We start from the raw sequence: 57,671 nt of genomic DNA on the forward strand, positions 1-57,671 counted from the left end.
CGCGGGCCACGCCCACCGTTTCGAGCAGGTTGGCCACCACCTTGGCCGAGATCGGCACCCGGCTCGAGCGCGGACGGCGGTCCTGGCGCGCATAGCCGAAGTAGGGAATGACGGCACTGATGCGCTCGGCCGAAGCGCGCTTGAGCGCGTCGACCATGATGAGCAGCTCCATCAGGTTTTCGTTGGTCGGCGCGCAGGTGGACTGGACCACGAACACGTCGCGCGCACGCACGTTCTGATTGATCTCGACGGTGACTTCGCCGTCGGAGAAGCGGCCGACGCGGGCGGCGCCCAGGGAGGTGCCCAGGTTCTGGGCGATCTCGGCGGCAAGGCCCGGGTTGGCATTGCCGGTGAAAACCATGAAATCAGGATGGTGAGCCTGCATGAGCGTCCCGGCAAAAAAGGAAATGGCCCGTTTGAGGGGCCGCCAATACTCTCGTGAATGTGAGGATTTGGCAGGGGAGAAAGGATTCGAACCTTTGCATGCTGGAATCAAAATCCAGTGCCTTAACCAGCTTGGCGACTCCCCTACACAGGTTGGCGGCCAGAAGCCACCCACCGATATATGTCGCATCAGACCACAAAAGCGCTCTGACCTTCTAGGCCGCCCAGCCCACGAGGGGATGGATGGCCAGATTGCTGCACTTGCGAACCTGCCAGCCCGAGGGCGCACCGGCCAGTTCCACATCATGCGGCATTGCCGCGAACACCGAACTTCCTGAACCGGTCATGCGAGCCTGGAGTCCTTGGCGACCGAGCCAGGCAATGGCATCGGTGACGGCGGGACAGAGCCTCTCAGCAACCGGCTGCAGATCGTTGCGACCGAAGCCGAGACTCTTGATCTCGCCCCCGTCTTGTTCAGCGTATGCAGCAAAGCCAGAAATTATAGCAGCAGGTGTTTCGCGTTGAAGATCGGGCGCTGCAAAAATAAGACGGGTATCCAGCCCTTCGGGCGGCTTGACGACAACAAAGCGCTGCGGCGGCAGGTCGATCGGCGTGATCTGCTCGCCGATGCCTTCGACCCACGCGTTGCGCCCGCGCAGGAAAAATGGCACGTCGGCGCCCAGCGCAAGGCCGATCTGCGCCAGCTGCGACAGCGGCAGCTCCAGGCCCCACAGGCGATTGAGCCCCAGCAGGCAGGTGGCTGCGTCCGAGGAGCCGCCCCCCATGCCGGCTTGCGCCGGCACCTGCTTGGCGATGCCGATATGGGCGCCTTGCGTCGTTCCCGAAAAAGCCTGGAGCGCCTTCGCGGCGCGAAGCACGAGGTCATCGGACGGCAGTGGGGTCGTGAGGTCCTCGCGCGTGAGCTGGCCGTCGCTGCGCTTTTCCAGATGCAGGGTGTCGCACCAATCGATCAGCATGAACACGGACTGCAGCAGGTGGTAGCCGTCCGCACGCCGGCCGGTGATGTGCAGGAAGAGATTGAGCTTGGCCGGCGCCGGCAGGTCGTAGAGCGCCTTCATGCGCGTTCGAAGACGATGCGCAGATCCGCACGCGGCTGCGGCATATCGCGCGTGGCCTGCAGGCGGCCGGCGCCGACCTGGGACAGGTCCGGCCGCCAGCCGGGCACCCGTTCTTCGCGGCCGGCCAGCCAGCCGAACAGTGCACCGACGGGGATCACGGCGCCGGTGGCGGCTTCGATCAGCGCGTCGACCGACTCGAAGCGCCTCGTCTGGCTGCCGTTCTTCAGCAAGGCCTCGCCCGGCGCCCAGTGCAGCTGGGCCAGGGTGTTGCCGATCGGGCTCGTGAGGATGAGCTCGCCGGCCTGCGGGGCGCCGCGCAGCTCGAACAGGGCTGAAAAGGTCTGCACCGGCTCGCTGTCGACGCGCAGCGAAAGCCGGCCGCTCCAGGCCTCGCCGCTGGCCGCGACCAGCGGACCGCCGGGGCTGGCGCAGCCCGCAGCCAGCAGCAGACCGGCCCAGCCGGCGCAGAGGGCAAGGCGACGCTTCAAAGTTTCACGCGCAGGCGCTTGAGCGTCTCCTGCAGCGTCTCGTTGTCCGCATCGGTCAGGAAGGCTTCCTTCCAGATCGACATGGCGCGATCGCGCTGACCCTTGACCCAGAGCACCTCGCCCAGGTGCGCCCCGATCTCGGGGTCGGGCCTGCGCTTGTAGGCGGCCTCGAGAATGCGCATGGCTTCGTCGGTATTGCCCAGCCTGAACTCGACCCAGCCGAGGCTGTCGGCGATGAACGGGTCCTCCGGCGCCAACTGCACGGCTTTCTTGATCAGCGTGCGCGCCTCCTCGAGCCGGATCTTGCGATCGGCCAGCGAGTAGCCGAGCGCGTTGTAGGCGTTCTGGTTGTCGGGCTTGAGCTCGATCAGTCGGCGCAGCAGGCGCTCCATTTCGTCGAGGCGGTTCAGCTTCTCGGCCACCATGGCCTTGTCGTAGATCAGGTCCGTGTCCTCGGGCTTGGCCGAGCTGGCTTGCGCCAGCATGTCGTAGGCGGCCTGGTACTGCTTGGCATCGCGCAGCAGCTGGACTTCGGCCATGAACTTCTGCTTCTTGTCGTCTTCGGTGCGCTCGGGCAGGGCACGGACCAGCTCCCGGGCCTGGGGCAACTTGCCCTGGCGGGCCAGGAGCGCGGCGCGTCGCGTTTGCGCGCCCACCAGGTCTTCGGTGCTGTCGATGCGCGACAGCCAGTGCTCGGCGCCCACGAAGTCCTTGCGGCGTTCCGCCAGTTGCGCCAGCAGCAGGAAGGCCTGAGTCTGGCCGCGGCCGCGCGCTTCGGCATCGGGCTGCGTCTCGGCCATCGCCACATAGCGCTTGAGCGAGTTTTCGGCCGCCGCATCCTGCCTTGCCTGGGTTTGCAGGCTGCCAAGCAGCAGCCAGGGCTCGGGCAATTCGGGGCGAGCCGCGGTCAAGGCGGCGAGTTCCGCGCTCGCATCGGTGTAACGGCGACCTTCCACCAGCACGCGCGCGTAGGCGATGCGCATCTCGGGCAGGACTTTGGGGCCGGCCAGGTAGCGCTTGACCAGCGCTTCGGCTTCGGGCTGGGCGGGGTCCACCAATTCGAGGGCCAGCATGGCCGGCCCATCGGCGGAGGGGTCGATGTCGTGGCCCTTCCGCGCAGCTTCCAGTGCCCCGGCAGCGTCGCCCGCCGCCAGCCGCAGGCGGCCCACGGTGGCCCAGGCTGCGCCGCCGGTCGCCGGGCTCTTGAGGTCGTCCGCCAGCGCCTGTTCGACGACCGAGACGGCAAGCTTCTTGTCGGTGGCCCGGGCGTAGTTGCGCGCGATGATGGCCATCAGGAAGGGCCGCTCCACCTGGGGCGTGGACGCCAGTTCGGCCTTGAGCGGCTCGACGGTTTCGGAGATGCGGTTCAGCGCGATCAGGATCTGCAGCTCGAAGCGACGCGCATCGCGCGACTGCGGAAGGCTTTCCTTCCAGGCGCGCGATGCGGCCAGCGCGGCGTCGCCGGAACGCGCCTGGAGCGCGATTTCGACGGCACGCTGGAACAGCTTGGGGTCGCGCGAGCGGCGTGCGGCATCCAGCACCAGCGCATAGCCCGAACCGGGGTCGCCGGAGCGCGCCGTCAGCTCGCCCATCAGCACTTCGTAGAAGAGCTCGGCCGTCATCGCCGAGGCCCGCGCTTTCTCTTCGCGCGAGGCAGTGGCGGCAGCGGTCGTCACGGGTGGTGCCGCCGGTTCGATGAGGGGCGCGGGGCTGGTCGGTGCTGCGGGGGCGGGCGTGTTGGGCTGCGCTTGCGCCGCCACGGAAACAAGGGCCAAGAGCGCGGCCGCCGCAAGGCGGGATCGGCGGAGCGAGGGGATCATCAAGTCATAATAATCCAAGGTTTTCGAGCGATGGCCGCGCGGGGCTTCGATCTCGCCTTGTTTTCGTGTCAGCCTTCCTCCATGCCTGAACTACCCGAAGTCGAAGTCACGCGGCGCGGTTTCGCCGAGCGCATCGAGGGTGCGCGCATCGAGGCGGTGCGGCTCGGCAAGCCGTTGCGCTGGGCCCTGTCGGTGGAGCCCGCGGCGCTGGTGGGTCGCACGGTCCGGGCCGTGCGCAGGCGCGGCAAATATCTTCTGGTCGACCTCGATGCGGGGCTGCTGCTCATGCACCTGGGCATGTCCGGAAGCTTGCGCTTCGACACCCTGCTGCCCGCGCCCGGCGTTCACGATCATTTCGACATGGTGACCAGCCTCGGCACCCTGCGCCTCAACGATCCGCGGCGCTTCGGCGCAGTGGTGTACGTGGAAGCCGAGACGTCGCCGCTGGCGATCAAGCTGCTGGGCGGGCTGGGGATGGAGCCTCTGGAAGCCTCCTTCGATGCCGATCGCTTCCACGCGGGCCTCAGGCGCCGCAAGGCACCGATCAAGCAGGTGTTGCTCGCCGGCGACGTGGTGGTGGGCGTCGGCAACATTTACGCGTCCGAGGCGCTGTTCCTGGCCGGCATTCGTCCGAGCGTCTCCGCTTCCCGCATCAGCCGTCCGCGCGCGCTGCGGCTGCATGCGGCAGTGCAGGAAATTCTCGCCAGAGCGGTCGAGCGCGGCGGCAGCACGCTGCGCGATTTCTCCAATGTCGACGGGCAGAGCGGCTACTTCCAGCTGGAGGCAACCGTCTACGGCCGCGCCGGCGAGCCTTGTCGTGTATGCGGCACCCCGGTGCGGCAGGTGCGCCAGGGGCAGCGCTCGACTTATTTTTGCCCGACGTGCCAAAAGTACTGAAAGCCCGGCAGACTACTGCCACGCCAGCGCCATGTGGGTGCTATATTTTGTAAGCAACCCTTACACACCCTTGACCCGCTCCTTCAATCAGCAATTCGACCAGCATGGCGCCTGGCGACGCAACTTCGCGCACCGCCTCAAATGGCTGTCGCGCTGGCTGGATGAGAACGAGCTGCTGGACCAGAGCGTCGCCGAACGCCTGCGCGACCTGGAGTCGCAGATGCGCACCAGCAAGGTCATGGTTGCCTTCGTGGCCGAGTTCTCGCGCGGCAAGTCGGAGCTGATCAACGCGATCTTCTTCGCCGCCTATGGCCGCCGCATCATGCCGGCCAGCGCGGGCCGCACGACGATGTGCCCCACCGAGCTGGGCTACGACAGCTCCTTCCTTCCCTGCCTTCGGCTGCTGCCCATCGAAACCCGCCTCGAGCCGCATTCGCTCGCCCATTGGCGCGACAAGGCCGAGCACTGGACCGAAATCCCGATCGACGTCGAAGACGCCGAGCAGCTCTCGCAGACCATGAACAAGGTGGCCGAGGTCCGGCGCGTGCCGCTGGCCGAGGCGCGTTCCCTGGGCTTCTGGAGCGACGAATCGCCCGACGATAATCCCGTGCCCGACGCCGAGGGCCAGGTCGAGATCCCGCGCTGGCGCCATGCCTTGCTGAACATGCCGCACCCGCTGCTGGAGCAGGGGCTGGTCATCCTCGATACCCCCGGCCTCAACGCGATCGGCGCCGAGCCCGAGCTGACGGTGAGCCTGATTCCCCAAGCCCACGCGGTGGTTTTCATCCTGGGCGCCGATACAGGCGTGACCCGTTCCGATCTCGCGATCTGGCGCGAGCACCTGATCACCGAAGGCGATCCGGGCGAAACCCGCATCGTGGTGCTCAACAAGATCGACACCATGTGGGACACGCTGAGCACGCCGGCCCAGATCGACGCTCAGATCCAGCGCCAGCGCAAGGGCGCGGCCGAGCTGCTGGGCGTGCCGCTCACGCAGGTGCTTCCGGTATCGGCGCAGAAGGGCCTGCAGGCCAAGATCCGCCGCGACGTGCCGCTGCTGCAGGCGAGCCGGCTGCCCGCGCTCGAGTCCGTGCTGGGCGAAGGCCTGCTCGGCAAGCGAGAGCGCATGCTGCGGCTGGCGGTGGACGCCGGCATCTCGGCCCTCCAGGCCGAGGCCGCGCGCATCCTGAAGGTGCGTCAGCGCGACCTGTCCGAGCAGGCACTCGAGCTGCAGGGCCTGCGTGGCAAGAACGTCTCGGTCATTCGCCACATGCGCACCCGCATCGAGCAGGAGCAGGCCGAGTTCGAGGGCAGCAACACGCGCATCCTGGCGCTTCGCTCGGTGCAGGGCAAGCTGCTGCGCGAGGTGTACGCGGTGCTGGGCAGCACGGCGCTCAAGGCCGACATGGCCCGCCTGTCATCCTCGCTCAAGCGGCCCGGCATCAAGCTCAACGTGCGCAAGGTCTACGGCGCGACCTTCGACGCGCTGCGCAACAACCTGCGCGAGGTGCAGGCGACCACTGCCGAGATCCAGTCGATGCTGCACGCCACCTTCCGTCAGCTCAATGCCGAGCACGGGTTTGCGTTGCAGGCGCCGGCCGAGCCCGACCTGACGGGCTTCCAGGAACAACTGAGCCAGATCGAGAACAGTCACATCCACTACCTCGGAATCGGCAACCTGCTGAAGCTCGCGCAGCCCGACTTCTGCGACAAGCTGGTGCGTGCGCTGGCGAGCCGGCTGCGGGTGGTCAACGAGGCGGCCATGACCGAGGTGGAGCGCTGGAGCAAGGGCGCGGGCGCCCAACTCGACGCGCAGCTCAAGGAGCGCCGGCGCAATTTCACCAAGCGCATCGAGGCGGTCGAGCGCATTCAAAATGCCGCCGGCAACCTCGACGAGCGCCTGGCCGAGCTGGCCACCCAGGAGGCCGGGCTGGCCGAGCTGCACGTGCGCCTGCGCGAGTTCACGGCGCTGCTCACGAGCAACGAGGCGCCCTCCGCGGCTGCGGCGCGCAGCGAACTCAGTGCCGCCTGAAGATCTGGAATCGGCGGCCCAGCGGCTGCCGGCGGACTTTGCTGCGCGTGTCGTCGACTGGCAGCGCAGCCACGGCCGCAGCGAGCTTCCGTGGCAGAACACCCAGGACCCTTATTGCGTTTGGCTGTCGGAAGTCATGCTCCAGCAGACGCAGGTGTCGACCGTGCTGGGCTACTTCACCCGCTTCCTCCAGCGCTTTCCCACCGTGCAGGCGCTCGCCGCAGGCACCGAGGACGAAGTGCTGGGGCTGTGGAGCGGGCTGGGCTACTACAGCCGCGCGCGCAACATGCATCGCTGCGCTCAGGACGTGGTCGTGCGCTTCGGCGGATCTTTCCCGCATACGGCGGCCGAGCTGCAGACGCTGCCGGGCATCGGCCGGTCGACCGCCGCCGCTATCGCCGCCTTCTGCTTCGGCGAGCGGGTCGCGATCCTCGATGGCAACGTGAAGCGGGTGTTGACGCGTGTGCTGGGCTTCGAGGGCGACCTGGCGTCTGCCGCGCAGGAGAAGGCCCTGTGGGCCCTGGCAACGGAACTGCTGCCGCCTGCGGCCCAGCGGCGCGCCATCGCCGGGTACACGCAGGGCCTCATGGACCTGGGCGCCACCGTGTGCCTGCCGCGCAAGCCCAGTTGCATGATCTGCCCGGTCAGCGCGCAGTGCGTGGGGCGGCGCGAGGGCGCTCCCGAGCGCTTTCCGGTCAAGACACGCAAGCTGCGTCGCAGCGCGCAGTCCCTGTGGATGCTGAAGGCACTCGATTCCAAAGGGCGCGTCTGGCTCGAGAAGCGCCCTTCGAGCGGCATCTGGGCCGGCCTCTACTGCCTGCCGGTGTACGAAAGCCGCGCTTCGCTGCTGGACGAGCTGGCGCCCGATGCGCGCCGTACCGCCGAGGACGCCCCCGCCTTTCTGCATGTGCTCACGCACAAGGACCTGCACCTGCATCCGGTGTCGGTGGCGTGTGCAGCGGAGCACCCGCCAACCGAGTCGGGCAGCTGGTTCGCTGCCGTCGACTGGTCGGCACTGGGCCTCCCGGCGCCGGTGCGCAAGCTGCTGGTCGCCGGCGACTAGCCCAGGGCGTCCAGCTCGCGATGCCGCTTGAGCGCGGCCCAGCGCGTGCTGAAGCCGCGGGCCAACTGCTCCACCAGGAACACCGAGCGGTGCTGGCCGCCGGTGCAGCCGATCGCCACGGTCACGTAGCTGCGATGGTCGCGCGCCAATGCATCGAGCCAACGAAGAAGGAACTGCTCGATGTCGCCGTACATGCGCGCGACATCGTCGTACTCGCGCAGCCACTCGATCACGGGCGCGTCGCGGCCGGTCAAAGGCCGCAGCGCGGCCACATAGTGCGGATTGGGAAGCATGCGCACGTCGAACACGTAGTCGGCATCGAGCGGCACGCCGCGCTTGAAGGCGAAGGATTCGAACACCAGCGTGAGCGCGCTCTCGGGCGCCGCGATCAGCGCCTTGATGTAGCTCTGCAGCTGCGCCGGCCGGATGATGCTGGTGTCGATCACGTCGGCGCCGTCGCGCAGCTCGGCCAGCAGCTCGCGTTCGAGCTCGATCGCCTGCATCAGCACGCGCTGCTGCTCCGGCGCATCGGTGCGGCCATCGTGGCGCGACAGGGGATGGCGGCGCCGGGTCTCCGAATAGCGGCGCACCAGCGCATCGGTGGTCGAGTCCAGGAACAGCGAGCGCAGCGACACGCCGTCTTGCCGCAGCCGGTCCAGCTGTTGCGGCACCAGCGGCAGCGAGATGCCGCTGCGCACATCCATCGCGATCGCCACGCGTTCTGCCTGTTGCTCGCGCTGCAGGGCGACGAAGGGCATGAGCAGCTCGGGCGGCAGGTTGTCGACGCAGTAGTAGCCCGCGTCTTCCAGCGCGTGCAGGGCGACGGACTTGCCCGAGCCGGACATGCCGGTGATCAGCACGAGTTCCAGGCTCATGACGAGGTCTCCGGCGCCTTCTTGCCCAGCATTTCGCGCGCATGCGCGAGCGAGGTTTGCGACATGCGCTCGCCGCCCAGCATGCGCGCGATCTCTCGGGTGCGGGTGTCGTCGTCGAGCACCGACACGCTGCTTTCCGTACGGATGCCGTCCTTCGTCCTCGCGCTGGTCTGCTGCTTGGCGACCAGCAGATGGTGGTCGGCGCAGGCGGCCACCTGCGGCAGGTGGGTGACGGCCAGCACCTGCCGGTCCCGGCCCAGCTGCTTCATGAGGCGGCCAACGGTCTCCGCCACGGCGCCGCCGACGCCGGCATCGACCTCGTCGAAGATCAGGGTCTGCGCGGCGCCCAGTTGGCTGGTGGTGACGGCGATCGCCAGTGCGATGCGCGACAGCTCGCCGCCCGAGGCCACCTTGCCGATCGCGCGCGGCGTGCTGCCCGCGTGGCCTGCGACCAGGAAGGCGATGTCCTCGAGTCCGTGCCGGGCGGGCTCGGCCAGCGATTCCAGAACGACTTCGAAGCGGCCGCCCTGCATGCCCAGGCCTTGCATGGCCCGCGTCACGGCCTGCGCCAGCCGCGGAGCGGCCTGCTTGCGCACCTTGCCCAGGGCCCTGGCCTCCTTCATGTAGGCCTGTTGCGCGGCCTGCTCGGCGCGTTCAAGCGCCTCCAGGTCGCTCTGTGCATCCAGCGTCTGCAACTCGGCCTGCCACCCGGCCAGCAGGGCGGGCAGCTCGGCCGGCGTGCGCTTGTAGCGGCGGGCCAGCGACATCCAGAGGCCCATCCGCTCGTCCAGCTCGGCCAGTCGTTCCGGGTCCGTGTCGGCCTGGCGCAGGTAGCCGTGCAGGGAATGCGCGGCGTCGGAGGCCTGGGCCACGCTCGAGGCGAGCACCTCGCCCAGTTCCTTGAAAGCGGGCTCGATGTGCTCGCAGTTCTGCAGCAGCGTGACGGCACGGCTCAGTGCGGCGAGCGCGCCGCTCTCGTCGTCTTCCAGCGCGCTACTGGCCCCCTGGGCCGCATCGATGAGCGCCTGCGCGTTGGAGATGCGGGTGTGGCTGGCCGAGAGCTCGTCCCATTCGTCGGCGCCCGGCGCGAGCTTCATGACTTCGCTCACCTGCCACTGGAGGCGCTCGCGCTCGCGCTGCAGCGAGTCCTGGGCCGAGCGTGCCTTGTCCAGCGCTGCGATGGCTTGGCGCCAGCCTTGCCAGGCCTGCGCGAGCGCCGCATCGTCGGCGCCGGCATAGGCGTCGAGCAAGCCGCGCACGGCCTCGGGACGCGTCAGGCTTTGCCAGGCATGCTGGCCGTGGATGTCCAGCAGCCGGTCGCCGAGTTCGCGCAACTGGGTGGCGGTGGCGGGGCTGCCGTTGATCCACCCGCGGCTGCGGCCCTGGAGGTCGACCGTCCGGCGCAGCAGCAGTGCATCGCCGGACTCGAACCCGCCTTCGTCCAGCCAGTCCGCGAGAGACGGGTCGGCATCGAATTCGGCGCTGACGTCGAGGCGTTCGGCGCCTTCGCGCACCGCACCGGCGTCTGCGCGATTGCCGAGCGCCAGCTGGAGCGCGTCGATCAGGATCGACTTGCCGGCGCCGGTCTCGCCGGTGAGCACGGTGAATCCGGCCGCGAGGTCGATTTCGAGCGAGCGCACGATCACGAAATCGCGCAAGGCGATGCGACGCAGCGCCATGTCAATGCCCGCCCAGGATGCCGAGGTGCTCGGAGAGCGCTCGCGAGGGGCCACGAACAGGTCGAGCGTTCGGTCTCATTGGCGTACCTTCGCCTTCGGCTACGGTGCTATTCGCCTTCGGGGCGGCCGTGCGGCTCATGGGTCAGGAACCTCCTTCGTTCCAGTGCAGTTTCTTGCGCAGCGTGTCGAAATAGCTCCAGCCCCGGGGGTGCAGGAAGCGCACGCGGTATTCGGAGCGCCGCACGACGATCTGATCGCCGATGGCCATGGTCGCCAGCGATTGCATGTCGAAATTGGCGCTCGCATCGCGGCCGCCGACCAGTTCGATCGAGACTTCGTCCGCGTCCGGCAGCAGGATCGGGCGGTTGGAGAGCGAGTGGGGTGCGATCGGCACCATCACCCAGCCCGGCACCGCCGGGTGCAGCAGCGGGCCGCCGGCGGACAACGCATAGGCGGTGGAGCCGGTGGGGGAGGCGATGATCATGCCGTCCGCGCGGTGGTTGGCGACGAAATGGTGCCCCACAGAAACCCTCAGCTCCACCATGCCCGAGGTGGCGCCGCGATTGACGACCACGTCGTTCATGGCGAGCGCATCGAACACCGAGACGCCCTTGCGCACCACATTCGCCTGCATCAGGCTGCGGTGGTCTTCCTCGTACTCGCCGGCCAGCATCGGGATCAGCACGCTTTGGTACTCGTTCAGCGCGATGTCGGTGATGAAGCCCAGCCTCCCGCGGTTGATGCCGATCAGCGGCAGGCCGTAGCAGGCGAGCTGGCGCCCGATGCCGAGCATGGTCCCGTCGCCCCCGACCACCAGGCCCAGGTCGCATCGGCGACCGATCTCGTCGACCGAGAGGGCGGCGTAGCGGGTCCGTGCCCGCTCGCCTTCATCCGCCTGCTCGACGAAGACCTCGCAGCCCTGGGATTCGAGAAAGGCGCCGATGCCTTTCATGACCTCGTCCAGCGCACCGGCCGGCACGCGCGCGCCGGAAGCCTGGTACTTGCCGATCAATGCGACGCGCCGGAAGCTGGATGTCATCTGTAAATTACAACACTAAAATCTTTCAATGCTGGACGACCGCGCCAAGTTGCTGCTCAAGACATTGGTCGAGCGGTACATCGCCGAAGGGCAGCCTGTGGGCTCCCGAACGCTCTCCCGTGCTTCGGGGCTCGAGCTGTCGCCTGCGACGATTCGCAATGTGATGTCCGACCTCGAAGGGCTCGGGCTCATCGTCAGTCCGCACACCTCGGCCGGCCGCATTCCGACGGCGCGTGGTTATCGGCTGTTCGTCGACACCATGCTGACTGCGCAGCGCGAGCATCTCGCAGCGCCCAGCCTGCCGCCCGACCAGCCGCAGAAGGTGATCGCCAATGCCGCCCACCTGCTGTCGAACCTGTCGCAATTCGTCGGCGTGGTGATGGCGCCGCGCCGTGCCTCGTCATTTCGCCAGATCGAGTTCTTGCGCCTGTCGGAGCGCCGCCTCCTGGTGATCATCGTCTCGCCCGACGGTGATGTGCAAAACCGGGTGATCTTTCCCGAGGTCGACTATTCGCAGTCGCAACTGGTCGAGGCTTCGAACTACATCAACGCGCACTTCGCGGGCCTTTCGATCGAGCAGGTGCGCGACCGTCTGCAGTCGGAAATGGAGCAACTGCGCGGCGAGATCGCGGCGCTCATGCAGGCGGCGGTGCAGGTCAGCTCCGAGGTGCTCACGGAGGCGCAGGACGAAGTGGTGATCGCCGGCGAGCGCAACCTGCTGTCGGTCACCGATTTCTCCAGCGACATGAGCCACCTGCGCCGCGCCTTCGAGCTTTTCGAGCAGAAGGCGCAGCTGTTGCGCTTGCTCGACGTCTCGAGCAAGGCCGAGGGCGTGCGCATCTTCATCGGCGGGGAAAGCCAAGTCGTGCCCTTCGACGATCTCTCGATCGTGAGTGCGAATTACGAGGTGGACGGCGAGGTGGTCGGAACGCTCGGCGTGATCGGCCCGACGCGCATGCCCTACGACCGCATGATCCAGATCGTCGACATCACGTCGAAGCTGGTCACCAACGCGCTCAGTCACCGCAAATAGGGCGGGCCGGCGCCGCCACTAGAATCCCGACTGCGTGGGCCGTTAGCTCAGCTGGTTAGAGCAGCGGACTCATAATCCGTTGGTCGCTGGTTCAAGCCCAGCACGGCCTACCACCGCATGTTTGCATCAACACGGCCGAAGAGGCCCTCGCGGGCATGCTATACTCGCAAGCTGTGCGGCTGTAGCTCAGTTGGATAGAGTACTTGGCTACGAACCAAGGGGTCGTGGGTTCGAATCCTGCCAGCCGCACCACTTTTTACTAGCGAAATCAACCGCTTAGAGGCTCACCCCTCTAAGCGGTTTTTCTTTGCGTGAGGACTCTTGCGGGCCGCGCCAATTCCATCCGTGCGGGGTGGCCGCTGCTATGAAGGAGGGCGTCGGTCCAGCGCGAGCCGCGCTGCCACGCGTTCCGCGAAGCCGGTCAGAAGACGGGCGTCGGCCGAATGGAACCACGTGACGGCGCCGTTGCGGCGCCGCACCAGCAGGCGGGGCGCGATGATGCGGTCGACCCACGGCCAGTGCACCAGCTTGAGCTGCGCCACGTTCGCCGCGCTTTCGCGCTTGTTCCACAGCCAGGTCTGAGTCAGCACATCGCCCTCGAGCCGCGTGCGGCTGTAGACGATCCAGTAGCCGACCCACGCGATGCAGACCGCGGCGCCGCCGAACAACAACAGGCCCGGCGTCGACCACTCGGCGCTTCGCAGCGCAGGCAGGCTCCACAGCCCGAATGCGATCAGGTCGACGATCAGCACCACCGCCAGGATCCGAACCAAGGGCGGATAGGCAGGGCTCTCGAGCGGCCCGCCCGCGTCGGCCTCGGGTGCGTTCACTGCTTGCTGTCGGTCCCGGGGGCCGGTGCCGGCGCCTCGGGCTCGGGCATCGGCAGCGCGTCCGGCTCGCCGGACTTCTTGTTGCCGAAGGGGTCGTCCATGTTGATGCCTCCGCTGTCGGGGCCCTGCAGGTCGGCCGGCATCTCCAGCTTGATCTTGTCGACGTCGACCTCGACCTTCTTGTCGAGGAACACGGTGACGGTCTGCGGGAAGAAGATCACGATCGCCACCAGCAGCAGCTGCAGCCCGACCCACGGAATGGCGCCCAGATAGATGTCTCGCGATTCGATCTTGCGCGGCAGAGCGCCGTTCTTGAACAGCGTGTCGGCGATGCCGCGCAGATAGAACAGCGCAAAGCCGAAGGGCGGGTGCATGAACGAGGTCTGCATGTTCACGCACAGGAGCACGCCGAACCACACCATGTCGATGCCCAGCTTGGCCGCGACCGGCCCGAGCATCGGCAGGATGATGAAGGCGATCTCGAAGAAGTCGAGGAAGAAGGCCAGGAAGAAGACGAAGACGTTGACCGCGATCAGGAAGCCGATCTGCCCACCCGGCAGGCCCGAGAGCATGTGCTCGATCCACTTGGCGCCGTCGACGCCCTGGAACACCAGCGAAAACACGCGCGAGCCGATCAGGATGAAGACCACCATGGCGGTGAGCCGCATGGTGCCGTTCATCGCCTCCTTGAGCATCGGCCAGTTCAGCCGCCGGTGGATGCCGGCCAGGATCAGCGAGCCCACCGCACCCATTGCGCCGGCTTCGGTCGGCGTCGCGATCGCGTGGTCCATGAAGGGCAGCCCGCCCATCGAGCCCAGCACCGCGAAGATCAGGATTGCCGAGGGGATGATGCCGCGCAGGCACTTGCCCCACAGCGCCCAGCCCTCCAGCGTGCGCGCCGAGGCCGGCACGCCCGGCACGTAGCTCGGGCGGATGCGCGAGATCAGGAAGGTGTAGATCGCGAAGATCAGCACCTGCAGGATCGACGGCCCCCATGCGCCCTTGTACATCTGGCCCACGTCGGTGCCGAGCTGGTCGGCCATCACGATCAGCACCAGCGAGGGCGGCACCAGCTGCGTGATGGTGCCCGAGGCCGCGAGCACGCCGGCGGAGTAGCGCATGTTGTAGCCGTAGCGCATCATCACCGGCAGCGAGATCATCGCCATCGCGATCACCTGGCCCGCCACGGTGCCGGTGATGGCGCCGAGGATGAAGCCCACGATGATCACGGAGTAGCCCAGGCCGCCGCGCACCGGGCCGAAGAGCTGGCCCATGGAGTCGAGCATGTCCTCGGCCAGGCCGCACTTCTCGAGCACCGCGCCCATCAGCGTGAAAAAGGGGATGGCCAGCAGTGTTTCGTTGGACAGGATGCCGAACACGTTGAGCGGCAGGTTGGCCATGAAGCCCGGCGGGAACCAGCCCATCTCGATCGCGATGAAGCCGCTGAGGAGGCCCAGCGCCGACAGCGAGAAGGCCACCGGGAAGCCGATCAGCATGATCACGATCAGCCCCGCGAACATGACCGGGGCGAAATTTTCCATCTGCATTTCTTATCCTGCGAAGCGGTGCGGGTGAGGGAAGGCGCGGAGGGTGTTCACCCTTCTTACTGCACCGGCTTCTCGTAGTGCGTGTCCATCTCGATCAGGCCGCGCAGGTAGGCGATGCGCTTGATCACCTCGGCCACGCCCTGCAGGAACACCGCGCCGAAGCCCACGGGCATCATCAGTGCGGCCGGCCAGCGGATCAGGCCACCAATGTTTCCGGACATCTCGCCGCTCCTCAGCATGCCGAGGAAGAAGGGAAGCGTGAGCCAGAACAGCAGGCCCATCACGGGCAGCAAAAAGAAGATCAGGCCGAAGAGATCGACATACACCGGCCCGTTGCGCTTGAGCTTGCCGTAGATGATGTCCACCCGCACGTGCTCGTTGAGCTTGAGCACCAGCGGCGCACCGAGCATCACGGTGGCGGCGAACAGATACCACTGGATCTCGAGCCAGGCATTGGAGCTGAAGTCCAGGCCATAGCGCACGAAGGCATTGCCGGCGGAGATCAAGGAGGCGGCGAGCACGGCCCAGGCCGCCAGCTTGCCGAGCTGTGCGCTGATCCAGTCCATGGCCAGCGCGAACTTGAGGAATGCGGACAAGGTATTGTCTCTTTGGGGGTGATTTCGGCGCCAGTCGGGTAGGGTCGGCGCAAAGCCGGCAATGTTAACGTGCCGCTGCCGAGCGCCGGCAGGGGCCGGCGGCGGGTTTACCCGGGGCAATCCCTCCGCGCCGCGCGCGTGGCCATAATGGCCGATGCCTTCGAGCCCGCCGTCCGGCACGCCTTTCGGCGCTTCCGGCCTGCCTCATTCCATCGATTCGCCCGAGATGCGCCGCGCAGGCCGCGAGCTGCTCTCGCTGGCCCTGATCGACGCGCGCAACCACACGCTGCACCTGCTGTCGCTCTACCAGCAGGCACTCGGCTCGGGAACACTGGCCGTGCCGCGGCAGGAGGGCATCGATCCGCCGCTCTGGCTGGCCGGCCACATCGGCTGGTTCGCCGAGTGGTGGATCGCGCGCAACACGCAGCGCGCCTTCGGCGCCGACTGCCCCGTGCGGCCGACGCGCCTGGCCGCCATCGAGCCGGAAGCCGACGGCTGGTGGAACCCGGCGCAGGTCGAGGCGAGGCAGCGCTGGTCGCTGCCGTTGCCCGACCTCGAGCAGACCAAGGCCTACCTGCTCGACACCCTGGAGAGCACGCTGGAACTGCTGGAGCATGCGGTCGAGACCGATGCCGGCCTCTACTTCTACCGGCTGGCGCTGTTCCACGAAGACCTGCGCGGCGAGCAACTGGTGGTGATGGCGCAGACCCTCGGCCTGCCCTTGGGCATCGAGGCGCGGCCCGCGCCGGTGGAGCACGAGCCGCTGGTGCTGCCGGCCACCGCATGGACGCTCGGTTGCGACGAGGCCGGCTTCGCTTTCGCGCAGGAGCGCGGCCGGTGCATGCTGGAGGTGCCGGAGTTCGAGATCGATGCCCAGCCCGTCACCTGGAGCCAATATGTGGAGTTCGTCGACGACGGCGGCTACGACCGTGAGGAACTGTGGCTGCCGGGCGGGCTCGCCTGGCTCGCGGCCCAGACCGAGGGGCGCCGCGGCCCGCGTCACGTGGAGCAGATCGGCGCGGCGCGCCGCGGCAGCGGCGGCTCGGTGCTGCAGCAGCGTTTCGGCCGCCCGATGCGGGCTGCCGGCAACCAGAGCGCGGTGCATGTGAGCTGGTGGGAGGCCGACGCCTGGGCGCGCTGGGCCGGGCGCCGTCTCGCGACCGAGGTCGAATGGGAGATCGCCGCTCACCAGGCGGCGCGTCGCGGCTTCCGCTGGGCCGACGTGCACGAGTGGACCGCCGGCACCTTGCGGCCTTGGCCCGACTTTCGCGCCGACCCCTGGAGTGCGGGCACCGAGTTCGATCCGCAGCCTGCTTTCGGCGCGGCGCGCGTGTTGCGCGGCGCTTCTGCTGCGACCCGCTCGCGCCTGCGTTCGCCCAAGCGCCGCGGCTTCGCCTGGCCGGAGCGGGACGACGGGTTCTTCGGATTTCGCACCTGCGCCTTGTGACCGCGGCCTCGTCGGGCGCACGCCGGGGAAAACCGGCATCCGCACCTGTGCAGAGGTGCTGGATCACCGCTTCTCATGCGCCGGATTCGCCACCTGCCTCAGCGTCTCGAACACCAGCCGCCGCGGCGCAATCCGCCACCCGAGCTGTTTCTCCGCCGCGATGACGGCGCGCATCGCCAGCAGCGAATGCCCGCCCAGGTCGAAGAAGTTGTCGGTGGCCGCAACGCGGTCGATTCCCAGCAGCTCCGCCCAGATCGCGGCGATGGCCTTTTCCTCGTGCGTCTCCGGCGCCAGCCAGGCACGCGACGCCGGGCGGGCCACCTCGGTGTCGGGCGCCGGCAGCGCGCTGCGATCGATCTTGCCGTTCGGCAGCAAGGGCAGCGCAGGCAAGGCCACCAGGTGCTGCGGCACCATGTACTCGGGTAGCTCCGAGCGCAGATGCTCCCGCAGCGCATGCGAAGCGCCGTGGCCTTCGCCCTCGCCTTCGCGCAGGACCACGTAGCCCACCAGCCGCACATCGTCCTCGCGCTCGGCCCGCGTGACGACCACGCATTGCGCCACCGCCGGATGGCCGAGCAGCACCGATTCGATCTCGCCCAGCTCGATGCGGAAACCCCTCACCTTGACCTGATGGTCGAGCCGCCCCATGTGCTCGAGCATGCCATCGTGACGCCAGCGGCAAAGGTCGCCGGTGCGATACAGCCTCGCGCCGGGCTCGTCGCCCCATGGATCAGGCACGAAGCGCTCCGCGCTCAGCGCCTCGCGCCCGTGGTAGCCGAGGGCTACGCCCAGGCCGCCGATGCAGGCCTCGCCGGGTACTCCGATCGGACAGGGCTGGCCGTTGGCGTCGAGGATCCACACGGAGGTGTTGGCGATCGGACGGCCGATCGAGATGCCCTCCCGCGGCGATTGCGCCTGCCAGCAGGTGGACCAGACGGTGGTCTCGGTCGGGCCGTACATGTTCCACAGCGCGGCCGTGCGCTCCATCAACTGGTCGGCCAGCGCCGGCTGCAGGGGCTCGCCACCGATCAGGGCGCGAAAGCCGGCGGCACCGGTCCAGCCGGCCTCGATCAGCGAGCGCCAGGTCGCAGGCGTGGCCTGCATCACCGTCACGGCATGGCGCTCCAGCAGCGCGTGCAGCTGTGCCGGGTCACTCACCTGTTCGCGGTCGGCGATGACGATCTGCGCAGCGACCGCCAGCGGCAGCAGCAGCTCCAGCACCGCGATGTCGAAGGAGAGGGTGGTGACGGCCAGCAGCCGATCGGTCTCCAGCAGCCCCGGCGTGCGCGCCATCGCGGCCAGGAAGTTGACCACCGCCCGATGCGGAACGGCCACCGCCTTGGGCTTGCCGGTCGATCCCGAGGTGTAGATCATGTACGCGGCATCGAGCGGCCCGGCGTCGCGCCCTGCGTCGGGCGGCAAGGGCTCGCTCGAGGCGCCGGCGATGAAGTCGGGGCAGTGCGGATCGACCAACGCCGCGCCGGTATCCGCGAAGGGGGACGCCAGCTCCGGCGGCACCAGGATGGCGGACAGCGCGCCGTCCGACGCCATGTAGCGCAGCCGCTCCACCGGAAAGGCCGGGTCCAGCGGCACGTAGGCCGCGCCCGACTTCAGCACGCCGAGCTGCGCCGCGACCATGCCCGCATCGCGCGCGACACACAGGCCGACCCGGTGGCCGCGGCCGATGCCGCGCGCGCGCAAGGCATGCGCCAGCACGTTCGAACGGGCTTCGAGCTGCCCATAGGCCGTGGCGCGGCCGTCGGCATCGACCACCGCGATGCGGTCGCGCAACCCCGCCTCGCCGACGCGCAGATGCCGATGCACCAGCAGCTGCGGCGGCAGCGGGTGCTGCGTGGCATTCCATCCATCGCGCAGCAAGACCCACTGCGCCGGCGTCACCATCGAATAGCGCGACAGGGGCCGTGCGGGATCGCCCAGGGCTTCCTCGACCAGCGCCAGGTAGTTCTCGAGCATCCGCTGCGCGCTCTCCCGCGCATACAGGTCGGTCGAGTACTCGAGGTAGATGCGATGGCCGAACTCGGTGTCGACGTGCATCGACAGATCGAACTGCGCGGCGGTGTGCTCCAGCTCGAATTCCTCGGCGCTGAATTCGACCGGGGTCAGCCGTCCGAGCGGCGCGTTGAGCACGTTGAAGAGCGTGCGCACCAGCCCTTCGGGTTGGGCCACGCGGTCCTGCCCCAGCACCTCCACGAGCTCGTCGAAGGGTGCATCCTGGTGGGCATAGGCATCCAGCGCCGTCTTGCGCACGCGCCGCACGAGCTCGGCGAAGTCCGGGTCGCCCGACAGGTCGGTGCGCATCACCAGCGTGTTGACCAACGTGCCGACCAGCTGTTCGGTGGCGAGGCGGTGCCGGTTGGCGATGGGCGTGCCGACCGCGATGTCGCTGCCGTTCGCGTGCCGTGCCAGCATCAGCTTGAACGCCGCGAGCAGGACGACGAAAGGCGTCGTCCCGTGCCGGCCGCAGAAGTCGTGCAGGTGCTCGCGCAGCGTCTGCGGCAGGGTTGCGGCGACCAGGCTGCCGCGGAACGTGGGCCGCTGCGGCCGCGGGTAGTCGGTCGGCAGGTCGAGCCGCTGCAGGCCGCGCAAGCGCCCGACCCAGTAGTCCATCTCGTGGTGGCGCTGCGCCACCGCCTCGGGCGAGCGCTGCCAGGCGGCGTAGTCGGCGTACTCGATGCGCAGCGCGGGCAGCTCCGGCGCATGGCCCGCCTTCAGGCTCGCGTACACCTCCAGCAGCTCGCGCATCAGGATCGCCACCGACCAGTTGTCGGTGATGGCATGGTGCAGCAGCCATAGCAGCACGTGGTCTTCATCGCCGAGCAGCACCAGCGTCGCATGGTGCAGCGGTGCCTTCGTCAGATCGAATGGCGCCGCCACCCGGTCGCGCAGGACGGACCGCGCCGCGGCCACGCGCTCGCCGGACGGCAGCGGCCGAAGATCGATGCGGTCGATCGCCGCGCCCGCAGCCGGCGCAATGACCTGCGCCGGTTCGTCCTCGTGCAGCACGAAGTGGGTGCGCAGGCCTTCATGGCGTGCCACCAGTGCATCGAGCGCGTCCTGCAGCAGCTCGCGGTCGAGCGGGCCGCGCAGGCGCAGCGTGACGGCCACGTTGTAGGCCACGGAGGCCGGATCGAACTGCTGGATCACCCACATGCGCCGCTGCGACAGCGACACCGGCAACGGCCCCCCGCGCGGCACGCGCGGGATCGACGCTCGCGCCGGCGAGGGCCTGCCGGCCAGCCGCTGATCGATCCAAGCCGCGAGCTCGGCGATGGTGACGTGCTCGAAAAGCGTGGCCAGCGGCATGTCGATGTCGAGCCGCTCGCGCACGCGCGACGCCACCTGCATGGTCATGAGCGAGTGGCCGCCCAGTTCGAAGAAGCTGTCCTCCACGCCGAAAGCCGTGCTGTGCAGCACGTCGCGCCAGATCTCCCAGATCATTTCTTCGGTGCGATGGCGCGGCATCACCCGCTCGCCGCCCGCGTGCGCCTGCGGCGGCGGCAGCGCGCGCCGGTCGAGCTTGCCGCTGGCGGTCAAGGGCAGGGCGGGCAGCACGACGTAGGCGCCCGGCAGCATGTAGTCCGGCAGCAGGTGACGCAGGTGCGTGCGCAGGCGCTTGACGAGCTTGCTCTCGTCAAGCGGCGAACCGGCTGCCCTCGCCACGTAGGCGACCAGGCGCTTGTCGCCCGGCCTGTCCTCGCGCAGCACCACGGCGACATCGCCGACCCCGGGATGGCGTCCGATCTGCGCCTCGATCTCGCCCAGCTCGATGCGAAAGCCGCGCAGCTTGACCTGGTCGTCCTCGCGGCTCAGGTATTCGAGATGTCCGTCGGCGCGCCAGCGCCCGATGTCGCCGGTCTTGTAGAGGCGCGCGGCGGGGTCGGCGTGGAACGGATCGGTCACGAAGCCGGCGCTGGTCGCGTCGGGCTGGTGCAGGTAGCCGCGCGCCATGCCGGCGCCGCCGAGGTAGATCTCGCCCTTGACGCCGATCGGCTGCAGCCGGTGCTGCGCGTCGAGCACACGAACGCGGGTGTTGGCGATGGGGCGCCCGATGGACGGCAGCAGCGGCCAGCCATCGGGCGGACCATCCAGGTCCAGCGCGGTGGCCACCGGGTACTCGGTCGGGCCGTACTGGTTCTGCAGCCGGCAGTCGCCGAGGCGCTTGAACAGGTCGCGGATCTCGGTGCCGATGCGCAATGGCTCGCCGCCGGTGATCACCTCGCGCAGGGCAGGCAGCGGCGCGTTCATCACTGCGGCCTCCTCCGCCAGGTGCTGCAGCGAGACGAAGGGAAGGATCAGCCGCTCGATGTGCTGCTCGCGCAGCAGGCGCAGCAGCGCGCCCATGTCGCGGCGCGTGCTTTCGCGCACCGTCACCAGCGTGCCGCCGCCGCACAGCGTGGTGAAGATTTCCTGGAATGCGACGTCGAAACCGATGGCCACGTACTGCAGGGTGCGCGGGGCGCGGGGCTGCGGGCGACTGCGGGCTTGCCACTCGATGAGGTTGACCAGGGCCGAGTGCGGCATCGCCACGCCCTTCGGATCGCCGGTGGAGCCGGAGGTATAGACGACGTAGGCCAGGGGATCGTGCGCAGCGGCGGCAGGCGGGTCCTTCGAGGGCGAGATCTCCGGGGATCTGGCTTCGGCCTCGGCCTCGGCCTCCAGCAGCAGGAGCCGCGCGCGCAAGGGCGGCAGTACGCTGCGCAGCCGTTCCTGCGTCAACACGACGCGCGGCTTCGCGTCGCCCAGCATGCGGGCGATGCGCTCCGGCGGATCGGCCGGGTCCAGCGGGACGTAGGCGCCGCCGCTCTTGAGCACGGCCAGCATCGCGATCACCAGCTCGGCGCCGCGGGCGACGAACAGGGCCACGCGGTCGTCCTCGGCCACGCCGGCGGCGCGCAGCCGTTGCGCCAGCCGGTTCGCCTCGCGCTCGAGCTCGGCATAGCGCCAGCTGCGCTGCTCGTCCACCAGCGCCAGGGCCTCGGGCGTGCGCGCCGCCTGCGCCTCGAACAGGGCGTGCACCCGCGGTTGCGCGGGCAGCGGCATCGGCGCCTCGTCGAAGCCGCCGAGGAGCAGCCCGCGTTCGGCATCGTCGAGCATCTCGAGATCGGCGACGCGCCGGGTTTCGTCGCTGGCCATGGCGCCGAGCAGGCGCAGGAAGTAACCGGTCCAGCGCTGCACCGTTTCGCGGTCGAACAGCCCGGCGGCATAGGCGAAGCGGCCCACCATCCCATCGGATGTTTCGCGCAGGACCACCGCCAGGTCCCAGGGCACGCTCCGGGGCGGGACCTCGGCCAGCTGCAGGGTCGCGTCCGGCAGCTCGATGACTTCGGTGTCGAAGTTGTGCATCACCAGCAGCACCTGGAAGACCGGGCTGTGGCTCGGATTGCGCGCGGGCTGGACCGTCTCGACGATCTGCTCGAAAGGCACGTCCTGCCGCAGGTAGGCGGCCTGCGCGACGGCGCGCACGCGCTCCACCAGCTCGGCCCCGCTCGGGTTGTCGGCGAGGTCCACGCGCAGCGCGAGGGTGTTGACGAAGAAGCCCATCAGCTGCCGATAGGCTGCGCGGCGCCGGTTGGCCACCGGCATGCCGATCACGATGTCGCCCTGGCCGCTCAGGCGCGCCAGCAGCACCGACAGGCCCGCGTGCAGCACCATCGGCAAGGTGGCGTCGCGGCGCCGGGCCCAGGCGCGCAGGGTCGCGAGCAGCGGCGCCGGGAACGCCATGTCGACCCGGTCCCCCGCGTGGCTCTGCAGCGGCGGGCGGGGGCGGTCGGTGGGCAGCTCGAGCAGCTCGGGCGCGCCCTGCAGCTGGCGGCGCCAGAAGTCGAGCCGCGTCTGGCGCGTGCTCGACGAGGCGCGTTCGCGCTCCTCCTGCACGTGGTCCGCGTACTGCGCCTGCAGCGGCGGCAGCGGGTCGGGCAGGCCCTGAACGAAGGCGGTGTAGAAGGCGGCGACATCGCGCATCAGGATCGCCGTCGACAGGCCGTCGGTCACCATGTGGTGCAGCGACAGAACGAGCGTGTGGCGGTCGCCGGCGATGCGCAACAGCCGGCCGCGGATCAGCGGACCGGCGCGCAGGTCGAAGCGTGCGCCGCATTCCTCCTCGATCTGGCGGCGGCGTTCGGCCTCCAGGGCCGGGCCCGACAGGTGGCGAAGATCCTCCGTGCGCCATGCGAAACGCAGCTCGGGGGGAATGTGCTGCACCGCCTGGCCGTCGATCTCCATGACGGTGGCGCGCAGCACGTCGTGCCGCGCCATCAGTGCATCGAGGCTGCGTCTCAGGGCCTCTTCGTCCAGCCGCCCTCGGAATTCCAGCGCGCCCGAGATGTGATAGGCGTCCTGCACGCCCGCATCGATCTGCTCCAGCAGCCACAGCCTCAGTTGCGCCGATGACAGGGGCAGCCGGCGCTCGCGCTGCGCGTTCGAAGACCCTGGAGCGAAGGCAGGAGAAATCGTCAAGAGAAACCTCGCGAATGCAACGAGACGCGCGCAAGCCACAGGCGTGCATGCATGACCGTGTTCGCCGGATTCGCTGCACTCCCTCCGAACACGGTTTTGGCACGTTTTGCGAGCTCGATGGGTAGGTGAAAACGTTAAAGCCGGTGGGGAGAAGACGCGGCCGAGCGACCTCGCCCGAACGCGGCGCCCTGTGCCCGGGCATGGCGCAAGAGGAACGCCCTGCAGCAGCCGGCTGCATGGCGCAGCGGCTCAACGCGCCTCGTTGCGTGCCGACAGGTCGCGGCGCACGATCTCCTGCACCAGCGCCTGGAATTGCCGTGCCATGGTGCTGCGCACCGCCATCCGGCTGACGAAGCGCGGCACGTCGAAGCCGGGCACCAGCCGGCCGGAATAGTTGAGGCGCACCTCGCCGCCGGGGAGGCTTTCGATGGCGTAGCGTCCTTCGAGGGACTGCAGGTTGCCGCCGACCGCATGCGCCACGATGCGCCGCGGCGGCGACTCGGCGACCGACAGCCGCACCTCCACCGGCCGTCGAAAGAACAGGAAGCCGAACTCGCCCGTCTGCTCGATCAGCACCTGGTCGCCGTCGCGCCGGAGCACGCGGGAGCTGCGCATGTGGGGAATGAAGTCGGCCAGGTTGTCGTAGTCGGAGATCACGGCCCACACGGTGCGCGCCTCGACCTCCATGTCGGCCGAGGCGGTGATGGTGATGAGCTCGCCCTCGTGGTCGGTCTCGAAGCGGATCTGTCCGGCCGCGATGGCGGACTGCGCCGCGAGCGTGCCGGTCAGCACGAGCGCAGCGGCAACGATGCTTCGGCGTCTCACGGCACCGGGCCTGGGCGAGCCAGTGCCTGCAGGTCCGCGGCCAGGGTGCCATGCAGGTCGAAGCGCAGGCTCAGGCGGTCCTGCACCTGGATCGCGCCGCCGAGCACCGAGAAGGGCACGATGCCGAATTCGGATTGATCGAGTTCCAGCTCGCCGCTGACCCGCATCTCGCCGCGGCGCACGGCGATCCGTGCCGGCACCTCGAAACTGCGGGTCTGGCCGTGCAGCGTGATGGCCACGTCCAGCCGCGCATCGGCGCGTGTCTTCACGCCGACCAGCGCGAAGGGAAAGCGCTGCACCTCCAGCACCTTGTCCAGCATGTTGGCGCGCGTCGCCGCGATGTCGGCCTCGCCGGGCTGGGTGTCCAGGCCCGCCTCGGCGCGCAGCGCCGGCTCGTCGACCGAGAGTTCGGCCAGCGGCAGGTACAGGTCGGCGCGGCCGTCCCCGGGTGCGACCAGGCCCTGCACGCCGCGGCTGGCGACGACATGGTCGTGGCCCAGCCGCGCCAGCGATCCCCCACGCCGCACGGTGATGGCGACCAGCGAGCGCGCAGGCTCGATGCGATAGACCGGCTGGCCGCGCGACAGCGCCTGCTCATAGAACGCCCGCGGGAATTCGACCGGGGCCGTGCGGGCCGCAGTGGCCGATTCGGGCGCGGCCTGGCGCAGCGGTGGCGCGCAAGCCGGCAGCAGTGCGGCCAGCAGGGCGAGGGCGCAGAGAGCTCGTCGCTGCATCAGGAGGCCTTGCGAAGCCGGACGCGGAACTTGATCGCCACGTCCGGGCCGATGACGTTCGTCGCCGCCCACTCGCCGGTGCCGATGCCGAAGGGCAAGCGCTTGACGGTGAACTCGCCCTGCATGTTCGCGCCCCCGGCCGTATCGTTCCAGCTGAAGGGCACCTCGACGGCCTGCTGCACCCCCTTCAGGCTCAGCGTGCCGCGCGCGAGATAGCTGTTGCCCTGCACGCGGCGGATCTCGGCGGCACGAAACTCGGCCTGCGGATGGCGGGCGAAGTCGAACCATTCGGGGCCGGCGATCGCCTTGTTGATGTCGGCATTCGCCATGTCGGCGCTCGCGACGCCGATGCGGACCTCGAGGCGGCCGTCGGCCGGGCGCTCGGGATCGAAGTCCAGCCGCACCTCGAAGTTCTTGAACACGCCCGGTGCCGGCGTTCCCTCGAAGGTCGCGGCGAAATCGAGCCGGCTCGCGGCCGGGTCCATCTTCCAGTCGGCGGCGAAGGCGGGCGCCGGCGCGGCCGAGGCGAGCAGCAGGGCGGCGAGGCAGGCCAGGCGGGTCATGAAGCGCGCCTCCAACTGGGCAGCATCCGCGTGAGCACCTCGTCGCGCTGGATGAAGTGGTGGCGCAGCGCAGCGCCGATGTGCACGACGAGCAGGGTGGCGAGGGCGATGCCCAGCGAGAGATGCACGATGGCCGCGAGATCGGACGCGGCCTTGTCGGCTGCCGCGATCGCCGGCAGCGGCCATTGCCGGAAGATGCGGAAGGGCATGCCGGAGGTGGACTGCACCACCCAGCCGCTGAGCGGCAGCGCGAGCATCAGCCCATAGAGCAGCACGTGGCTGGCGCGTGCCGCGATGCGTTCCCACGCCGGCATGTGCGCGGGCAGGGCGGGTGCCGGCGGCGCGAGCAGCCGCCACGCAAGGCGCAGCAGCACCAGTGCGAGCACCAGCACCCCGATGGACTTGTGCCAGACGAAGAGATCCAGCTTGGTCGGCGAGAGCCGCCAGCCGACCGCCAGCCAGCCGAGTGCGAACTGGACGAGGATCAGCAGCGCGATCAGCCAGTGGAAGAACTTGACGCCGCCGTTCCAGGCGATGGCCGGCTCGGCACGCCGGCTGGCGTCGATGGAGCTGGGTCTTGGCCGCATGCTGCGCTTGTACCGGCTGCGCCGCCCGCGTACAAGGGCCGCCGGCGTCGACGGCCCTGGTTTTTGCGGCTCCTATAGCCGGATTCGGCTCGCTTGACAAGAGCACTTCTGAAGGAGGCGCCGGGCATGCCTGCGCGCCACACTCTTGCCCCGAGGACCCCAGGAAGCATGACGAAGAAGATCCGGCTCAACGACGAACAGTGGCGCACGCTCGAAGCGCTGCGCGACGCCATTGCCAAGCGGCACCCCACCGAGACCATCAAGGTCTCCAGCCGCCTGCGCTCCAACGGCCTGGTGACCACGGACCGCCAAGGCACCTGCATGCTGACCGACCTGGGGCTGAGCCGCCTGAACCAGGGGCGCTGACAACAGGCAATTCTGCTGGCGAAGCGCCGGCCCAGGCGTTCGCACCGGACGACCTCGACCTCGGGTGGTCGAGGTCATTCGCCGACTTTCATTCCTCGCCAAGTTCGGTGAGGCCCATGCGTCAGAACTGAATTCTCGCTTTTTGTCGCATCAGTCTGATAGCGATAGAGAGACTTCGTAGCATTTGCCGCCGTGTCCTCCGGGATCCGCCGACATAAGCAGAAGCCTCAATGAATCGCATCTACCGCCTGGTCTTCAACCGCACCCTCGGCCTGCGTCAAGTCGTCTCCGAACTTGCGAGTGCATCGGGCAAGGCAAGCGCGGTTTGCGCGCTGTCCGTCGGCCTCTTCAGTCCTGCTGCCTTCGGCGCCAGCTACACGGTGGCGGACGAGGCCGAACTGCGAACTGCACTCGAAGCGTCGGTGGACGGCGACTCCATCGTGTTCGAAGGCAACATCACGCTTTCATCCAACCTGCAGCCGATCACACACAGCATCACCATCCACGGCAATGGACACGCCTTGAGCGGCAACGAGGCCCATCGCGGCTTCTTCGTCCACCAGGGAAAAGTCGACATCTTCGACCTGGCGATCACGCATGCCACGGCGCAAGGCGGATCGGGCGGCGGCAACGGTGGCGGCGGCATGGGCGCAGGAGGAGGCCTGTTCGTCGACGCTGGCGCAGCGGTGACGCTCACCAATGTTCAATTCGACGGCAATCGCGCCATCGGAGGAAGCGGCGGCAATGGCACGAGCTCGGGCGGCGGTGGTGGCATGGAGGGGAATGGCGCCAACCGTTCACCGGCGAGCGCTGCAGGTGGCGGCTTGGGCGGTGGGGGCGGTTACGGCGGTGGCAACGTGAACCCCGGATCGCCGGGTGGTGCGCTGACAGGCTCGGGAGGGGCGCCCGGCAATCCTCAAGCTACTGGACCTTGGCAGGGCGGAGATGGCGTTAGCGCTTTTGCTGGCGGCGGAGGAGGGGTGAACCTGGGCGGCGGCGGCACCGGCGGGGATTTTGGTGGCGGCGGCGGTGCCGGTACCAGTTCGAGTTGCGGCATCGGTGGCAATGGAGGCTTCGGCGGAGGCGGAGGGGGCGGGTGTGAAGGCAGGCGTGCGCGCCGGGGTGGCAGTGGTGGCTTCGGTGGTGGTGGCGGCGGAAATTCGGGAACAGCCGGATTCGGCGGCGGCGGTGGAGGCGCAGACAACGATGCCGCAGGCGGCGGCGGCGGCGGCGCCGGCTTCGGCGGTGCCGTGTTCGTGCGGGAAGGCGGGAGCCTGACGATCGCCGGCAATAGCGGTTTTCAGAACAATGCGGTTGCTGGCGGCGGCGGCGGCCCCGGCCTGCAGCCTGGAGAAGCGGGCGGCAATGGAAGCAGCGGAGGCAGCAGCCTGTTCCTGCAGGGCAATGGAAACCTCGGCATCGCTCCCGGTGCGGGCGTGTCCGCAGTGCTGGACACCGGCACCGTCGCCGACCAGAGTGCGCTTGGCGGGACAGACGCGAATGCGGGTCGTTGGGGGCTGATCAAGACCGGCGAAGGGCTATTGCAACTCAACGGCACCGCGGGCTTTTCCGGAAGCGTCCAGGTCAACCAAGGCACGGTCAGCACGGGCAGCGACGCCAGTCTCGGACGCAGCAATCAGCTGGACTTGAACGGCGGTACCTTGCGATACCTCGCGGGCTTCAACTCCACGCGGTCCGTCGCCCTGGGCCCAGCGGGCGGCACGTTCGACACCCATGGCTTCAGCGGCACTTGGCAGGGCGACGTCACGGGCTCCGGCAAGTTGATCAAGCGGGGCGATGGTACGTTGACGCTGAGTGGCACCAATACCCATGGCGGCGGCACTGAGCTCCAAGGTGGCGTGCTGTCGATCTCGTCGGACAACCAACTGGGCACAGCCTCGGGCATGCTGGCCTTCGACGGCGGAACGCTGCGCAACGACGGTGTGGTGTCCTCGAGCCGGGCTGTCACGCTCGGTGCCGGTGGAGGATCGTTCGAGACGCAGGCGGACATGCTGCTCAGCGGCGATATTTCGGGCGCAGGCCGACTGATCAAGACGGGCGGGAGCTCTCTTGTCGTCACCGGGGCCGCCGGCCATGGAGGGGGCACCACGATTTCCGCCGGCACCTTGCAGATCGGCGATGGTGGCAACACAGGCTCGCTGTCCGGCGACGTGGTGAACAACGCGACCCTTGCCTTCAACCGGTCCGGCGCCACGAGCTTTGCCGGTGCCATCTCCGGCAGCGGTGGCCTTGTCAAGGGCGGCGATGGACGCCTGGTTCTCTCGGGAGCCAACACGTACAGCGGCGGTACCAGGGTCACCGGCGGTACGCTTTCGATCTCCGCAGACCACAACCTCGGCGCAGTCGCGGGCGCGCTGACACTCGACGGTGGCACATTGCAGACCACCGCGGACGTTACGACCGCTCGCGCCATTACGATGGAAAACGCCGGGCGCTTCCAGACCGATGCCGACTTGACCACCACGGGTGTCATGTCGGGCTCGGGAGGCTTGATCAAGATGGGCCCCGGCACCTTGACCCTTGCCGGGGCCAACACCTACGGCGGCGGGACCAGTCTGTGGGGCGGCAAGGTGTCGGTGTCTTCCGATGCCAATCTGGGCGCATTCGGCGTGCTCGCCTTCGACGGCGGCACTTTGCAAATCACCGGCACAGATTTCACGTCCACGTCGCGTTTCGTCATTTGGGGCTCGGACGGCGGCGGCTTCGACATCGTCGAGGGCGACGCGACCTTCAGCGTCGGTCAGGCGCTGGCCAAGCACGGTTCCTTGAGGAAGGAAGGCGCGGGCACGCTGGTGCTGTCGGGTGCCAACACCTACCCGGGCGGCACCGTCATCAGCGCCGGCACGCTGGCCGGCGGGGCCGGAAACTTCGGCAGCGGCACCATCACCAACAACGCTGCGCTGCGGATCGATCAGTCCGGCGACGGAACGCTGGCGAACACCATCACGGGAAGCGGCACGCTCACCAAGACCGGCGCCGGCGCATTGACCCTGACGGGGAGCAACAGCTACGCGGGCGGCACCACCGTCTCAGGGGGCACGGTGTCGATCTCCTCCGACCAGAACCTGGGCGCAGCCTCGGGCTTGCTGAAGCTCGATGGCGGCACGCTGCGCACCGGCGGTGCCTTCACCACCGCGCGAAGCGTCAGCCTCGGCGCGGGAGGCGGTACCTTGCAGACCGATGCCGATCTCACGGCGAGCGGCATCGTCAGCGGCGCAGGTGGCCTCGTCAAGACGGGTGGCGGCACGCTGACCCTCGCGGGCACCAACAGCTACGCCGGGGGCACTGCCTTGAATGCGGGCGTGGTCTCCGCTTCCAGCAATGCAAACCTCGGCGATGCGGCAGGGAGTCTGGGCTTCAACGGCGGCACGTTGAAGACCACCGCCGACTTCTCGATGAACCGCGCCACCACACTCGACGCGCAAGGCGGAACCCTCGACACAGTCGCGGGCACGGCGTTGACGCACCATGGCGTGATCGGCGGCGCCGGCGGCCTGACCAAGACCGGTGCAGGCACCTTGACGCTCAGCGGCGAGAACAGCTACAGCGGCGGCACCGACCTGAAGGAGGGCGGTGTCGCCGTGCGCAACAACCGCGCGCTGGGCACCGGCGAGCTCGCCATGCACGAAGGCACCACGCTGCGCTTTGCCGCCGATGGGCTGACCTTGGCCAATTCCGTTGCCTTCACCGAAGCCGTCGATCCGATCGTCGACACCGGTCCCTTCACGGCCACGCTCACGGGCGCCATCACCGGGCCTGGGGACCTGAGCAAGATCGGCAGCGGCACCCTCATCCTCTCGGGTGCCAACACCTACACGGGCGCCACTGCCGTCACCGAAGGCACCTTGCGCGCCGGTGTGCCCAACACCTTCAGCCCGGCCTCGGCCCACAGCGTCGCCTCCGGTGCCATGCTCGACCTCGCCGGCTTCAGCCAGAGCGTGGCGGGCCTCACGAACGCCGGCACCGTCTCGCTCATCGGCGCTGCTGCTGGCACCACCCTGACCGTCACCGGCCCTTACGTGGGCAACAACGGCCTTCTGCGCCTGGGCACCTTCCTGGGGGGCAGCACCAGTGCGAGCGACCGGCTCGTCTTGAGCGGCCCGAGTGCCGTCGCCAGCGGAAACACCACCGTGCAGGTCGTCAACCTCGGCGGCCTGGGCGCGCTCACCAGCGGCAACGGCATCGAGCTCGTGAGCGCCCTCAATGGCGCCACCACCACCGCGCAGAGCACCAAGGATGCGTTCGCCTTGCAGGGAGGTCATGTGGATGCGGGCGCGTATGAATACCGCCTGCAGGCGGGCGACGCCGCAGGTGCCGGAGAGAACTGGTACCTGCGCTCCACCAGCACCATCATTCCACCGGCCCCACCGGCCCCACCGGCCCCGCCCACAGCCGTTGACCCACCTTCGCCGGGGCTGCCTCCGGCCCCTGCGGGTCCCTCATCCCCGCCCCCGGCCCCAGCCGCGGCACCCATCCAGGTGCCCACCTACCGCGCCGAAGTGCCCCTCTTCGCAGCCCTGCCCGAGCAGCTGCGCCAGGGCAACCTCGCGATGCTCGGCAACCTGCACCAGCGCCTCGGCGACGATGACGTGAAGACGGGCAGCGCATCGACGCCCGCCACCGGCGAGCGCCGCGCCTGGGGCCGCGTGCTCAGCACCCGCCGCAACATCCAGCAAGGCGGCACCGTCAGCCCGCAAAGCGACGGCCGCCTGAGCGGCCTGCAGGCCGGCACCGACTTGTGGACCGCCCCCCACTGGCGCGCCGGCCTCTACGCCGGCCAGCTCGATGGCGAGCTCCAGGTCCGGGGCTTCGCCCGCGGCGTCGCCAACCTGGCCGTCGGCAGCAACGACCTGCGCAGCCAGTACCTGGGCGGCTACGCCACCTACAGCAACGACAGCGGCTTCTACGCCGATGCCGTGCTGCAGGCCGGGCGCCACCGCTACGAGGTCAAGCCGCAGACCACCCTGCGCACCAAGGGCAAGGGCAGCAGCCTGAGCGCCTCCCTGGAGATCGGCCAGTCCTTCGCGCTCGGCGAAGGCTGGCAGATCGAGCCCCAGGCGCAGCTGGTGCATCAGCGCCTGGACCTCGACGACGTGGACATCGCCGGCGCACGCGTGCGCCAGGAGCGCGACAGCCACTGGCTCGCCCGCGTGGGCGTGCGCGTGAAGGGCGACATCGCCACCCGTGCAGGCCGGCTGCAGCCCTATGCGCGCGTGAACCTGTACCGCGCCTCGGGCGGCAACGACAGCACCCGCTTCATCAACCCGGCGGCCAGCACGGCCATCGCCAGCAGCACCGGCAGCACCTCCAGCGAGCTGGCCGCAGGCTTCACGCTGAGGCTGAGCGAATCGACCAGCCTGTACGGCGAGCTCGGCAAGCAGTGGGCATCGGGCGGAGACACCCGCGTGAAGTCGCAGCTCAACGGTTCCGTGGGCCTCAAGGTGCGTTGGTAGACGAGGCGTGCTGAACGGAAGCTGACCGAGGTCCTCGCGATAATCGGCGCTCTTGAAAGGAGCGCGCGTGGATATCGTTTTGCTGGCCAAGGCCGCCATCATGGGCATCGTCGAGGGACTGACCGAGTTCCTGCCCATCTCGTCGACCGGCCATCTGATCCTGGCGGGTTCGCTGCTGGGGTTCGACGACGACAAGGCCAAGGTCTTCGACATCGCGATCCAGACCGGCGCCATCCTCGCCGTGATCATCGTCTACTGGCAGAAGATCCATTCCACCCTGGTGGCGTTGCCGCGGCAGCACAAGGCACAGCGCCTGGTGCTCAACGTGTTGATCGGCTTCCTGCCCGCGGTGATGCTGGGGCTGCTGTTCGGCAAGCTGATCAAGGCGCACCTGTTCACCGCGGTGGTGGTCGCCAGCACCTTCATCATCGGCGGCTTCATCATCCTCTGGGCCGAGAAGCGCCCGCCCGGTGCGGTGCGCGTGGAGCACGTGGACGACATGACGCCCTGGGACGCGCTCAAGGTCGGCCTGGTGCAGTGCTTCGCGATGATCCCGGGCACCAGCCGCAGCGGTGCGACCATCATCGGCGGCATGTTGCTGGGCCTGTCGCGCAAGGCGGCGACGGACTTCTCCTTCTTCCTCGCGATCCCGACGCTGATCGGCGCCGGCGCCTACAGCCTCTACAAGGAGCGGGCGCTGCTGTCGGCGGCGGACCTGCCGCTGTTCGCGGTCGGTCTCGTCTTCTCCTTCGCGAGCGCGTGGCTCTGCGTGCGCTGGCTGCTGAAGTACATCAGCAGCCACAGCTTCGTGCCCTTCGCCTGGTACCGCATTGCCTTCGGCATCGTGGTGCTGGCCACCGCGTGGAGCGGGGCCGTCGTGTGGGCCGAATAGGCGCTGCGCCGTCGCGGCGGCTGTCGCTCGATGACCGGTGCTCGCCGGCACATCCCGCACGAGGCCGACGCCGCAGACCTCACGGCACGTTCGACGAGTGCACCGCGAACGGCTTGAAGGGCAGGGCCAGCTTGCCGGCGTACTCGCCGTTGGGTGCAAGCGTCGGGCAGGCGCCGGCCGCGGAACAGAAGATCGTGTCGGGGTAGATCAGGTCGCCGAAGCGGTAGTTGTCGATGCTCTGGCCGCTGTAGTTCGCCACGCTCACGATGTTGCCCCGCGTGGAGTAGTTGTCGGACATCGTCACCATGATCGGATCGACGCGGGAGTCTTCCATCGTGCGCAGGATGGTGCCGCTGTTGCCGTCGCCGGCGAACTTGACCCAGCCCCACTTGCGGTTGGCCCGATCGGTGAAGATCAGCATCGTGTTGAGGGTATCGGTCTGGTTCGGGTAGTCCTTGGCCGCGGCCAGGTGCGTGACGTTGCTGCCGAGGCCTGTCACGACGCCGACTTCCGCGATCTCGGCGGGCGTGCCGGTCGCCGGCTTGGGCCCCTGCACATACGCCCCCAGGGCATACATGTGCAGCTTGCCGTTTTCCGTGGCAATCCATGCGCGCGGGTAGTGCGGATTCGCCTCCCAGTACATGTCGTTCGGCGGCGCCATGCGACGCCGATCGTCCTTGCTCCAGTGGTTGTAGGTCGAGGTCGTCAGCACGCTCGTCGGCTTGTCGGCCAGCGTGATCGTCTTGATGACCGTCGGCGTGGCCTGCGGACGATCTGCCAGCAGGTAAGGCCACTGGGTGGAGGCGGGTCCGACGTTCTGCGTCTCCAGGTTGCTCGCGGCGCTTCCCAGGTACATGTCGTTGGTGTACTTGAAGAGGGGGCCGAGGTCGATGAAGGCCACGGTCTTCTCCGACTTCGAAGCCACCACGGCCACGCCGCCCTTGGCGTACTTCTCGTAGTACTCGCCGCCGGGCAGCAGCTTGGCCCGGTTGCCGGCCATCGGCGAGGCTTCCTTGGCCATGCCCGACAGGCCGCCGTTGCTGGTGTAGACGACGGCCGCATACGGATGCATGCCGGTCGTCACCTTGATGGAGGTCGGGGCCTTCATGTTGGCGGGCAGATCGACGTAGCCGAGCACCTTCATGAAGATGTAGTTGCCCTGGTTGAAGAAGCCGGGATGCACCATGTCCATCCAGTCGTGCCACCAGTCGTACTTGGGGCCGTTGAGCGTGCAGCCCTGGCAGCTGCCGCCGAGCGAGATCACGGCGACCTGGCCCTTGTGGTTGAGGGTGTCCCACACCGTGACGAAGGCGAACTCGCCGCCTCCGGTCACGGAGATGGCGGTCGGCACCTTGCCGAGGGCGAGCTTGACGCTGGCGCGGTTCTGCGCCGTGTACGTGCCGACCGTGAAGATCGTCGCCGCCTTCGTCGGACTGCCCTGCGTCGCAATCAGCGAGAGGCGCGTCGAGGGGCTGTCCGCTGCGTTCTCGCCGCGGTCTTCGACGATGGGCAGGTCTGCGGGGTCGTTCGGCGACAACACGCCAGAGGCGTAGTACTGATCGATCGCGCTCGGCAGCAGTCGCCGGTCTTGCCACAACAACTGCGGGCGCTGCATGAACGTCACCCGGTCGGTCGCCTGCGACTGGAACCACCCCAGCGCGTTCGACAGCGAGCTCCCGCTGGCGGGCGTGCCGATCGCCGCGCCATGGATGCTCACGTAGTAGTTGTACGCGGCGTTGTTCTCCGCGCCGAGCTGGTAGTAGAGATCGTTGCCGGGCCCGTGGTTGATCGCGCCCACGTCCGCCTGCAAAGGCAATGTGCCGACGCCGGTCTTGCTGGCCGCCGGCCCGAAGCGGTACGCGACGCCCTCGGGCAGGCCGAACTTGTAGGCGATGCTCTCGTAGGCGCTTGCAACGATCGAACCGGAGCTGTCCACCACGTCGCCGGCGAGCGCCGACGGTGCGGGCGCAGGCTTGGGTGCGACAACTGGAGCAGGTTCGGGCGCAGGAGCAGGCGCAGGCGCGGGAGCAGGCGCGGGAGCGGGAGCGGGAGCGGGAGCGGGAGCCGGCGCAGGAGCCGCAGCCGTCGCAGGGCCGGCCGAGATGCATGACTTCACCGTCATGACCGCAGGGTCCTTGCCGAAGAATGTGTTCGTGCAGCCCGCTGCTCCGACGACTTCCTTCGTGATCCAGCGTGTGTCGGCGCCGTACTTCACCAGTGTGGCAACAGCCACCGTGAATGAGGTCCCTTCGGTGGCGAGCAAGGTTCCCGCGGGAGCGGGTTGCACATAGCACGCCTTCGCCACGAACGGCAGCGGGTCGCCGAAGGTGGCGTTGTTGCAGGCCACCGCGCCGGACAGCTGCTTGCTGGTCCAGGTCGAGTTCGCGCCGTACTGCACCACCGTCGGAGCGGCCAGGTTGAATCCCTGGTCTTCGTTGGCGACCTTGACCCAGCTCGCATCGAGCAGCTTGCCGAGCGCCGCCTCCTTGTCTGCGGCGGGCTCGACCGCCGGTGCGGTCGTGGATGCAGCCGGCGAAGCTGTCGCCGCATCCGTGCTCTGAGGAAGAGCGAAGCTTCCGCCCGAGCCGCTTCCGCCGCCTCCGCAGCCCGCGAGTGCGCCTGCTGCAACAAAAAGCAAAAGCGCGTTTTTGTTGATTTTTTTCACACTGAATCTCCTGGTCGTCCTGTGAACGAGAAAAAAGAAATCCCCTGCGCCTGCAAAGGGCGCAAAGAAATCGATAAAAGAATTTCTGAAACGGGAGAGGCTGATCGCCCCGTGGGCTAGAGGGATGTGGCACGTGGCCCGTGCTCGACCCTTTGCGTGGTGTGCGGCTCGAGGCCGCCGGACATCGAACCCGACCGGACCGCGGCGACAGCCTTATCGTTCTTCAAGAGAACGCCCACGTGTCGCCTTTCCTCATCACGGTGCCACTGCGATTCGATCGTCAGAGCTGCAACCGACTTGCGTCGGTTCTTTTGAGTACTTAGGTAAGCTGCATGTACTGAACGTCGTCTGTATTGCCTCTAATTTCAATAAATTTCTGGATTGACGTTATTGTCGATTCAGCGAACTCTTTTGCGCGAAATCAAAGGCGGCAAGACAGGCACTTGTTCACGTCGTGGCCGCGGATATCGAACGGCGGCTCGATGAAAGTAATTTCCTTAAGAAATTAGTTTAAAGACGTTGCGACTCCTCCATGCGGCCAATGAATACTTAATTCCGATAAGCTGAAATAGCTAAAAAAAAGCCCCAGTCGAAGCTGGGGCCCGGGGTCGTCGATGAATTCAGCGCATCACGGCACGTTCGAGCTGTGCACCGAGGTCGGCTTGAAGGGCAGCGCCAGCTTGCCGGCGAACTCTCCAAGGTGGGTAAACGTCGGGCAGGCCCCCGCCTGGGTGCAGAAGCCGCTGCTCGCGTCGGGATAGATCACGTCGCCGAAGCGGTAGTTGGCAATGCTCGCTCCCGCATAGTCGGCCACCGTCAGGATGTCGCCCTGCGTCGAGTAGTTGTCGGCCATGGTGACCATGATCGGATCGACCCGCGAGTCCTCCATCGTGCGCAGCACGCTGCCCGTGGCTGCGGTATCGCCCGCGTTCGAGAGCTTGACCCAGCCCCAGCGGCGGTTGGCCCGGTCGGTGAAGAGGATCAGGTCGTTGATCGGATCGGCCACGCCACCGTAGTCCTTGGCTGCCGCCATGTGCGTGATGTTGTCCCCCACGCCCGTGACCGTGCCCACCTGCTGGATGTCCGCCGGCGCCGGCGTCGTCGGCTTGGTGCCGGCGGCGTAGCGGCCGAGCGAGAACAGCTGCAGTTCCCCGCCCTCGACGGCGATGGCAGCGCGCGCGTATTGCGGATCAGGCTTCCAGAACGGATAGGCCGAAATCCGGACCTGGTCGTCCTTGCTCCAGTAGCTTCGGGTGGCGGTGGTCCACAGGGCGGTCGGGCGCCGGCTGAGCGTGGCGGTCTTCACCACCGCAGGCATCGCCTGCGGCTTGTCGGCCAGCAGGTACGGCCACTGGTTGGCGGCCAGCCCGACGTTCTGGGTCTCGAGGTTCGAGGCGGCGCTGCCCAGGTACATGTCGTTCGTGTACTTGAACAGCGGGCCCAGGTCGATGAATGCCGCCCGCTTTTCGCTCTTGGAGACCACGACGGCAACGCCGCCCTTGGCATAGCGCTCGTAGTCCTCGCCGCCCGGCAGCATCTTCGCCCGGTTGTTCGCCATCGGCGAGTCCAGCATCTGGAAGTTGGAGATGTTGCCGCTGGCGTCGTACTTCAGCATCGACGTGTAGGGGTGAATGCCGGTGGTGGCGGCGATGGCGGTGGGCGCCTTCATCTCCGAAGGCAGATCGACGTAGCCGATGACCTTCATGAACACGTAGTTGCCCTGGTCGGGGAAGCCCGGGTGCATCATGTCCATCCAGCCGTGCCACCAGTCGTAGCGGGCCTGTCCCGGCTTCCAGTCCTGGGGGGCCGAGCCGAGGGAGACGATGGCCACCTGGCCCTTCGTGTTCGGCACGTCCCATCCTGACACCAGGGCGAATTCGCCGCCACCCGTGACCGCGACGGCGGTCGGCACGAAGCCCAGCTTGAACGAGGTCGAGGCGCGGTTCTGTGCAGTCAGGGTGCCCACCGTGTACAGCTTGGCCGGCTTGGTCGGGCTGCCCTGGGTACATACCAACGACAGACGGGTGGCGGGGGAATCGGCGGCGTTCTCGCCGCGGTGCTCGCAGACCGGCAGGTCGGCCGCATCGTTCTTCGCCAGCACGCCCGTGGAAACATAGTCGTCGATGGAGGTCGGCAGCAGCCGACGCTGCTGCCACAGCAACTGCGGGCGCTGCTGGAAGGTGCGCCGGTCGGTGGCCGAGTTCTGGAGCCAGGCCACGGAGCTCTCCACGCTCTGCCCGGAGGTGGGAACGCCGATGGCGGCAGCGTGGATCGACACGTACATGTTGTTCGTGGAGTCCTCGCGGCCCAACTGGTAGACCGAGCCGATGCCGCTCATCGTGCCGACGTCCGCGCGCTCTTGCAGTGTCTGCACGCCGCTCTTGGTCGCGGGCGCCCCGTACTTGTAGATCACGCCCGCATCGGAGTTGAACTTGTAGGCCATCGCCGCGTAGGCGCTGGGAACCACCGTACCGGCACTGTCGACGATGTCTCCGGGCAGGGCACTGCCAGGGGCTGGTGCAGGAGCGGGAGCAGGAGCGGGAGCGGGAGCGGGAGCGGGAGCAGGGGCAGGGGCAGGGGCAGGGGCAGGGGCAGGAGCAGGAGCAGGAGCAGGAGCCGGGGCAGGAGCAGGAGCAGGAGCCGGGGCAGGAGCAGGGGCGGGAGCAGGAGCAGTTGCGGGGCCCGCGGCGATGCATGACTTCGCTGTCATGAACGCGGGGTCGCTGCCGAAAAATGCATTGGTGCAAGCGGCCGTTCCTGTGACAGTCTTGGTGACCCAGCGCGTGTCGGCGCCGTACTTGACGAGTGTCGGGGCAGGCACCGAGAACGATGAGCCTTCCTTGGCGAGCACGGTTCCTGCGGCAGGTGCGGTGGCCGGTGCGGGAGCGGGTGCAGGTGCAGGCGTTTGCACGTAGCACGCCTTCGCCACGAACTGCAGCGGGTCGCCGAAGGTGGCGTTGTCGCAAGCCACCGTGCCGGACAGTGTCTTGCTGGTCCAGGACGAGTTCGCGCCGTATTGCACCACCGTCGACACGGCCAGGCTCATGGTCTGGCCCTCGTTTGCGACCTTGATCCACGAGGCGTCGAGCTTGCCGAGTGCCTCTGCCTCCTTGTCCGCGGCCGGCTCGACCGCCGCCGCCGCTGTCGCTTCAGCCGGCGCAGCAGCGGTCGAAGCCGGCATCGGCTCCGCGCTTTGCGATGGGACGAAGCCGCCGCCCGGGCCGCTCCCTCCACCCCCGCAACCGGCGAGCGCTCCCGCTGCAACGAAGAGCAGAAGGGCGCTTCTTTTGTCTATCTTTTTCAAGCTGTGTCTCCTAATAGGAAAAAAAGGAAAAAAAGTCCCCCTGCGCCATGCGAAGGCGCAAAGAACCTGGCGAAGAAAACTTGGAAGGGGCTAGTCCCGCAGAGGGGCTAGTGGGGAGGCCTCATGGGCCGCTGCGTATCGACGGTTTCCGCCTGCTAGGCGGCGACTGCATCGAACAGGTTTCGAAGCTTCGTCTTGAAGCTCATGCCGGCCGATGCGCCCCTTGGCGGTATCGGCACGGCAGCAGGGCGGCAGGCTCGCGTCGGTGCCCACATGTCGTCCGGTGAGGTCGGTGCAGCATCGCTTGCCGGGGATGCCGCCAGCATCACGGAAGCCAGGAAGGCCGACTGGCCGGCCGCCTTGGACGCCGCGCTCAGCGAGCTCCAGTTGGCTGGGCGCGTGTCGGCCGGGAGCACGTCGAGGTGGCTCAGCAAAGAGCGGCTCACCTCCAGCAGCGCACTCGCGGAGGTCAGGCAGAAATACACCGCCGACGGCGTGGGCGCCTGCCGGGCGCCCGGCTGTTCGTAAGGTGCTGCGGAGAATTCGTCGCGCGGCAGGCATTGATGTGCCCTGGCAGGCGCTTCGAGCGCGCAGAGCAACTGGTCGATCTCCTGCAATGCGCGCTGCATGAGTTCGGTGTCGAGTGTCGTGCTGGTCACGGCGAAGCTCCTGAACTGATGCGAGACGACTCTGGAATCTGGCCACGGGATCGGTCTCGCTCGATCACCGGCTTGACTTCAGTGTTGTCTTTCGCTCGCCGGGTCGATAGGCCCGGAGGAGCCAAGTCGCCGCGGCGCGGTGGGTCACGGCGCGGAGTGCCGCGTGTGGCCCGCTTCAGGCCACGCGCCGGCTGCACGGGTCGTGCGCGGTTCCTGGCGAATTGCTGCATGCCCGTCAGGTTGCATGTCGCGGATCATGTGTTCATTGACAGCTTGGGCCGGTTGGCCCGCCAACGTCGATCGGCGGCGGATTTCCTCTGTCGGCAGGCACCTGGTTTCGGCGGCGGCAGGGGGGCGAGCACCGTGCTGTCGAGGAGCACGGGTGCGCGGCTACGGCTTGAGCCGCTTGGCCCGCACGCGTTGATCCCGCCGTGGATTAATCCTCTTTGACGGGGGGCGGCGCGAGGCCGCTGGGCGGGGTGTTGGAGGGGGCGCGATCGCGCATCTCGATCGCGGCCGGCGCGTCATGCGCTCAGATGAGCTTTTCTTCCGGCGTCGAGATCTTGCGCAGCGGGCTGTGGCGCGTGGCCGGCATCTTGAGCGGATGCTCGGCATAGGTGTCGTCCCAGACCGGGTCGTCGATGCTGTCGAACACCTCGCGCAGCTTCTGGCCCCAGCTGCTGTGCACCATGCGGTAGTACGGGTTGTCGGCGTCGATGCAGACCACCTTGTCGGTCTCGAGGCGATTGGCCTCGTACACCACCAGGTCCAATGGCAGGCCAACCGAGAGGTTGGACTTCATGGTGGAGTCCATCGAGACCAGGGCGCACTTGGCGGCTTCGTCCAGCGGGGTGTCGGGCGTCAGCACGCGGTCGAGCACCGGTTTGCCGTACTTGGACTCGCCGACCTGGAAGTAGGGCGTTTCGGTGGTGGCCTCGATGAAATTACCGGCCGCGTACACCAGGAACAGGCGCATGCCTTCGCCCTTGACCTGCCCGCCGAAGATGAAGGAGACGTTGAACTCCAGGCCCGCATGCTTGAGCGCCTCGGCGTCGCGGTCGTACACATGGCGCACCGCCGAGCCCAGCACGCGCGCGGCGTCGAACATGCTCTTGGCGTTCCAGATGGTGATGGGCTGGCCGTCCTCGGCGTCATCGCCCTCGTCGCCCGTCCTGCGGACTTCGCGCAGCTCCTCGATCTGCAAAATCTCGCGTACCGACTGCGAGATGCTCAGGTTGCCGGCCGACAGCAGCACCATGACGCGGTCGCCCGGCTGCTCGTACACGATCATCTTGCGGAAGGTGCTGATGTGATCCACCCCCGCGTTGGTCCGAGAGTCGGAGAGGAACACCAGGCCGGCGTTGAGTTTGATGCCTACGCAGTAAGTCATGTGTTAACAGGCCCTAACCGTGCTCGCGCGCGTGGAGTTTCTTCAAGGTGTAGATCGCTTCGAGCGCCTCGCGCGGGCTCAAGGTGTCGGGATCGAGCGCCGTCAGCGCGGATTCTACGGCGCTGGCCGGCAGCGCCTCCACCGCCGGCGGCGGCGCGAACAGGTCGACCTGCGCGCGGGCCTGCTGCTGCTGGGCCTCCAGCGCTTCGAGCGCCTGGCGTGCATGGTTGACCACCGCGGCCGGCATGCCGGCCAGGCGTGCGACCTGGATGCCGTAGCTCTTGCTCGCCGGTCCCGGCTGCATCTCGTGCAGGAAGACGATGTCGCGCCCCGCCTCGGTGGCGCTGACGTGCATGTTCACGGCGCCATGGTGCGTGGCGGGGAACTCGGTCAGCTCGAAGTAGTGGGTCGCGAAGAGCGTGAAGGCGCGCGTGCGGTCGTGCAGCTGGGCCGCGATGCCGGCGGCCAGCGCCAGGCCGTCGAAGGTGCTGGTGCCGCGGCCGATCTCGTCCATCAGCACCAGCGAATGGGCGGTGGCGCCGTGCAGGATCTGCGCGGCCTCCGTCATTTCCAGCATGAAGGTCGACTGCGCGTTGGCCAGGTCGTCGGCCGCGCCGATGCGGGTGTGGATGGCGTCGATGGGCCCGAGCCGGCAGGCATCGGCCGGCACGTGCGAGCCGATGGAGGCAAGCAGCACGATGATCGCCACCTGCCGCATGTAGGTGGACTTGCCGCCCATGTTGGGGCCGGTGATCACCTGCAGGCGTTGTTGCGGACCCATTCGCGTGTCGTTCGCAATGAAAGCGCCCGATGATTTCTCGGCCAGCCGGGCCTCGACCACCGGATGGCGGCCCTTCTCGATCTCGATGCAGGGATGGGCCACGAAGGAAGGCGGACGCCAGTGCAGCGTGTGCGAGCGCTCGGCCAAGGCACACAGCGCATCGAGCGCGGCCAGCGCGCCCGCGAGCCGCGTCAGTGCCGCGACCGAGGGTTGCAGCGCATCGAGCAGTTGCTCGTAGAGCCACTTTTCGCGCGCCAGCGCACGGTCCTGCGCCGACAGCGCCTTGTCCTCGAAGGCCTTGAGTTCGGGCGTGATGAAGCGCTCGGCGTTCTTCAACGTCTGGCGGCGGCGGTAGTTGTCCGGCACCTTGGAGAGCGCGCTTTGCGTGACCTCGATGTAGAAGCCGTGCACGCGGTTGAACTGCACGCGCAGGTTCGAGATGCCGGTGCGCTCGCGCTCGCTGGCCTCGAGCTGCACCAGGAAGGCGTCGCTGTTCTCGCTGATGGCGCGCAGCTCGTCGAGCTCGGCGTCATGGCCGCAGGCGATCACGCCGCCGTCGCGCACCAGTGCGGATGGCTCGGGGTGGACGGCCGCGACCAGCAGCTCGACGCAGCCGGGCGGCGGCGCGAGCTGCCCGGCCATTCGCGTGAGCAGCGGCGAGGCATCGGGCAGCGCCGGCGCCAGCTCCTGCGCCTTGGCCAGCGCCATGCGCAGGGCGACCAGCTCGCGCGGGCGCACCTGGCGCAGCGCGATGCGCGCGGCGATGCGTTCCACGTCGCTGGTGTTCTTGAGGCGGTCGCGGAGCAGGCGCCACGGCGCCGCGGTGCTGCCCAGCGGAGCGGACTGCAGCGCCGCGATGGCTCCCAGCCGCGCCTGCGCTTCGCTGCGGTCGCGGCGCGGCGCCAGCAGCCAGCGCTTGAGCAGCCGGCTGCCCATGCCCGTCATGCAGGTGTCGAGCAGCGAGAAGAGCGTGGGCGAATCCTCGCCGCGCAGCGTCTGCACCAGCTCCAGGTTGCGGCGCGTGGTGGGCGGCAGTTCGATCAGCTCGCCGTCGCGCTCGACCGCGAGCCGCTGCACGTGCGACAGCGCGCGGCCCTGCGTGTGCTCGGCGTAGCCCAGCAGCGCGGCCGCGGCCGCATGGGCATTGACCAGCGCTTCCGCGCCCCAGGCCGCGAGGCTGTTGCTGCCCATCTGCTCGCACAGCTTGCGCTCGCCCAGGCCGCCGTCGAACTGCCAGGCCGGCCGCACCGAGAGCGTGAAGGCCGCGCCGTTGCGCGCCGCCTTCAGGCGCTGCTCGAAGCCGGGCGTGACCTCCGCGCTGTAGAGCAGCTCGCTCGGCCCGACGCGCGCGATCCAGGCTTCCAGCGCATCGGCCGGGCATTCGGCCAGGCGCAGCTCGGCGCCGGTGACGCTGAGCCAGGCCAGGCCGCAGAAGTTGCGGCTGCCTGCATGCACCGCGAGCAGCAGCGAGTCGCTCTTGTCCTGCAGCAGCTCGACGTCGGTCAGCGTGCCGGGCGTGACCACGCGCACCACCTTGCGCTCCACCGGTCCCTTGGTCGCGCCCACCTCGCCGACCTGCTCGCAGATGGCCACCGACTCGCCGAGCTTGATCAGCCGCGCCAGGTACGTGTCGACCGAGTGGAAGGGCACGCCGCACATCACCACCGGCTGCCCGGCCGACTGGCCGCGCTGCGTGAGCGTGATGTCGAGCAGGCGCGCGGCCTTTTCGGCGTCGGCGTAGAACAGCTCGTAGAAGTCGCCCATCCGATAGAACAGCAGGGTGTCGGGATGGTCCGCCTTGAGAGCCAGGTACTGGCTCATCATGGGCGTGTGAGGCGCTGTCGCGGGGAGGGTCATCAGGGCAGTGGATCGGTGCGAGGCCACAACGGCGGCCGGGCCCGCATCATAAGGAAACGGGCGTCTGCCTCGCGGCAGACGCCCGTTGTTTCGCCTGGGCGAGGCAGGACTCTAGATTTGCCCGCGCCGCCGCCGCGCAACGCGCACGGCATCCACCCAGGTGTCGACGTTGAAGCGCTGCCCCGACTCGGCGATGCGCGCCCCGGTGATCATGTGCAGGGGGATGCGGTACGTGTCGCCGGGCAGCTCGCCATGCCCGCTGAGGATCTTCTTCTGCAGGTCCAGGTGCTCGACCTGCATCGTGCACTCCGCCTTGCGGCCGTGCGCGTCGACGTAGCGCACGCGGATGCGCGGCTGCTCGTCGACGATGGAATGCTCGCCCTTGCCCTGGATGAACCACTCGGGCAGGGTGTCGGGCACCGAATCGCCGGCGTGGATCAGCCCGCCGCGCACGGTCGGGATCTCCAGCGGCACGTGGCCGGAGCGAACCCGTGCCGCGGCAATGCGGCGCTCGGCCTCGCGCCGCTCGGAGACACGGTGCCAGGCAATCCACGTGACGACGATCAGAAGCAATGCGCCCGTCAGCAGTGCCAGCAGGAACTGCCATTGGGCAAGTCCGATCTCCATCTCTGAATCCCTCGCAGCCTGATAGTCATTAAGTACTCAGCAGAAATTCTGGTCGCACGAGAATGAGGTGTCAAACGGCGGCACGGCCTAGCGCGTTCGGCCAGTTGCGCGGGTGCATCAATCCTCGATGGTGTCGTGCGTGGCCACGGCGCCCCGGCGCCAGTAGCCCGAGGCGCGGATCCACTTCGGGTTTGCGCCGCGTTCCGCGACCAGGTGGGCTCGCAGGGCCTTGGCGACAGCCGATTCGCAAGCGACCCAGGCGTGGAAATCGCCTGCCGGAAGGGTGAGCGCGCGCAGCGTGTCGAGCAGGGCGCTGCCGGTGCCGGGCTCGGCGTTGCGCCGATGCACCCAGTGCAGCATGAGGTCGGCCCGGGTCGGCAGCGGAATCTGGTCGGCCTCGTGGTCCACCTCCGCCAGCACCAGCACGCGCGCGCCCGCGGGCAGTTCGGCCAGCCGGCGCGAGATCGCGGGCAGGGCGGTGTCGTCGCCGATCAGCAGGTGCCAGTCGAAATCCGTCGGCACGATGAAGGAGCCGCGCGGCCCACCCACGCCCAGCACGTCGCCCACGCGGGCCTGCTCGGCCCAGCGGGTGGCCGGGCCGGCCTCGTGCAGGGCGAAGTCGAAGTCGAGCGTGCCGGCAATCGCATCGTGGTGCCGTGGCGTGTAGTCGCGCATGGCGGGCTTGGCGCCCGGGGGCCAGGAAGGGCCATCCGGGCCCACCGTCGGCAACAGCAGTGCGCCAGTCTGCGCATCGGGAAAGAAGAGCTTCGAATGGTCGTCGAAGCCGGGGCTGGTGAAGCCCGCGAGTTCCTCGCCGCCGAGCGTGATGCGCACCAGGTGCGGCGTCACGCGCTGCACGGCGCGCACCTCGAGCTTGCGAAAGCGCAATTCGTGGCGCACGCGGCGCGGCAGGCGGTCGGGGACGGAGGAGGGGGAGATCAGATCGGTCATGGGATTCAGATGCGTTCCAGTTGTTGGGCGGCGCTGTCGAGCACCGCGGCGAATTCGTGGGCTTGTTGTTCGGTGAGCGGTTCGCGCGCGAGACGCAGGCGCATCGCGAGCTTGAGGTTCTCGATGGCGCGCACCACCTGCGGCGGCCGGCCGGCGCGCGGCCCGGCGCCGTCGACGCCGCCGTTCATGCGGGCCATCATCTCGTCGGTGATCTCGCGGTTGGCGGCCAGGAACTCGCGCCCGCCCTCGGTGATGGTGTAGCGCTTGCGGCTGCCGCCCTCGGCGGTGTCGACGCTGACGTGGCCCAGTTCCTCGAGCAAGATCAGCGTGGGGTAGACGATGCCCGGGCTCGGGCTGTAGCGGCCGCCCAGGCGCTCCTCGATGGACTTGATCAGCTCGTAGCCGTGGCTGGGCTTGTTGGCGATCAGCTGCAGCAGCGCGAAGCGCAAGCCGCCGTGGCCGAAGATCCGGCCACCGCCGCCGCGGCCACCGCGCCCGCCGCTCAGGCCGTCACCATGGTCGTCGCGGGGATGGCCGTGTGGAAAGTGTCGAAAAGCGCGCATGAGGGTCGATGGATGCTTGTATCGGATTTAGAAAAGATATATCTAAATAGTATCTTAGTCAAGGTGCCCACATGGCCCTGCGCGTGGCGGGGTGCGTGGTGAGCAGCCCCCGCCACACCTATGTCGCGCGCATCAACCGCGTGATCGACCACATCGACGGCCATCTGGCGGACCCGCTGGATCTCGCCACGCTGGCCGGCGTGGCGCATTTTTCGGCCTGGCATTTCCACCGGGTCTTCCAGGCGATGACGGGCGAGACCCTGGCCGACTGCGTGCGGCGGCGGCGCCTGGAGGTGGCGGCGGCGCGCCTGCTCGGCCTGCCGCCCGAGCCCGTGCTGGCGATCGCGCTGGACGTGGGCTTCGGCTCGGCGCCGGTGTTCACGCGCGCCTTCAGCGCGCACTTCGGCACGACGCCCACGGACTGGCGGCGCGGCGCCTTCCGCGGCTGGGCCGAGCGCCATCGGGTCGAGCTCAGCAAGATTCATCAAGCCGATCGCAAGTCGCATCAAGCCGTGCTGGCGGCCTTCCGTCACGATGAGAGTTCCTGGCCTCAGGGCCATGTTCCTCAACCTGGAGACAGCGACATGAAAGTGGAACTCAAGACCTTGCCGGCGGTGCGCGTGGCCTACATGCGCCATGTCGGGCCTTATGGCGATTCGAACATCATGCGCCTGTGGCAGCGCTTCGCCGCCTGGTGCGGCGAACAGGGGCTGATGCAGCCGCGCCGCACGATGTACGGCGTGAGCCACGACAACCCCGACGTCACGCCGCCGGCGCGCTGCCGCTACGACGCCTGCATCGAGGTCGACGAGGGCTTCCGGCCCGCCGGCGAGATCGGCGTTCAGACCCTGGCGGGCGGACGCTACGCCTGCTGCGAATTCAACGGACCGCCGACGGAGATCCACACCGCCTGGATGCGTCTGTGCGAATGGCTGCCGGACAGCGGCTGGCAGGCCGCCGACGGCGCGCCCCTGGAGGTTTACGGCCCCGACTTCGTGATGGATGAGAAGACGGGGGCCTTCAAGTGCACGCTGTGCATGCCGGTGCGGCCGTTGTAGCGCCTCGCGTCGCGGTCACGTCCGAGGGGCTTCGCGCGCCGGTACTTCAGGCCAAGGCCCGGCCTGGATCGCAAACAGCCGCCATTCGCCCGAGTCAGCGCGCCACGCCTCCTCGGCGCGCGGTCTCGCCCTGGAGAAGCCGCCTGTGAACAGCCAGCGTCGCGGGACTGGGGGACGCGCCGAGGTCCTCGCACAGCAATCGGCGCAGGCGCTCGTGGACCAGCAAGGCCTCGCCGACGTTGCCCTGAAGCGCAAGAATTTCCATCATGAAGCGGTAGCCCGATTCGCGATAAGGCGCCAGCTTCATCAGCGCGCGCGCCGAACGTGCGGCCGATGTCAGTTCGCTCCCGCTCAACGCGAGACCGGTGGCGGCGACGCACTCGTGGGCTCGAAGCAGGACGTCCTGGAGTTGCTCGCGGGTCGCATCGATCCAGGCTGCGTCATAGCCCGGAAGAAAGGGCCGCATGGCAATGTGCAAGGCGACGCGGCCCGGCCCCCATGCAGCCGTCCAGTCCTGGCGCGCGGCGGCGGACTCCGCCCGATGCAGTCCCTCGAGGGCGGCTTCCAGATCGATCCAGGCACCTGCGGGAAGCACAAGCCGCAACTCCTGCTTTCCGAGCACGGCGTGCGCGCCCAGCACGCCTCGCAGCTTGGTGAGCAAGGCGCTGAGTGCCGCATCGGCGGCCGGTGGCGGATTGTCCGGCCAGAGCGCTTGAGTGAGCTGCGATCGGGTGAGGGCGTGCCTGCGTTGCGCCGCGAGATAGGCAAAGAGGACTCGCCCTTGCCGCCCCGGCAACAGTTCCTCGATGCGGCGTCCCTCGAGCTTGGCCACCAGTCGTCCGCAAAGCTGGATCCGCGTTTCCGCCCCGGGCGCCAATGTTTCGCCAAGGTTTTCTCCGTCTTCGTCTGGCACCATGGTGACACCCTCGTTTCAAGGAGGAAGACATGGGAAAGCTGATCAACTGCGAATGCGGCGAAGCAGTCCGTGGCTCGACCGATGCGGAACTCCTCGCTGCCGTCCAGGCGCATGTGAACCGCGACCATCCGGAACTGATCGGGAAGCTCTCGGCCCAGGACATTCTAAGTATGGCCGAGGAGGACGACGACACCGCCCCGGGCGCGGGGCAGACGTCTTCGTCGTCGGGCTGAAGCAGGCCCGGCCCGGCGCTCAGCGCTGCGGCATGTCCTTGTACGAATAGCCCAGGCTCACCGTTGCATCCTCCGGGATGGCGGGCATGCTCGCGTTCCACGACTCCCAGGCCGCGCGCATTGCGGCCAGCCGCTCCGGCTCGCGGCTCGCCTGGTTCGCACGCTCGCGCTCGTCGGCCGGGATGTTGAACAGGTACTCGTTGCCATCGACCTGCAGGTATTTCCAGTCGCCGTCGCGCAGGGCGCGCTGGCCGCGGTGGTTCATGCGCCAGTGCAGCGGCCGGCGGAAGCCGGCGGAAGCATCGCGCAGCACGGGCAGCATCGACACGCCATCCAGCGGGTAGTCCGGATCGGCCTGGGCGCCGGCGGCTTCGAGCATGGTCGCGGACCAGTCCATCGTCATGCAATGCTGGGCGCTCTCGCTGCCGGCGCGAATGACGGCGGGCCAGTGCGCGATCCACGGCACGCGGATGCCGCCCTCGGTGAGGTCCATCTTGCCGCCCACCAGCGGCCAGTTGTCGGAGAAGCGCTCGCCGCCGTTGTCGCTGGTGAAGACGACCAGCGTGTTGTCGGCGATGCCCTGCTTCTCCAGCGCAGCCATGATCCAGCCGATACCCTCGTCCATGTGATGGATCATGCGGCGGTAGACATGGATGTTGCCGCCGGCCAGGTCGAAGAGGTTGTTCTTCACCGCCGGCACGCGGCCGGCGTCCTCGCGCGTCTCCCACGGCCAGTGCGGCGCCGTGTAGTGCAGGCTCAGGAAGAAGGGCGCCTGCCGGCTTGCCATGCGCTCCACGTAGTCGACTGCGCGGCGCGAGAACAGGTCGGTGAGGTAGCCCTCTTCCTGCTTGTCTTCCTCGCCCGCCCACAAGTCGTGGCGACCGGCCGAGTCGCAGTGCGTGAAGTAGTCGACCCCGCCCGACATCGGGCCGAAGAACTCCTCGTAGCCCGAGCGCAGCGGCCCGAAGGCGGGCGGAAAGCCCAGGTGCCACTTGCCGATCAGCGCCGTGCGGTAGCCCGCCTCGCGCAGCAGCGAGGGCAGGGTGGGGTGCGCAGGCGGCAGGCCCAGCGTCGTGCTGCCGCGGCTCCTGCTGTTGATCGGCTCCTCGGCCGCGCCGCGCAGCCGGTACTGGTAGCGCGCGGTCATCAGCGCGAAGCGCGTGGGCGAGCACACCGGCGAGTTCGCATAGCCCTGCGTGAAGCGGATGCCCTGGGCGGCCAGGCCGTCGAGCACCGGCGACACGGGGCCGAATGCGGCATCGCGGCCGCCGTAGCAGCCGAGGTCGGCGAAGCCGAGGTCGTCGGCGACGATGAAGATGATGTTGGGACGTTGCATGTGAGGGCGTCAGGGTTGGTAGCCGGATTTCTGGACCACGGGTCCCCATTGCGCGCGATAGGCCTTGAGCATGGCGGCGGTCTGCTCCTGCGTGCTGGCCACCGGAGTCATCAGCGAATCCTTGAAGCGGCGGACCGTGTCGGGGTCCTGCATGGCCTCGCGGATGGCCTGCGCGTAGCGCCCGACCTTCTCGGGCGGCATGCTCGCCGGAGCGAAGAAGGCATTCCAGCCGAGGGCGACGAGATCGAGCCCGGCCTCCTTGAAGGTCGGCACCTCGGGCGCGAAGGGCGAGCGCTTTGTGCCGGACATCGCGAGGATGCGCACCTTGCCGGCCTGGTGCTGCGGGATGACCACGTCCAGCGTGTCGACGGCGATCGGCACCTGCCCGCCGATCAGGTCGGTCAGCAGGGGCGCCGAGCCGCGGTAGCCGACCACCTCGGTTCGCACCTTGGCCTTCTCGCCCACCATCAGGCCGAAGAAGTGCGGCAGGCTGCCGGTGGCGGGCACGCCGACATTGGCCTTGTCGGGATTGGCCCGCATCCAGGCCAGCAGGTGCGACAGCTCGCGCACCGGCACGGCGGTCGACACCGACAGCGCGAACTCGTAGTCGTTGACGTGCGATACGGGCACGAAGTCGCGCTCGGCGTCATAGCCGTTGTCCTTGAAGACCAGCGGCGCGACCACCATCACGGCGGGGTTGGCCAGCATCAGCACGTTCTGGCCGGCGGGCGTGGCCTTGACCTGCTGGGCCGCGAGGCGCCCCCCGGCGCCGGGCTTGTTGTCGACGACCACCGGCACGCCGAGCTTGGCCTGGAGCTTGTCGGCCACGATGCGCGCCACGCGGTCGGTGGCGCCGCCGGGCGCGTAGCCCACGACGATGCGCAGCGGGCCGTCCTGGGTTTGGGCGAAAGCGGCGGTCGTCGCCAGCGTGCCGAGGAGGAGGATGCCGGCAAAGCGGCGCAGGAGTTGTTGGAGCATGTCGTGGATGTTCAGTCGTTGGCAGTGAAGTTCACGGCCCGCATGATGCCGCCCCAGCGCGCCGTGTCCTCGCGCATGGTCTTGAGCAGCGCCTCGGGGCCGTCGCCCACCGGGTACATGCCGTTCTGCAGCAATTGCTGGCGCACCTCCCGCGCATTGACCGCCCGGGTGAACTCGGCGCGCAGCTTGTCGACGATGGGCTGCGGCGTGCTGCGCGGCGCGTAGTAGGCGAACCAGGCCGCGGCCACGACGTCCTTGTAGCCGGCCTCGACGAACGTGGGCAGGCTGGGCATCAGCGGCGAGCGCTTGTCGCCGCTGGTGGCCAGCACTTTCACGCGGCCCGTGGCCTGCAGCTGGAGCGCGCCGCCCACGGTGTCGAAGTAGACCGGCACGGTGCCGCCCATCAGGTCCTGGCGCGCCGGCGTCGAGCCGCGGTAGGCCACGTGCACCATCTTCAGCCCGGCGGCGCGGTTGAGCATCTCGCCGAGGAAGTGCGAGGGCGTGCCGGCGCCGTAGGAGGCGAAGCTCAGCTTGTCGCCCTGGCCTTTGGCCCAGGCGATGAACTCGGGCAGCGTGTCGACGGGCACGTCCTTGTGGACCACCAGCGCCAGTTCGAAGCGCGCCGCATTGACGATCGGCACGAAGTCCTTGACCGGGTCGTACGAGAGCTGCCTGTAGGCATTGGGGAACATGGTCATCATGCTGGCCGTGCCCAGCAGCAGCGTGCGGCCGTCGGGCGCTGCGTTCTTCACCGTCTCGACCGCGATGCGGCCGGCCGCGCCGGAGCGGTTGTCGACCACCAGCGGACCCAGCGTATCGCGCACCTCGTGCGCGATGGCGCGCGTCAGGACGTCCTGCGTGCCGCCGGCGGGGACGCCGATCAGCACCTTGATCGGCGCGCCGGGCGTGAAGGCCTGCGCGCCGGCGAGCGGGGCCAGCGTGGCGGCGGCCAGGGCGGCGAGCGCGCGGCGGCGGCGAAGGGTGAAGGCGTGCATGAAGTGGTCTCCTGTCTCTGGTCGATCGGCTGCAGCCGTGCAGCGGCCCAGATCGAATTTAGAGTCGGGGCATGCGATTGTTCAAATCAACCATTCCCCGGACTAACCCTCGATGAGCGACTCCGCGCGCAGATCCCTCGACGAGCTGCTGCTGTACCGGCTGTCCCGCCTGCTGTCCGTCGCGGGCAGCATGGTCATTCGCCTGTGCGAAGGGCGCTTCGGCATCACGCGGCGCGAGTGGCGGTTGATCGCCACGCTGGCCAGCCGCGGCAGGCTGGGCTCCTCGCAATTGGCCGAGCATGCCCAGCTCGATCGGGCGCGTACGTCCAAGGCGGTGAGCTCCCTGGTCGAGAAAGGCCTGCTGTCGCGCACGCATCCGGTGGGCGACCGACGGCAGGTGCTGCTGCAGCTCACCGAGCGTGGCCAGACGGTGTACGACGAGTTGCATCCGCTGGTGACGCGCATCAACGCCGACCTGCTGGCCGCACTGGACGCCGACCATGCGGCCTGCCTCGACGAGGCCCTGCGCCGACTGCAGGCACGCGCCGAGCAGCTCGCCGCCGAGGCGGTGCTGCCGAAGGCCGATCGCGGCCGGCGCGGCACGGGCTGAGCGCCCGTGCTCGAAGCCCGCGCGTGCATCGGCGTCAGTCCAGCTTCATGCCGGTGGCCTTGACGATCCGGCCGTAGCGCGCGCGGCTGGCGTCCAGGTGCTGCTGCGCTGCGGCGCCGGTTTCGCCCAGCGCCACCATGTCGAGTGCGGCCAGGCGGGTCTTGAGCTCCGGCAGGGCCAGCGCGGACTGCAGCGCGCCGCGCAGGGTCTGCATCACCGGCTCGGGGGTCGCCGCCGGCACCATCGCGAGGTAGAGCACCTCGAACTCCAGATCCTTGAGGCCCAGCTCGCCCACGGTGGCCACCTGCGGCAGCAGCGGCGAGCGCTGGCGGCCGGTGACGGCCAGTGCCCGCAGCTTGCCGGCCTGCAGCTGCGGCAGCAGGCCGGGCGTGGCGAGGATGCCGGCCTGCACCTCGCCCGACAGCATTGCCATCACGGCCGGCGCATTGCCCTTGTAGGGCACGTGCGTGATCTTCGCCCCGGTTGCGTTCGAGAAAATCTCGGCGGCGATGTGGCCCGGGCTGCCATTGCCCGCAGAGGCGAAGGTGAAGGGCTGCGCCTTGGCCTGGCCGATGACATCCGGCAGCGTTTTCGCGTCCACCGAGGCTGCGACGCCGAAGGCGAGGCCCGAGGAACTGAAGATCATCAGCGGCTTCAGGTCCTTCGCCGCGAAGGGCATCGAAGCGTAGAGGTGCGGGTTGATGGTGAAGGTGGTGTCGATCGACAGCAGCACCGAATAGCCGTCGGGCGGGCTCTTGGCTACCACGTCGGCCCCGATGTTGCCGCCGGCACCGGGCCGGTTGTCGACCACGAAGGGCTGCTTCAGATGCTTTTGCAAGGCGTCGGCCAGCGCGCGGCCGAGGATGTCGAGCGGGCCGCCGGCCGGGAAGTTGGTGATGAACTTCACCGGCTTGGCAGGGTAGGCGGTGTCGGCATGGGCGAGCGGGCCGGCGAGCCCGAGGGTCAGCGCGGCGCAGGCGGCCGCGAGGCCGAGGCGGCGCATCGCGCCGAAGGAAGCAGGGCGGTTCATGGGTTTGTCTCCGGTTTCGGGCGCCGCATGCGAAGTGGGCGCGACAGGTCGACTCTAGGAGCGCACACGTCCCCGCACAACTGAAAGCTGTTCTGCCTGCTATTCCGGATGGTTATATTTAAAGGCTGTGGCAACAGGGGAGCCGCGCATGTCAGCTATAAATTTTTCCCGCTTGAAGCTGCGACATCTGCAGTGCCTCGTGATGGTGGCCCAGGAGCGCAACCTGGTGCGCGCCGCCAGGGCGCTGGCGCTCACGCAGCCGGCGGTCTCCAAGACCATCGCCGAGCTCGAGGACATCGTCGGCCGCCGTCTGCTGCTGCGCAGGCGGCGCGGCGTCGAGCTGACGCCGGCGGCCGACGTGCTGGTGCGCCACGCGGTGGTGGCGCTGCGCGGGCTGCGTGAAGGCCTGGGGCTGGCGCTGGACCAACCCGAGCTCGACCAGCTGCACGTGGCCGTCGGCGCCTTGCCGAACATGGCGGCGCACCTGCTGCCGGCTGCGATCGCGGCGCTGCATGAGCGGGCACCCGCGCTGCGCGTGCGGGTGGCCAGCGGCACCAACGCCCAGCTGATGACGCAGCTGCGCCAGGGCGAGATCGACCTGGTGCTGGGCCGCCTCGCACAGGCCTCGGCGATGGCCGATCTGGCCTTCGAGCAGCTCTACAGCGAACCGCTGCTGCTGGTCGCGCGACCCGGCCATCCGCTCGCGGCGCCGCGGCGCCCGAAGCTCGACGCGCTGGCGGACCATCCCCTGGTCCTGCCGGTGTCCGGCACGCTGATCCGCCACACGGCCGATGCCTTTCTGGTCGCGCAGGGCATGGCGCCGCCGCGCTGCCTGGTGGAGGCGACCGACACCAGCTTCGCACTGGGACTTCTGCAGTGTTCGGATGCTGTGTGGTTTGCGCCGCAAGGGGCGGTCGACGGTTTTCTCGCGCGCGGCGAATTGAGCCGGCTGGCGATCGACACGGCGAACACCGAGGGCCCGGTCGGGCTCACCGTGCGGCGCGGCGGCGAGGTGGGCGAGGGGGCCCGTCTCCTGATCGAAGTCATCCACGAGGTGGTGCGCCAACGCGCCGAGGCGCTGGCCGCCGCAGCGCGGCCCCGAGCGGCGCGCCGCTCAGCCGGCGCGCGCTGAAATGGCGCGCGGGGCGGAGGGGCCCACCGCGGCGTCCGCCTGGGGCTGCGGGTCGCCCTCGACGCGCAGCCGGGGCAGGAACTGCGGGTACTCGCGCTGCATGAAGTCGATCAGCCCCTCGCGCAACGTGCAGCGCAGGTCGAAGGCGAGCGAGGAGGAGGCGGCCGTGCACAGCACGCGGATCTGCATGGTGCGCTCGGTGGCGTCGGTCACGCGCAGGTTGAAGAAGCGGCCGTCCCACTCGGGCGCCGACTTCACGATGCGCTCGACCTCCTCGCGCAGCGGCGCCAGCGGCATGCCGTAATCGGCGTAGATGAAGACCGAGCCCAGCAGCTGCGAGCTGCTGCGCGTCCAGTTCTGGAAGGGCTTCTCGATGAAGTAGGACAGCGGCAGGATCAGGCGCCGGTCGTCCCAGATGCGCAGCACGACGAAGGTGCCGGTGATCTCCTCGACGCGGCCCCATTCGCCCTCGACCACCAGCACGTCGTCGATGCGGATCGGTTGCGCCAGCGCGATCTGCAGGCCGGCGATCAGGTTGCTGAACACCGGCTTGGCGGCCAGGCCGGCCACGATGCCGATCACGCCCGCGGACGCGAGCAAGCTGGCGCCGACCTGTCGCGCGCCGGGAAAGGTCATGAGCATCAGCGAGGCACCGGCCACCAGCAGCACGCTGCCGGCGGTGCGCGCCAGCACGCGGGTCTGGGTGAGCACGCGGCGCGCCTGCAGGTTGTCTTCCACGTCGTGGGGGTGCTTGGCCAGCACCCCGTCGGCGATGCCGTTGACGGCGCGCACGGCCAGCCAGGTCGCAGCCGCGATCAGCAGCAGGCCGTTGAGGTGGCGCACGCTGTCGACGAAGCGCAGGTTTTCCGGCGCGGCCTGCCACACCATCTGCAGCGCGACCAGCGGCAGCGCAAAGCGCGCCGGGTTCTGGATCTTGACCAGCATGGCGTGCAGCACGGGGGCGTGGCGTGTCAGACGCCGCAGCACCATGCCGCCGATGCGGTGGGCGAGCAGCGCAAGCGGGACGGCGATCAGCGCGGCCAGGGAGGGTCCGAACCACGGGTGGGCGAGCAGCATCTCCTTGTTCATCAGGCGATCTTGGGCGTGTCGAGGAGGGGGGGTTGAAGAATGCGCGCCGCGTCGTCGCGCAGCTGCGCCGAGATGCCGATCGCCATGTCGAGCCGGCGCAAGAGCCAGGGGCTGACGTCGTTGTCGAAGGGATCGGGCAAGGGGATGGATTCGGCCACCGTGGTCGCGGCGGCGCTCTCGGGCATGACCGGGCCGGTGGTGGGCGTGCTGCCGATGTTGGCCTCGATGCGTGCGGCCGCACGCTGCAGCGGGCCCTCGATCTCGGCCGGCGTGAGCCGGTCCCGCCGCAGCACCAGCATGGATTTGACGGCGCTCAACTGGGCCAGCAGCTGGTAGCTGTGCGCCTGCAGGTGCTCCAGCGGCTCCAGCGGCGGCTGCACCGCGCGCGGCTCCGAGAGCGAACGCTGCGTGGCCTGGACCAGCGCCGAGAGGCTGTCGTAGGCCTCGCGGCGCGCCAGGCGCCATTCGAGCTCGGGACTGGTCTGCACCGCACGCAGCTGGCCCAGGCCGAGGGCGAGCCGCGCGTGGCGCGCCTGCGCCGTCAGGGTGCGCGCGACCAGCGAGGGGATCTGGCTGCGCTCCCAGGAGGGCAGCACGTAGCAGAAGGCCCAGGCCAGGCCGGCGCCGATCAGCGTGTCGGCCACCCGCTCGAAGAGCGCGAAGGTGGGGCTCATGCCGACGTTGAGCTGATGGGCCTGCAGCAGGCCGAGCACGGTGGCGGCCACCGAGGTGATCAGGTACTTGCGCACGGCGAAGCCGTGCGCGATCGCCTGCGCCGCAGTCATCGCGACCAGCGCCCCCAGCGCGCTGGGATGGAGGGACAGCAGCGCCACCGCGACCACGCAGCCCAGCAGCGTGCCGGCCACCCGGCTGTTGCGTCGTTCCAGGGTCTGCGAGAGGCTGCCGCGCAGCACCACCACAATGGTCAGCAGGATCCAGTAGTCGTGCGAGCCCCAGGGCAGCATCACGGCGATCGCATAGCCGACGGCGACCGCGAGCGCGGCGCGGATCGCATGGCGCAGCGGCGGCGCGTCCCAGCGCCACAGCGTGAGAAAGGGCAGCAGCGACCAGTCGGTGGGGCTCACGAACATCTGCCAGTTGGCCCGCACCACCGCGAGGTCGGGCTCGATCTCGCCGCGCGCCAGACCCACGAGGCGCAGCACCTCGTCGTTGATGTGGCCGATGCGGCTGGCCAGCCCGCGCGCGAGCATGGCGGGCGTGGGCCCGGCGGAGAAGGGCGGGTGCGCCGCGTCTTCTTCGAGATGGATGGCGGCCAGCTCCGGACGGCGGTCGGACGCGGGATCGGGCTGGCGGCCGAGCAGCAGGGCGTCGGCCAGCGCGACCGTCTCGTCGGCCAGCTCCAGGAGGATGCGCTGCATCTCGCACAGCGCGGCGGCATGGCCGGGGTGCGCCTTCAGCGCGTCGAGATCGAGCTCGCTGGCCAGCAGCATGTCGCGCAGCTCCAGCACCGTGACCAGCATGCCGGCGAGCCGCTGGCGGCGCGGCGTGCGCGGCGATTCGAGCACGATGTCGCGCGTGGCCTGCAGCTGGTCGGCCAGCGCCGCCTGCTCGCGCAGCAGTTGGCCCAGCAGCGGGGCGGGCACCTCGCGCACGTCGCCGGCGTCGTCCCTGGGCGTGAACTGGCCCGCCTCGGTGCGCATCAGCGCGGCCAGTGAAGACAGCAGGTCGGCCATCGCCTGCACCCGGTAGCGGCCGTTGAGCGCGTGGTTCGCGAGCACGGCGTAGAGCACGTAGAGACCGGCGCCCAGGCCGAAGTACAGCGTGCGCTCGACGGCCTCGTGCATGCCGGTGGGCGTCGGCGTGGCCATCGAGAAGATCATCGAGAACATGATCGCGATGGCGATCGGAATGCCCCGTTTGCCCCAGGCCATGGCCACGAAGGCCAGGAAGGTCGCGGGCACCAGCAGCAGCCCGAGGCGCAGCGGCGCCGAATGCAGCAGCTGCACGCAGAAGAAGAGCGGCAGCCCGACCAGCGGAGAGGGCACCATCTGCCAGAACTTGCCGCGGCGCGGGCCCGGCAGGTCGGGCGGTGCGGTCACGATCACCCCGACGCCGGCGGCGGCGGCAGCTGCAACGCCCAGGGCAAGGTGAACGCCGCCCGAGATCAGCAGCAGCCCGAAGGCGACCGACAGCCCGTTCGCGACGTAGTGGGAGAGCGCCACGCGCAGCGCGGCGCGGCCTCTTTCGGTGGCGGCGCGCTGCGCCTGCATCACTCGGCGGCGGGGTCGCCCGCGGCGGGCGTGGCGGGGCTTCCTTCGCGGCGCAGGCGGGTGAGCTTGCGTGGTGCCGGGGCGGCGGCTGCGGCTTCGGCCGCTGCCTCGGCAACGGCGGTATCGGCATGCACGGTGCTGCGCGCGTAGACGCTGCCGGCCGAAGGATCGACCGCACGCACGCGTTCGCTGGCGGCAAACTTGTCGTCCACGCTCGCGAACTTCGAGTACTTGGCGAGCAGCGGCACCAGCTGGCCGTAGATGCGCGGCGAGCCGGCGAGGCACTCGCGCTGCTCGAGGAAGTCGGGCTCGCCCGTGAAGTTGCCGATCAGTCCGCCGGCTTCGGTGACCAGCAGCGAGCCGGCCGCCACGTCCCAGATGTTGAGGCCGGTCTCGAAGAAGGCGTCGCTGAAGCCGGCGGCGACATAGGCCAGGTCCAGCGCCGCAGCGCCGGGGCGGCGCAGGCCGGCGGCGCGCGGCATCAGGTCGGCCATGATGGCCAGGTACTGCTTGAAGTTGTCGCCGGTGCGGAATGGGAA

General features: G+C 68.8%; 43 protein-coding genes and 3 tRNA genes (2 of these 46 cut by a window edge). 14 read left to right on the forward strand and 32 right to left on the reverse strand.

Annotated features, from left to right (window positions below):
• From AC3A6Y_RS09730 to AC3A6Y_RS09750, 5 genes are all read right to left on the reverse strand, one after another.
• On the reverse strand, positions 1–385 hold the 5' portion of the coding sequence (locus AC3A6Y_RS09730; protein ID WP_106557455.1) for a ribose-phosphate pyrophosphokinase. Its footprint begins 590 nt before the window's first position; 385 of the gene's 975 nt are visible here — the first part of the coding sequence; it begins with the start codon at positions 383–385; its stop codon lies off the left edge, out of view.
• 68 nt (positions 386–453) lie between these two features.
• Positions 454–530, reverse strand: a tRNA-Gln gene (locus AC3A6Y_RS09735).
• 69 nt (positions 531–599) lie between these two features.
• Entirely contained in the window at positions 600–1,463 is an 864-nt protein-coding gene (gene ispE / locus AC3A6Y_RS09740; RefSeq protein ID WP_487868025.1) for a 4-(cytidine 5'-diphospho)-2-C-methyl-D-erythritol kinase, read from the reverse strand.
• The gene (locus AC3A6Y_RS09745; protein ID WP_487868026.1) at positions 1,460–1,951 is read right to left on the reverse strand and encodes a lipoprotein insertase outer membrane protein LolB; all 492 of its coding nucleotides are present in this window, start codon (positions 1,949–1,951) and stop codon (positions 1,460–1,462) included. Before AC3A6Y_RS09745 ends, ispE begins: the two co-directional genes overlap by 4 nt.
• Entirely contained in the window at positions 1,948–3,771 is a 1,824-nt protein-coding gene (locus AC3A6Y_RS09750) for a tetratricopeptide repeat protein (RefSeq protein WP_487868027.1), read from the reverse strand. Before AC3A6Y_RS09750 ends, AC3A6Y_RS09745 begins: the two co-directional genes overlap by 4 nt.
• Positions 3,772–3,852: 81 nt before the next feature.
• Between AC3A6Y_RS09750 and mutM the strand changes: the two genes are divergently transcribed.
• The 3 genes from mutM (at position 3,853) to mutY (ending at position 7,763) form a co-directional block, all read left to right on the forward strand.
• A complete protein-coding gene (mutM, locus tag AC3A6Y_RS09755; RefSeq protein WP_487869040.1) occupies positions 3,853–4,668 on the forward strand; it encodes a bifunctional DNA-formamidopyrimidine glycosylase/DNA-(apurinic or apyrimidinic site) lyase in 816 nt (271 codons plus the stop codon).
• A 70-nt stretch (positions 4,669–4,738) separates the two neighbouring features.
• Complete coding sequence (locus AC3A6Y_RS09760) at positions 4,739–6,700, forward strand: dynamin family protein (RefSeq protein WP_487868028.1); 1,962 nt, start codon at positions 4,739–4,741, stop codon at positions 6,698–6,700.
• The gene (mutY, locus tag AC3A6Y_RS09765; protein WP_487868029.1) at positions 6,690–7,763 is read left to right on the forward strand and encodes an A/G-specific adenine glycosylase; all 1,074 of its coding nucleotides are present in this window, start codon (positions 6,690–6,692) and stop codon (positions 7,761–7,763) included. Before AC3A6Y_RS09760 ends, mutY begins: the two co-directional genes overlap by 11 nt.
• Here mutY and rapZ read toward each other — a convergent pair.
• From rapZ to AC3A6Y_RS09780, 3 genes are all read right to left on the reverse strand, one after another.
• Positions 7,760–8,638, reverse strand: a complete 879-nt coding sequence (gene rapZ, locus AC3A6Y_RS09770; RefSeq protein ID WP_487868030.1) for an RNase adapter RapZ — start codon at positions 8,636–8,638, stop codon at positions 7,760–7,762. The genes mutY and rapZ overlap by 4 nt on opposite strands.
• Positions 8,635–10,317, reverse strand: a complete 1,683-nt coding sequence (recN, locus tag AC3A6Y_RS09775; protein WP_487868031.1) for a DNA repair protein RecN — start codon at positions 10,315–10,317, stop codon at positions 8,635–8,637. The genes rapZ and recN overlap by 4 nt, the downstream gene beginning before the upstream one ends.
• Before the next feature lie 142 nt (positions 10,318–10,459).
• Positions 10,460–11,356 carry an NAD kinase gene (locus tag AC3A6Y_RS09780; protein WP_487868032.1) on the reverse strand — a complete coding sequence of 299 codons (897 nt, stop codon included), beginning with the start codon at positions 11,354–11,356 and terminating at the stop codon, positions 10,460–10,462.
• Between the two features lie 28 nt (positions 11,357–11,384).
• Between AC3A6Y_RS09780 and hrcA the strand changes: the two genes are divergently transcribed.
• The 3 genes from hrcA to AC3A6Y_RS09795 all read left to right on the forward strand — a co-directional run bounded on the left by hrcA (position 11,385) and on the right by AC3A6Y_RS09795 (position 12,641).
• On the forward strand, positions 11,385–12,389 hold the full coding sequence (gene hrcA / locus AC3A6Y_RS09785; protein ID WP_487868033.1) for a heat-inducible transcriptional repressor HrcA: 1,005 nt from the start codon (positions 11,385–11,387) through the stop codon (positions 12,387–12,389).
• Positions 12,390–12,425: 36 nt separating this feature from the next.
• Positions 12,426–12,502: transfer RNA gene (locus tag AC3A6Y_RS09790), tRNA-Ile, on the forward strand.
• Between the two features lie 62 nt (positions 12,503–12,564).
• A tRNA-Arg gene (locus AC3A6Y_RS09795) sits at positions 12,565–12,641 on the forward strand.
• 110 nt (positions 12,642–12,751) lie between these two features.
• Here the strand turns inward: AC3A6Y_RS09795 and AC3A6Y_RS09800 are convergent.
• From AC3A6Y_RS09800 to AC3A6Y_RS09810, 3 genes are read right to left on the reverse strand one after another with little or no spacing between them, the layout of a single operon-like run.
• A complete protein-coding gene (locus AC3A6Y_RS09800) occupies positions 12,752–13,219 on the reverse strand; it encodes a hypothetical protein (protein WP_487868034.1) in 468 nt (155 codons plus the stop codon).
• Positions 13,216–14,766 carry a TRAP transporter large permease gene (locus AC3A6Y_RS09805; RefSeq protein WP_487868035.1) on the reverse strand — a complete coding sequence of 517 codons (1,551 nt, stop codon included), beginning with the start codon at positions 14,764–14,766 and terminating at the stop codon, positions 13,216–13,218. Before AC3A6Y_RS09805 ends, AC3A6Y_RS09800 begins: the two co-directional genes overlap by 4 nt.
• A 56-nt stretch (positions 14,767–14,822) precedes the next feature.
• Positions 14,823–15,362: a TRAP transporter small permease subunit gene (locus tag AC3A6Y_RS09810; protein WP_487868036.1), complete on the reverse strand. Its 540-nt coding sequence runs from the start codon at positions 15,360–15,362 to the stop codon at positions 14,823–14,825.
• A gap of 154 nt (positions 15,363–15,516) precedes the next feature.
• Here AC3A6Y_RS09810 and AC3A6Y_RS09815 point away from each other — a divergent pair, with 154 nt between their 5' ends.
• Positions 15,517–16,809 carry an SUMF1/EgtB/PvdO family nonheme iron enzyme gene (locus AC3A6Y_RS09815; protein ID WP_487868037.1) on the forward strand — a complete coding sequence of 431 codons (1,293 nt, stop codon included), beginning with the start codon at positions 15,517–15,519 and terminating at the stop codon, positions 16,807–16,809.
• 63 nt (positions 16,810–16,872) lie between these two features.
• On the opposite strand, the gene AC3A6Y_RS09820 is transcribed toward AC3A6Y_RS09815, so the two are convergent.
• The 5 genes from AC3A6Y_RS09820 to AC3A6Y_RS09840 form a co-directional block, all read right to left on the reverse strand.
• Entirely contained in the window at positions 16,873–23,286 is a 6,414-nt protein-coding gene (locus AC3A6Y_RS09820) for an amino acid adenylation domain-containing protein (RefSeq protein ID WP_487868038.1), read from the reverse strand.
• 249 nt (positions 23,287–23,535) lie between these two features.
• On the reverse strand, positions 23,536–24,111 hold the full coding sequence (locus tag AC3A6Y_RS09825; protein WP_487868039.1) for an SRPBCC family protein: 576 nt from the start codon (positions 24,109–24,111) through the stop codon (positions 23,536–23,538).
• Entirely contained in the window at positions 24,108–24,845 is a 738-nt protein-coding gene (locus AC3A6Y_RS09830) for a YceI family protein (protein WP_487868040.1), read from the reverse strand. The genes AC3A6Y_RS09825 and AC3A6Y_RS09830 overlap by 4 nt, the downstream gene beginning before the upstream one ends.
• Positions 24,845–25,408 (reverse strand): YceI family protein, encoded by a 564-nt coding sequence (locus tag AC3A6Y_RS09835; RefSeq protein WP_487868041.1) that lies wholly within the window; start codon positions 25,406–25,408, stop codon positions 24,845–24,847. Before AC3A6Y_RS09835 ends, AC3A6Y_RS09830 begins: the two co-directional genes overlap by 1 nt.
• Entirely contained in the window at positions 25,405–25,995 is a 591-nt protein-coding gene (locus AC3A6Y_RS09840) for a cytochrome b (protein ID WP_487868042.1), read from the reverse strand. The genes AC3A6Y_RS09835 and AC3A6Y_RS09840 overlap by 4 nt, the downstream gene beginning before the upstream one ends.
• Positions 25,996–26,163: 168 nt before the next feature.
• Between AC3A6Y_RS09840 and AC3A6Y_RS09845 the strand changes: the two genes are divergently transcribed.
• The 3 genes from AC3A6Y_RS09845 to AC3A6Y_RS09855 all read left to right on the forward strand — a co-directional run bounded on the left by AC3A6Y_RS09845 (position 26,164) and on the right by AC3A6Y_RS09855 (position 32,727).
• The gene (locus AC3A6Y_RS09845; RefSeq protein WP_487868043.1) at positions 26,164–26,361 is read left to right on the forward strand and encodes a hypothetical protein; all 198 of its coding nucleotides are present in this window, start codon (positions 26,164–26,166) and stop codon (positions 26,359–26,361) included.
• 230 nt (positions 26,362–26,591) lie between these two features.
• Complete coding sequence (locus tag AC3A6Y_RS09850; RefSeq protein ID WP_487868044.1) at positions 26,592–31,835, forward strand: autotransporter-associated beta strand repeat-containing protein; 5,244 nt, start codon at positions 26,592–26,594, stop codon at positions 31,833–31,835.
• Positions 31,836–31,902: 67 nt separating this feature from the next.
• Positions 31,903–32,727, forward strand: coding sequence for an undecaprenyl-diphosphate phosphatase (locus AC3A6Y_RS09855; RefSeq protein ID WP_487868045.1), 825 nt, complete (start codon positions 31,903–31,905; stop codon positions 32,725–32,727).
• A gap of 79 nt (positions 32,728–32,806) precedes the next feature.
• Here the strand turns inward: AC3A6Y_RS09855 and AC3A6Y_RS09860 are convergent, their stop codons facing one another.
• From AC3A6Y_RS09860 to AC3A6Y_RS09895, 8 genes are all read right to left on the reverse strand, one after another.
• A complete protein-coding gene (locus AC3A6Y_RS09860) occupies positions 32,807–35,392 on the reverse strand; it encodes a hypothetical protein (protein ID WP_487868046.1) in 2,586 nt (861 codons plus the stop codon).
• A gap of 628 nt (positions 35,393–36,020) precedes the next feature.
• Positions 36,021–38,573 (reverse strand): hypothetical protein, encoded by a 2,553-nt coding sequence (locus tag AC3A6Y_RS09865; protein WP_487868047.1) that lies wholly within the window; start codon positions 38,571–38,573, stop codon positions 36,021–36,023.
• A gap of 278 nt (positions 38,574–38,851) precedes the next feature.
• Entirely contained in the window at positions 38,852–39,355 is a 504-nt protein-coding gene (locus AC3A6Y_RS09870; protein ID WP_487868048.1) for a hypothetical protein, read from the reverse strand.
• 532 nt (positions 39,356–39,887) lie between these two features.
• On the reverse strand, positions 39,888–40,745 hold the full coding sequence (locus tag AC3A6Y_RS09875) for a proteasome-type protease (protein WP_487868049.1): 858 nt from the start codon (positions 40,743–40,745) through the stop codon (positions 39,888–39,890).
• A gap of 13 nt (positions 40,746–40,758) precedes the next feature.
• Positions 40,759–43,383: a DNA mismatch repair protein MutS gene (mutS, locus tag AC3A6Y_RS09880; RefSeq protein ID WP_487868050.1), complete on the reverse strand. Its 2,625-nt coding sequence runs from the start codon at positions 43,381–43,383 to the stop codon at positions 40,759–40,761.
• A 111-nt stretch (positions 43,384–43,494) separates the two neighbouring features.
• Complete coding sequence (locus tag AC3A6Y_RS09885) at positions 43,495–44,010, reverse strand: hypothetical protein (RefSeq protein ID WP_487868051.1); 516 nt, start codon at positions 44,008–44,010, stop codon at positions 43,495–43,497.
• Between the two features lie 117 nt (positions 44,011–44,127).
• Complete coding sequence (locus AC3A6Y_RS09890) at positions 44,128–44,961, reverse strand: siderophore-interacting protein (protein WP_487868052.1); 834 nt, start codon at positions 44,959–44,961, stop codon at positions 44,128–44,130.
• Positions 44,962–44,966: 5 nt separating this feature from the next.
• Complete coding sequence (locus tag AC3A6Y_RS09895; protein ID WP_487868053.1) at positions 44,967–45,524, reverse strand: PadR family transcriptional regulator; 558 nt, start codon at positions 45,522–45,524, stop codon at positions 44,967–44,969.
• A 71-nt stretch (positions 45,525–45,595) separates the two neighbouring features.
• Here AC3A6Y_RS09895 and AC3A6Y_RS09900 point away from each other — a divergent pair, with 71 nt between their 5' ends.
• Positions 45,596–46,582, forward strand: coding sequence for an AraC family transcriptional regulator (locus AC3A6Y_RS09900; RefSeq protein ID WP_487868054.1), 987 nt, complete (start codon positions 45,596–45,598; stop codon positions 46,580–46,582).
• A 94-nt stretch (positions 46,583–46,676) separates the two neighbouring features.
• Here AC3A6Y_RS09900 and AC3A6Y_RS09905 read toward each other — a convergent pair whose 3' ends face one another.
• Entirely contained in the window at positions 46,677–47,498 is an 822-nt protein-coding gene (locus AC3A6Y_RS09905) for an AfsR/SARP family transcriptional regulator (RefSeq protein WP_487868055.1), read from the reverse strand.
• A gap of 29 nt (positions 47,499–47,527) precedes the next feature.
• Between AC3A6Y_RS09905 and AC3A6Y_RS09910 the strand changes: the two genes are divergently transcribed.
• On the forward strand, positions 47,528–47,731 hold the full coding sequence (locus AC3A6Y_RS09910) for a DUF1059 domain-containing protein (RefSeq protein WP_487868056.1): 204 nt from the start codon (positions 47,528–47,530) through the stop codon (positions 47,729–47,731).
• A 19-nt stretch (positions 47,732–47,750) separates the two neighbouring features.
• Here the strand turns inward: AC3A6Y_RS09910 and AC3A6Y_RS09915 are convergent, their stop codons facing one another.
• From AC3A6Y_RS09915 to AC3A6Y_RS09925, 3 genes are read right to left on the reverse strand one after another with little or no spacing between them, the layout of a single operon-like run.
• Positions 47,751–49,067, reverse strand: coding sequence for a sulfatase family protein (locus tag AC3A6Y_RS09915; RefSeq protein ID WP_487868057.1), 1,317 nt, complete (start codon positions 49,065–49,067; stop codon positions 47,751–47,753).
• Positions 49,068–49,076: 9 nt separating this feature from the next.
• Entirely contained in the window at positions 49,077–50,045 is a 969-nt protein-coding gene (locus AC3A6Y_RS09920; RefSeq protein WP_487868058.1) for a Bug family tripartite tricarboxylate transporter substrate binding protein, read from the reverse strand.
• Between the two features lie 11 nt (positions 50,046–50,056).
• The gene (locus tag AC3A6Y_RS09925; RefSeq protein ID WP_487868059.1) at positions 50,057–51,040 is read right to left on the reverse strand and encodes a Bug family tripartite tricarboxylate transporter substrate binding protein; all 984 of its coding nucleotides are present in this window, start codon (positions 51,038–51,040) and stop codon (positions 50,057–50,059) included.
• A gap of 112 nt (positions 51,041–51,152) precedes the next feature.
• On the opposite strand from AC3A6Y_RS09925, the gene AC3A6Y_RS09930 reads away from it, so the two are divergent.
• Complete coding sequence (locus tag AC3A6Y_RS09930; protein WP_487868060.1) at positions 51,153–51,650, forward strand: MarR family winged helix-turn-helix transcriptional regulator; 498 nt, start codon at positions 51,153–51,155, stop codon at positions 51,648–51,650.
• Between the two features lie 34 nt (positions 51,651–51,684).
• On the opposite strand, the gene AC3A6Y_RS09935 is transcribed toward AC3A6Y_RS09930, so the two are convergent.
• On the reverse strand, positions 51,685–52,680 hold the full coding sequence (locus AC3A6Y_RS09935; RefSeq protein ID WP_487868061.1) for a Bug family tripartite tricarboxylate transporter substrate binding protein: 996 nt from the start codon (positions 52,678–52,680) through the stop codon (positions 51,685–51,687).
• 172 nt (positions 52,681–52,852) lie between these two features.
• Here AC3A6Y_RS09935 and pcaQ point away from each other — a divergent pair, with 172 nt between their 5' ends.
• Positions 52,853–53,812, forward strand: coding sequence for a pca operon transcription factor PcaQ (pcaQ, locus tag AC3A6Y_RS09940; RefSeq protein ID WP_487868062.1), 960 nt, complete (start codon positions 52,853–52,855; stop codon positions 53,810–53,812).
• On the opposite strand, the gene AC3A6Y_RS09945 is transcribed toward pcaQ, so the two are convergent.
• The 3 genes in view from AC3A6Y_RS09945 to AC3A6Y_RS09955 are tightly spaced (each overlapping or abutting the next) and all read right to left on the reverse strand, a layout consistent with a single transcriptional unit that may run on beyond the window.
• Positions 53,795–54,901 carry a mechanosensitive ion channel family protein gene (locus AC3A6Y_RS09945; RefSeq protein ID WP_487868063.1) on the reverse strand — a complete coding sequence of 369 codons (1,107 nt, stop codon included), beginning with the start codon at positions 54,899–54,901 and terminating at the stop codon, positions 53,795–53,797. The genes pcaQ and AC3A6Y_RS09945 overlap by 18 nt on opposite strands.
• A complete protein-coding gene (locus AC3A6Y_RS09950; protein WP_487868064.1) occupies positions 54,901–57,132 on the reverse strand; it encodes an FUSC family protein in 2,232 nt (743 codons plus the stop codon). Before AC3A6Y_RS09950 ends, AC3A6Y_RS09945 begins: the two co-directional genes overlap by 1 nt.
• Positions 57,132–57,671, reverse strand: the 3' portion of a protein-coding gene (locus AC3A6Y_RS09955; protein ID WP_487868065.1) for an inositol monophosphatase family protein. 486 nt of this gene lie beyond the right edge of the window; the window shows 540 of its 1,026 coding nt (coding positions 487–1,026); its start codon lies off the right edge, out of view; the stop codon is at positions 57,132–57,134. The genes AC3A6Y_RS09950 and AC3A6Y_RS09955 overlap by 1 nt, the downstream gene beginning before the upstream one ends.

This window comes from Variovorax sp. Soil_C_17 (genome assembly GCF_057657265.1).

Bases quoted from the DNA above. Each gene is read 5' to 3' on its own strand.
- ispE (WP_487868025.1), bottom strand. From the start codon at position 1,463: ATGAAGGCGCTCTACGACCTGCCGGCGCCGGCCAAGCTCAATCTCTTC.
- AC3A6Y_RS09750 (WP_487868027.1), bottom strand. From the start codon at position 3,771: ATGATCCCCTCGCTCCGCCGATCCCGCCTTGCGGCGGCCGCGCTCTTG.
- mutM (WP_487869040.1), top strand. From the start codon at position 3,853: ATGCCTGAACTACCCGAAGTCGAAGTCACGCGGCGCGGTTTCGCCGAG.
- rapZ (WP_487868030.1), bottom strand. From the start codon at position 8,638: ATGAGCCTGGAACTCGTGCTGATCACCGGCATGTCCGGCTCGGGCAAG.
- recN (WP_487868031.1), bottom strand. From the start codon at position 10,317: ATGGCGCTGCGTCGCATCGCCTTGCGCGATTTCGTGATCGTGCGCTCG.
- AC3A6Y_RS09780 (WP_487868032.1), bottom strand. From the start codon at position 11,356: ATGACATCCAGCTTCCGGCGCGTCGCATTGATCGGCAAGTACCAGGCT.
- hrcA (WP_487868033.1), top strand. From the start codon at position 11,385: ATGCTGGACGACCGCGCCAAGTTGCTGCTCAAGACATTGGTCGAGCGG.
- AC3A6Y_RS09805 (WP_487868035.1), bottom strand. From the start codon at position 14,766: ATGCAGATGGAAAATTTCGCCCCGGTCATGTTCGCGGGGCTGATCGTG.
- AC3A6Y_RS09815 (WP_487868037.1), top strand. From the start codon at position 15,517: ATGCCTTCGAGCCCGCCGTCCGGCACGCCTTTCGGCGCTTCCGGCCTG.
- AC3A6Y_RS09830 (WP_487868040.1), bottom strand. From the start codon at position 24,845: ATGCAGCGACGAGCTCTCTGCGCCCTCGCCCTGCTGGCCGCACTGCTG.
- AC3A6Y_RS09835 (WP_487868041.1), bottom strand. From the start codon at position 25,408: ATGACCCGCCTGGCCTGCCTCGCCGCCCTGCTGCTCGCCTCGGCCGCG.
- AC3A6Y_RS09840 (WP_487868042.1), bottom strand. From the start codon at position 25,995: ATGCGGCCAAGACCCAGCTCCATCGACGCCAGCCGGCGTGCCGAGCCG.
- AC3A6Y_RS09845 (WP_487868043.1), top strand. From the start codon at position 26,164: ATGACGAAGAAGATCCGGCTCAACGACGAACAGTGGCGCACGCTCGAA.
- AC3A6Y_RS09850 (WP_487868044.1), top strand. From the start codon at position 26,592: ATGAATCGCATCTACCGCCTGGTCTTCAACCGCACCCTCGGCCTGCGT.
- AC3A6Y_RS09865 (WP_487868047.1), bottom strand. From the start codon at position 38,573: ATGCCGGCTTCGACCGCTGCTGCGCCGGCTGAAGCGACAGCGGCGGCG.
- AC3A6Y_RS09875 (WP_487868049.1), bottom strand. From the start codon at position 40,745: ATGACTTACTGCGTAGGCATCAAACTCAACGCCGGCCTGGTGTTCCTC.
- mutS (WP_487868050.1), bottom strand. From the start codon at position 43,383: ATGACCCTCCCCGCGACAGCGCCTCACACGCCCATGATGAGCCAGTAC.
- AC3A6Y_RS09885 (WP_487868051.1), bottom strand. From the start codon at position 44,010: ATGGAGATCGGACTTGCCCAATGGCAGTTCCTGCTGGCACTGCTGACG.
- AC3A6Y_RS09890 (WP_487868052.1), bottom strand. From the start codon at position 44,961: ATGACCGATCTGATCTCCCCCTCCTCCGTCCCCGACCGCCTGCCGCGC.
- AC3A6Y_RS09895 (WP_487868053.1), bottom strand. From the start codon at position 45,524: ATGCGCGCTTTTCGACACTTTCCACACGGCCATCCCCGCGACGACCAT.
- AC3A6Y_RS09900 (WP_487868054.1), top strand. From the start codon at position 45,596: ATGGCCCTGCGCGTGGCGGGGTGCGTGGTGAGCAGCCCCCGCCACACC.
- AC3A6Y_RS09905 (WP_487868055.1), bottom strand. From the start codon at position 47,498: ATGGTGCCAGACGAAGACGGAGAAAACCTTGGCGAAACATTGGCGCCC.
- AC3A6Y_RS09910 (WP_487868056.1), top strand. From the start codon at position 47,528: ATGGGAAAGCTGATCAACTGCGAATGCGGCGAAGCAGTCCGTGGCTCG.
- AC3A6Y_RS09915 (WP_487868057.1), bottom strand. From the start codon at position 49,067: ATGCAACGTCCCAACATCATCTTCATCGTCGCCGACGACCTCGGCTTC.
- AC3A6Y_RS09920 (WP_487868058.1), bottom strand. From the start codon at position 50,045: ATGCTCCAACAACTCCTGCGCCGCTTTGCCGGCATCCTCCTCCTCGGC.
- AC3A6Y_RS09925 (WP_487868059.1), bottom strand. From the start codon at position 51,040: ATGCACGCCTTCACCCTTCGCCGCCGCCGCGCGCTCGCCGCCCTGGCC.
- AC3A6Y_RS09930 (WP_487868060.1), top strand. From the start codon at position 51,153: ATGAGCGACTCCGCGCGCAGATCCCTCGACGAGCTGCTGCTGTACCGG.
- AC3A6Y_RS09935 (WP_487868061.1), bottom strand. From the start codon at position 52,680: ATGAACCGCCCTGCTTCCTTCGGCGCGATGCGCCGCCTCGGCCTCGCG.
- AC3A6Y_RS09945 (WP_487868063.1), bottom strand. From the start codon at position 54,901: ATGAACAAGGAGATGCTGCTCGCCCACCCGTGGTTCGGACCCTCCCTG.
- AC3A6Y_RS09950 (WP_487868064.1), bottom strand. From the start codon at position 57,132: ATGCAGGCGCAGCGCGCCGCCACCGAAAGAGGCCGCGCCGCGCTGCGC.